Origin of the sequence: Burkholderia puraquae, assembly GCF_002099195.1 — a bacterium.
Lineage (GTDB): Bacteria > Pseudomonadota > Gammaproteobacteria > Burkholderiales > Burkholderiaceae > Burkholderia > Burkholderia puraquae.
This window is the reverse complement of record NZ_NBYX01000017.1, coordinates 112594-164738: the sequence shown is the minus strand read 5'-3', so window position 1 is coordinate 164738 and position 52145 is coordinate 112594. Positions and strand designations below refer to the sequence as shown.

General features: G+C 66.9%; 46 protein-coding genes and 2 tRNA genes (1 of these 48 running past the window's edge). 28 read left to right on the top strand and 20 right to left on the bottom strand.

The genetic code is table 11. The features are described from left to right. The 4 genes from phnY to B7G54_RS27725 form a co-directional block, all read left to right on the top strand. Positions 1-1269: phosphonoacetaldehyde dehydrogenase (phnY, locus tag B7G54_RS27740; RefSeq protein WP_085041957.1), on the top strand; the 1269-nt coding region annotated here is incomplete at its 5' end. Between the two features lie 180 nt (positions 1270-1449). Then, complete coding sequence (locus B7G54_RS27735) at positions 1450-2232, top strand: amino acid ABC transporter substrate-binding protein (RefSeq protein WP_085041956.1); 783 nt, start codon at positions 1450-1452, stop codon at positions 2230-2232. Positions 2233-2246: 14 nt separating this feature from the next. Beyond that, positions 2247-2927 carry an amino acid ABC transporter permease gene (locus tag B7G54_RS27730; RefSeq protein ID WP_085041955.1) on the top strand — a complete coding sequence of 227 codons (681 nt, stop codon included), beginning with the start codon at positions 2247-2249 and terminating at the stop codon, positions 2925-2927. Next, complete coding sequence (locus tag B7G54_RS27725) at positions 2924-3682, top strand: amino acid ABC transporter ATP-binding protein (protein ID WP_085041954.1); 759 nt, start codon at positions 2924-2926, stop codon at positions 3680-3682. The genes B7G54_RS27730 and B7G54_RS27725 overlap by 4 nt, the downstream gene beginning before the upstream one ends. Positions 3683-3706: 24 nt before the next feature. On the opposite strand, the gene B7G54_RS27720 is transcribed toward B7G54_RS27725, so the two are convergent. Further along, on the bottom strand, positions 3707-4522 hold the full coding sequence (locus B7G54_RS27720) for an alpha/beta fold hydrolase (RefSeq protein WP_085041966.1): 816 nt from the start codon (positions 4520-4522) through the stop codon (positions 3707-3709). A gap of 81 nt (positions 4523-4603) precedes the next feature. Between B7G54_RS27720 and B7G54_RS27715 the strand changes: the two genes are divergently transcribed. Beyond that, complete coding sequence (locus B7G54_RS27715) at positions 4604-5218, top strand: CGNR zinc finger domain-containing protein (protein WP_085041953.1); 615 nt, start codon at positions 4604-4606, stop codon at positions 5216-5218. Between the two features lie 54 nt (positions 5219-5272). Here the strand turns inward: B7G54_RS27715 and B7G54_RS27710 are convergent, their stop codons facing one another. After that, positions 5273-6178 carry a DUF3592 domain-containing protein gene (locus B7G54_RS27710; RefSeq protein WP_425266525.1) on the bottom strand — a complete coding sequence of 302 codons (906 nt, stop codon included), beginning with the start codon at positions 6176-6178 and terminating at the stop codon, positions 5273-5275. 321 nt (positions 6179-6499) lie between these two features. After that, positions 6500-6575 (bottom strand) — tRNA-Lys (locus B7G54_RS27705). A gap of 190 nt (positions 6576-6765) precedes the next feature. Between B7G54_RS27705 and B7G54_RS27700 the strand changes: the two genes are divergently transcribed. Then, positions 6766-7170, top strand: coding sequence for a PaaI family thioesterase (locus tag B7G54_RS27700; RefSeq protein ID WP_044847342.1), 405 nt, complete (start codon positions 6766-6768; stop codon positions 7168-7170). Between the two features lie 8 nt (positions 7171-7178). Next, a complete protein-coding gene (locus tag B7G54_RS27695; protein WP_085041951.1) occupies positions 7179-8045 on the top strand; it encodes a patatin-like phospholipase family protein in 867 nt (288 codons plus the stop codon). Between the two features lie 42 nt (positions 8046-8087). Here B7G54_RS27695 and B7G54_RS27690 read toward each other — a convergent pair whose 3' ends face one another. Then, complete coding sequence (locus B7G54_RS27690; protein WP_085041950.1) at positions 8088-9101, bottom strand: D-2-hydroxyacid dehydrogenase family protein; 1014 nt, start codon at positions 9099-9101, stop codon at positions 8088-8090. Between the two features lie 429 nt (positions 9102-9530). Between B7G54_RS27690 and B7G54_RS27685 the strand changes: the two genes are divergently transcribed. Continuing rightward, positions 9531-10580, top strand: coding sequence for a LysR family transcriptional regulator (locus B7G54_RS27685; RefSeq protein ID WP_085041949.1), 1050 nt, complete (start codon positions 9531-9533; stop codon positions 10578-10580). A gap of 129 nt (positions 10581-10709) precedes the next feature. Here the strand turns inward: B7G54_RS27685 and B7G54_RS27680 are convergent, their stop codons facing one another. The 3 genes from B7G54_RS27680 to dprA form a co-directional block, all read right to left on the bottom strand. Beyond that, positions 10710-13331, bottom strand: a complete 2622-nt coding sequence (locus tag B7G54_RS27680) for a DNA topoisomerase III (protein ID WP_085041948.1) — start codon at positions 13329-13331, stop codon at positions 10710-10712. 194 nt (positions 13332-13525) lie between these two features. After that, positions 13526-13906 carry a thioredoxin family protein gene (locus B7G54_RS27675; protein WP_011353575.1) on the bottom strand — a complete coding sequence of 127 codons (381 nt, stop codon included), beginning with the start codon at positions 13904-13906 and terminating at the stop codon, positions 13526-13528. Between the two features lie 36 nt (positions 13907-13942). Then, the gene (gene dprA / locus B7G54_RS27670; protein ID WP_244289441.1) at positions 13943-15289 is read right to left on the bottom strand and encodes a DNA-processing protein DprA; all 1347 of its coding nucleotides are present in this window, start codon (positions 15287-15289) and stop codon (positions 13943-13945) included. Positions 15290-15474: 185 nt separating this feature from the next. Here dprA and def point away from each other — a divergent pair, with 185 nt between their 5' ends. From def to B7G54_RS27600, 14 genes are all read left to right on the top strand, one after another. After that, positions 15475-15978: a peptide deformylase gene (gene def / locus B7G54_RS27665; RefSeq protein WP_006477461.1), complete on the top strand. Its 504-nt coding sequence runs from the start codon at positions 15475-15477 to the stop codon at positions 15976-15978. 34 nt (positions 15979-16012) lie between these two features. After that, complete coding sequence (gene fmt, locus B7G54_RS27660; RefSeq protein ID WP_085041946.1) at positions 16013-16996, top strand: methionyl-tRNA formyltransferase; 984 nt, start codon at positions 16013-16015, stop codon at positions 16994-16996. Between the two features lie 120 nt (positions 16997-17116). After that, positions 17117-17752: a LysE family translocator gene (locus B7G54_RS27655; protein ID WP_085041945.1), complete on the top strand. Its 636-nt coding sequence runs from the start codon at positions 17117-17119 to the stop codon at positions 17750-17752. Positions 17753-17852: 100 nt separating this feature from the next. Then, positions 17853-18710 (top strand): zinc metalloprotease HtpX, encoded by an 858-nt coding sequence (gene htpX, locus B7G54_RS27650; RefSeq protein WP_011353570.1) that lies wholly within the window; start codon positions 17853-17855, stop codon positions 18708-18710. 222 nt (positions 18711-18932) lie between these two features. Continuing rightward, positions 18933-20324 carry a 16S rRNA (cytosine(967)-C(5))-methyltransferase RsmB gene (gene rsmB / locus B7G54_RS27645; RefSeq protein WP_085041965.1) on the top strand — a complete coding sequence of 464 codons (1392 nt, stop codon included), beginning with the start codon at positions 18933-18935 and terminating at the stop codon, positions 20322-20324. Beyond that, on the top strand, positions 20321-20911 hold the full coding sequence (locus B7G54_RS27640) for a DUF4390 domain-containing protein (protein WP_085041944.1): 591 nt from the start codon (positions 20321-20323) through the stop codon (positions 20909-20911). The genes rsmB and B7G54_RS27640 overlap by 4 nt, the downstream gene beginning before the upstream one ends. Continuing rightward, on the top strand, positions 20901-23315 hold the full coding sequence (gene esaS / locus B7G54_RS27635) for a sensor histidine kinase EsaS (protein ID WP_085041943.1): 2415 nt from the start codon (positions 20901-20903) through the stop codon (positions 23313-23315). Before B7G54_RS27640 ends, esaS begins: the two co-directional genes overlap by 11 nt. After that, positions 23316-24017 (top strand): response regulator transcription factor EsaR, encoded by a 702-nt coding sequence (gene esaR / locus B7G54_RS27630; RefSeq protein ID WP_085041942.1) that lies wholly within the window; start codon positions 23316-23318, stop codon positions 24015-24017. 61 nt (positions 24018-24078) lie between these two features. Continuing rightward, positions 24079-24154: transfer RNA gene (locus B7G54_RS27625), tRNA-Phe, on the top strand. Between the two features lie 347 nt (positions 24155-24501). Next, positions 24502-25236: a 7-cyano-7-deazaguanine synthase QueC gene (gene queC / locus B7G54_RS27620; RefSeq protein ID WP_085041941.1), complete on the top strand. Its 735-nt coding sequence runs from the start codon at positions 24502-24504 to the stop codon at positions 25234-25236. A gap of 75 nt (positions 25237-25311) precedes the next feature. Beyond that, the gene (gene queE, locus B7G54_RS27615) at positions 25312-25944 is read left to right on the top strand and encodes a 7-carboxy-7-deazaguanine synthase (RefSeq protein WP_060062927.1); all 633 of its coding nucleotides are present in this window, start codon (positions 25312-25314) and stop codon (positions 25942-25944) included. Positions 25945-25962: 18 nt separating this feature from the next. Then, entirely contained in the window at positions 25963-26415 is a 453-nt protein-coding gene (queD, locus tag B7G54_RS27610; RefSeq protein WP_021163975.1) for a 6-carboxytetrahydropterin synthase QueD, read from the top strand. A gap of 308 nt (positions 26416-26723) precedes the next feature. Beyond that, positions 26724-27509 (top strand): HpcH/HpaI aldolase family protein, encoded by a 786-nt coding sequence (locus tag B7G54_RS27605; RefSeq protein WP_085041940.1) that lies wholly within the window; start codon positions 26724-26726, stop codon positions 27507-27509. Then, entirely contained in the window at positions 27506-28282 is a 777-nt protein-coding gene (locus B7G54_RS27600; RefSeq protein WP_085041939.1) for a tetratricopeptide repeat protein, read from the top strand. Before B7G54_RS27605 ends, B7G54_RS27600 begins: the two co-directional genes overlap by 4 nt. A gap of 98 nt (positions 28283-28380) precedes the next feature. Here the strand turns inward: B7G54_RS27600 and rodA are convergent, their stop codons facing one another. The 5 genes from rodA to B7G54_RS27575 all read right to left on the bottom strand — a co-directional run bounded on the left by rodA (position 28381) and on the right by B7G54_RS27575 (position 34686). Continuing rightward, positions 28381-29529, bottom strand: coding sequence for a rod shape-determining protein RodA (gene rodA, locus B7G54_RS27595; protein WP_039353786.1), 1149 nt, complete (start codon positions 29527-29529; stop codon positions 28381-28383). A gap of 11 nt (positions 29530-29540) precedes the next feature. Continuing rightward, positions 29541-31820: a penicillin-binding protein 2 gene (gene mrdA, locus B7G54_RS27590; protein ID WP_085041938.1), complete on the bottom strand. Its 2280-nt coding sequence runs from the start codon at positions 31818-31820 to the stop codon at positions 29541-29543. A gap of 120 nt (positions 31821-31940) precedes the next feature. Further along, positions 31941-32453, bottom strand: a complete 513-nt coding sequence (gene mreD, locus B7G54_RS27585; RefSeq protein ID WP_009687274.1) for a rod shape-determining protein MreD — start codon at positions 32451-32453, stop codon at positions 31941-31943. Further along, the gene (gene mreC, locus B7G54_RS27580; RefSeq protein WP_085041937.1) at positions 32450-33517 is read right to left on the bottom strand and encodes a rod shape-determining protein MreC; all 1068 of its coding nucleotides are present in this window, start codon (positions 33515-33517) and stop codon (positions 32450-32452) included. The genes mreD and mreC overlap by 4 nt, the downstream gene beginning before the upstream one ends. A 125-nt stretch (positions 33518-33642) precedes the next feature. Beyond that, complete coding sequence (locus tag B7G54_RS27575; protein WP_004189550.1) at positions 33643-34686, bottom strand: rod shape-determining protein; 1044 nt, start codon at positions 34684-34686, stop codon at positions 33643-33645. Positions 34687-35053: 367 nt separating this feature from the next. On the opposite strand from B7G54_RS27575, the gene gatC reads away from it, so the two are divergent. The 5 genes from gatC (at position 35054) to B7G54_RS27550 (ending at position 40159) form a co-directional block, all read left to right on the top strand. Beyond that, positions 35054-35353 (top strand): Asp-tRNA(Asn)/Glu-tRNA(Gln) amidotransferase subunit GatC, encoded by a 300-nt coding sequence (gatC, locus tag B7G54_RS27570; protein ID WP_006477478.1) that lies wholly within the window; start codon positions 35054-35056, stop codon positions 35351-35353. A 69-nt stretch (positions 35354-35422) separates the two neighbouring features. Continuing rightward, positions 35423-36913: an Asp-tRNA(Asn)/Glu-tRNA(Gln) amidotransferase subunit GatA gene (gene gatA, locus B7G54_RS27565; protein WP_085041936.1), complete on the top strand. Its 1491-nt coding sequence runs from the start codon at positions 35423-35425 to the stop codon at positions 36911-36913. 2 nt (positions 36914-36915) lie between these two features. Next, a complete protein-coding gene (gatB, locus tag B7G54_RS27560; protein ID WP_085041935.1) occupies positions 36916-38388 on the top strand; it encodes an Asp-tRNA(Asn)/Glu-tRNA(Gln) amidotransferase subunit GatB in 1473 nt (490 codons plus the stop codon). 117 nt (positions 38389-38505) lie between these two features. After that, a complete protein-coding gene (locus B7G54_RS27555) occupies positions 38506-39345 on the top strand; it encodes a polyphosphate kinase 2 family protein (RefSeq protein WP_085041934.1) in 840 nt (279 codons plus the stop codon). A 40-nt stretch (positions 39346-39385) separates the two neighbouring features. Beyond that, a complete protein-coding gene (locus tag B7G54_RS27550; protein ID WP_085041933.1) occupies positions 39386-40159 on the top strand; it encodes an exodeoxyribonuclease III in 774 nt (257 codons plus the stop codon). 126 nt (positions 40160-40285) lie between these two features. On the opposite strand, the gene B7G54_RS27545 is transcribed toward B7G54_RS27550, so the two are convergent. Further along, positions 40286-41338 (bottom strand): NAD(P)-dependent alcohol dehydrogenase, encoded by a 1053-nt coding sequence (locus B7G54_RS27545; RefSeq protein ID WP_085041932.1) that lies wholly within the window; start codon positions 41336-41338, stop codon positions 40286-40288. A gap of 227 nt (positions 41339-41565) precedes the next feature. Between B7G54_RS27545 and B7G54_RS27540 the strand changes: the two genes are divergently transcribed. Further along, positions 41566-42510 carry an AraC family transcriptional regulator gene (locus tag B7G54_RS27540; RefSeq protein ID WP_085041931.1) on the top strand — a complete coding sequence of 315 codons (945 nt, stop codon included), beginning with the start codon at positions 41566-41568 and terminating at the stop codon, positions 42508-42510. Between the two features lie 30 nt (positions 42511-42540). Here the strand turns inward: B7G54_RS27540 and B7G54_RS27535 are convergent, their stop codons facing one another. From B7G54_RS27535 to B7G54_RS38785, 7 genes are all read right to left on the bottom strand, one after another. Next, on the bottom strand, positions 42541-43602 hold the full coding sequence (locus B7G54_RS27535) for a M48 family metallopeptidase (RefSeq protein ID WP_085041964.1): 1062 nt from the start codon (positions 43600-43602) through the stop codon (positions 42541-42543). After that, on the bottom strand, positions 43592-45013 hold the full coding sequence (locus B7G54_RS27530; RefSeq protein WP_085041930.1) for an AmpG family muropeptide MFS transporter: 1422 nt from the start codon (positions 45011-45013) through the stop codon (positions 43592-43594). Before B7G54_RS27530 ends, B7G54_RS27535 begins: the two co-directional genes overlap by 11 nt. Before the next feature lie 119 nt (positions 45014-45132). Then, the gene (gene metW, locus B7G54_RS27525; RefSeq protein ID WP_085041929.1) at positions 45133-45741 is read right to left on the bottom strand and encodes a methionine biosynthesis protein MetW; all 609 of its coding nucleotides are present in this window, start codon (positions 45739-45741) and stop codon (positions 45133-45135) included. Beyond that, positions 45738-46883 carry a homoserine O-succinyltransferase MetX gene (metX, locus tag B7G54_RS27520; RefSeq protein WP_085041928.1) on the bottom strand — a complete coding sequence of 382 codons (1146 nt, stop codon included), beginning with the start codon at positions 46881-46883 and terminating at the stop codon, positions 45738-45740. Before metX ends, metW begins: the two co-directional genes overlap by 4 nt. 261 nt (positions 46884-47144) lie before the next feature. Then, positions 47145-50108 carry an autotransporter outer membrane beta-barrel domain-containing protein gene (locus B7G54_RS27510; protein WP_085041927.1) on the bottom strand — a complete coding sequence of 988 codons (2964 nt, stop codon included), beginning with the start codon at positions 50106-50108 and terminating at the stop codon, positions 47145-47147. 401 nt (positions 50109-50509) lie between these two features. Beyond that, positions 50510-51052, bottom strand: a complete 543-nt coding sequence (locus B7G54_RS27505; RefSeq protein ID WP_085041926.1) for a fimbrial protein — start codon at positions 51050-51052, stop codon at positions 50510-50512. A 252-nt stretch (positions 51053-51304) separates the two neighbouring features. Continuing rightward, positions 51305-52145 carry the 3' portion of a fimbrial protein gene (locus B7G54_RS38785; RefSeq protein ID WP_133059228.1) on the bottom strand. It continues 233 nt past the right edge of the window, so only the last 841 of its 1074 coding nucleotides appear in the window; its start codon lies off the right edge, out of view; its stop codon occupies positions 51305-51307.

Genomic DNA, 52145 nt, shown 5'->3' with positions numbered 1-52145 from the left:
TACCGGCCGACGCTCACGCGTCACGATCGCGCGGCGATCCTGCGTCGCGCGGCCGACATCGTGCGCTCGCGCACCGCCGAGATTGCAGCGCTGATCACGGCCGAGGCCGGCCTGTGCCTCAAGGATTCGACGTACGAGGCGGGCCGCGTGGCCGACGTGCTGACGTTCGGCGCGGGCGAGGTGCTGAAGGACGACGGGCAGATCTTCTCGTGCGACCTGACGCCGCACGGCAAGAAGCGTCGCGTGTACACGCAGCGCGATCCGTTGCTCGGCGTGATTTCCGCGATCACGCCGTTCAACCATCCGATGAACCAGGTCGCGCACAAGATCGTGCCGTCGGTCGCGACCAACAACCGGATCGTCGTGAAGCCGTCGGAGAAGGTGCCGCTGTCGTGCTACCTGTTCGCGGACATCCTGTACGAAGCCGGGCTGCCGCCGCAGATGCTGCAAGTGATCACCGGCGACCCGGCGGAGATTGCCGACGAACTGATCACGAACCCCGCGATCGACCTGATCACGTTCACGGGCGGCGTGTCGATCGGCAAGTCGATCGCGTCGCGAATGGGCTACCGGCGCGCGGTGCTCGAACTCGGCGGCAACGATCCGATCATCGTGATGGAAGACGCCGATCTCGACGAAGCGAGCACGCTGGCGGTGTCGGGTTCGTACAAGAACTCGGGGCAGCGCTGCACGGCGATCAAGCGGATGCTCGTGCATGAATCGGTGGCCGATCGCTTCACGGCGCTCGTCGTCGAGAAAACCAACGCCTGGTCGTACGGCAATCCGTCCGATCCGTCGGTCGACATGGGCACGGTGATCGACGAGGCGGCCGCGAAATTCTGCGAGCAGCAGGTGAACGACGCGATCGCGCGCGGTGCGCGGCTCCTGGTCGGCAACGTCCGCAGCGGCGCGCTGTATTCGCCGACGGTGATCGATCGCGTGACGCCCGACATGCCGCTCGTGAAGTACGAGACGTTCGGCCCCGTGTCGCCGATCATGCGTTTTCGCGACATCGACGAAGCGATCCGGATGTCGAACAGCACCGACTATGCGCTGTCGTCGTCGGTCTGCACGAACCGCTTCGACAACATCACGCGCTTCATCACCGAGCTGGAAGTCGGCAGCGTGAACGTGCGCGAAGTGCCGGGCTACCGGCTCGAACTGACGCCGTTCGGCGGCGTGAAGGATTCGGGGCTCGGGTACAAGGAAGGCGTGCAGGAAGCGATGAAGAGCTTCACGAATACGAAGACGTATTCGCTGCCGTGGTAAGTGACGTGTAAGGCGCCCGCGCCCGGCTCCGCAGCCGGTGCGGGCGTTATTCGATCGGCTCATATCGTTAGCCGATTTGCGTTTTTGCCGGGCCCCGACGCGTCGGTAGAATTCGCGGACCTCTCGAACGGCACACGCGTGCCGCGGGAACATTCCCTCCAATCATTCGGGGTCCGCACCATGAAATTCCTTCGCTCCATCCTGGTCGTCGCCATGCTGCAGGCCGTTTCGGTCACGAGCGCACTGGCTGCCGACGACCTGTCGCAGATCAAGTCGTCCGGCGTGTTCCGGGTCGGCACCGAAGGCACGTACGCGCCGTTCACGTACCACGACGAAACCGGCAAGCTGACGGGCTTCGACGTCGACATCGCGACCGCGATCGCGCAGCGTCTCGGCGTGAAGCCGCAGTTCGTCGAAGGCAAGTGGGACGGGCTGATCGCGGGCCTCGACGTGAACCGCTACGACGCGGTCGTCAACGAAGTGTCGATCACCGACGCGCGCAAGGCGAAATACGATTTCTCGACGCCGTACATCACGTCGCACGCGGTGCTGATCGTGCGCGCGGACAACACGACGATCCGCTCGTTCGACGACCTCAAGGGCAAGAAATCCGCGAACACGCTGACCAGCAATTTCGGCAAGCTCGCGGCCGCGCACGGCGCGGACGTCGTGCCCGTGCAGGGCTTCAACGAATCGATCGACCTGCTGAGCTCGGGGCGCGTCGACGCGACGATCAACGATTCGCTGTCGTACCTCGATTTCCGCAAGCACAAGCCGGACGCGAAACTGAAGATCGCGGCGACCGACACGGGTGGCGCCGGCGACGCATCGGGCGTGCTGCTGCGCAAGGGCAGCCCCGCGCTGGTGGCCGCGATCGACAAGGCGCTCGCGGACATCAAGGCCGACGGCACCTATGCGAAGATCTCGCAGAAGTATTTCGGCCGCGACGTGTCGCAGCCGTGACGCGAGGCTGAACGATGCCGGCCTGGCTTCACCTGATGGCGGAATCGCTGCGGCCCCTGCTCGTCGCGGGCCTCGTGTTCACGGTGCCGCTCACGCTCGCGTCGTTCGCGATCGGCCTGCTGCTCGCATTCGGCGCGGCGCTCGTGCGGCTGTTCGGGCCGCGCTGGGCGCAGGCCACCGTGCGTTTCTATATCTGGCTGTTTCGTGGTTCGCCGCTGCTCGTGCAGCTGTTCGTGATCTTCTACGGCTTGCCGAGCGTCGGCATCGTGCTCGATCCGCTGACGGCTGCGGTGATCGGCTTCTCGCTGAACGTCGGCGCCTACAACGCCGAGGTGATCCGCGGCGTGATCGAATCGATTCCGAAGGGGCAGTGGGAAGCCGCGTATTCGATGGCGATGACGCGCCCGCAGGCGCTGCGCCGCGCGATCCTGCCGCAGGCCGCGCGTGTCGCGCTGCCGGCGCTGTCGAATTCGTTCATTTCGCTCGTGAAGGACACGTCGCTCGCGGCCGTGCTGACCGTGCCGGAGATCTTCCAGGCCGCGCAGCGGATCGCGGCCGTGACCTACGAGCCGATGATTCTCTATACGGAAGCCGCACTGGTTTATCTGCTGCTCAGCTCGGTGCTGTCGACGCTGCAACGTCGCCTCGAAGCCCGTTTCGGCCGGCATGCGCTGTTCCAGGCGGAGTTGCGATGATCCGGCTCGAACGCATCGACAAGTCGTTCGGCACGCATCGTGTGTTGCACGGAATCGACCTCGCGTTGCAGCCCGGCAGCGTGACGGCGCTGATCGGGCCGTCGGGCAGCGGCAAGAGCACGCTGCTGCGTTGCGTGAACCTGCTCGAAGTGCCCGAGACGGGGGCGCTGACGGTCGGCGACGCACGCATCGATTTCTCGCCGGCGCACCGGCCGGCGCGCGACGCCGTGTTCGCGGTGCGCCGCCAGACCGGCATGGTGTTCCAGAACTTCCAGCTGTTTCCGCACCTGAGCGTCGTTCAGAACGTGATGGAAGGGCTCGTCACCGTGCAGCGCTGGCCGCGCGAACGGGCCCGCGAACGCGCGCTCGCGCTGCTCGAGAAGGTCGGCATCGCGGACAAGGCCGATGCGTGGCCCGGCACGCTGTCGGGCGGCCAGCAGCAACGCGTCGCGATTGCCCGTGCGCTTGCGCCATCGCCGCAGGTGCTGCTGTGCGACGAGCCGACGTCGGCGCTCGATCCGGAGCTGTCCGTCGAAGTGGTCGAGGTGCTGCGCCAGCTTGCGCGCGAAGGCACGACGATGCTGATGGCCACGCACGACCTGCGCCTGGCCGCATCGATCGCACACGACGCGGTGTTTCTCGCGGAGGGCCGCGTCGTCGAGGCCGGTGCATCGCGCGACCTGTTCGGCGACCCGCGCGATCCGCGCACCGCGAAGTTCATCTCGACGCTCGCGCAGGGTGTGCCGGTGTTCTGACGCGACATGCGGTACCGGTGGCGATCAACCGTGCCGTGGCCCGTCGAGCACCGCCGCCACGATCGCCTCCGGCGCATCTTCCTGCACCAGGTGGCCCGCGCGCGGCACCCTGATCAGCTGGCTGTCCGCGATGCGATCGGCGAGTGCCTGCCCCTGTTCGAGCGGAATCCATGCGTCGTCCTCGCCCCACACGATGCGCACCGGAAAGTCCGGCGGCGCGTAGCGGGCCTCGGCTTCCTCGATGTAGTGCTGGCGCATCTGCGCAATCTGGCGATAGAACGCGGCCTGACCGGCCGGCGTGAGCCACGGCGCGCGGTAGATCGACAGCGCCTCGTCGCTCAGCGGCCGGGCGACCGCATTGCCGAGATAGGCCGACACGAGCGCGTGATGCGCATACGCAGGCAATCCGGTGAACGCGGCTTCGTGCTGCGCGACGTGGCGCACGAACGGCGAACCCTGCGGCGCGATCGCGACCGGATTCACGAGCGTGAGATCCGCATACGCGACGCCGTCGAGGAAGTGCGCGCGCAGCACGGTTGCGCCGCCGTAGTCATGTGCGAGCACGTGCGGTCGCGAAATGTTCCACTCGTCGAGCAGTGCTCCGAACAGCCGGTTCTGGCGGCCGAGCGACACGTCAGCGTCCGGCATGTCGGACTGACCGTAGCCGAGCAGGTCGTAGAAGAATACGCGACGGCGCCGCGCGAGCCACGGTGCGATCCGGCGCCACACCTGCGACGAAAACGGCGTGCCGTGCACCAGCACGAGCGGCGGGCCGTCGCCGAGCGTTCCCCAGGCAATCCGGTGACCTTCGAAAATGAAGCGGTTGGCGAGTTCGAGCATCGGCATCTCCGTGCTAACCTGTTTTGGCTGTTAACAGGTTACTCCGGATTGTCCGGGTGTGAAACCGATAGGTGAAAATAAATGGTTACTCGACACGAGCCCGCGCGACACGCGCATGAATGGGGTGCCGCCGATTTCGTTGGCGGCCATCCGGCGCTCGACTTCCTCAACACGGTGGCCGACACGGGCAAGACGCGCGACGCGGACAAGCTCGTCGACTGGCCGGCCGTCCATGCGTGGGCGGAGCGCTCGGGGCTGCTGGCGCCGGCCGATCTGGCGCGGCTTCTGCGTCATGCGCGGCAGGACGCCGCCGGCGCGCTGGTGGCGCTGCATCGCTTTCGCGAGGACGCTTACATCGCGGTCGCGCACCTGGCGGCCGGAGGTGGCGGCACGGCCGGCGCGCGCGCGGCGGACCGGCTCACCGCCGCGATCCGCGAGGCGATCGGGCGCAGCGCGTTCGATGCGGTCGACGGCCGGTTCGCATGGCGGCCCGACGCGCGTGCCGCGTCGCGCTGGGTCGATGCGGCCGCACTCGGCTTCGAGCAACTGCTGCGCAGCGACGATTTCGCGCGGGTGCGGCAGTGCGGCCGGTGCACGTGGTTCTTCGTCGATCGCGGCCGCGGCGTCGGGCGCCGCTGGTGCGACATGCGTACGTGCGGGAACCGCGCGAAGGTGGAGGCGTTCAGGGAGCGGTGACGTGCGCGCCGTGCCGGTGGGCGTGCCACGCGGTGCGCGGCGGGCGCGCGAACGTCATGGAGCGGCTTCGTGCGGCGGATGTTCCGGCCATAGCGTCGCGGCGACGAACAGCCCGGCCGCGAGGAACGGCGCGCCGATCGCGAACAGGATGGCCGTGAGGCCCCAGCGATCCCAGAAGCGGTCGACGACCGCGCGCTCGGGTGTGACCGGGTCGTACAGTACGTTGACCGCTTCGCCTTCGCGCAGGCCCGGATGCGACGACGCCGAACCCTGGGCGAACGTGACCTGGCGTCCGCTCTCGGTCGTGAACGCGACGATCGCCGAATACAGTGCCGTGCGCGCGCGGGGCGAGCGCGCGTTTTGCGCGATCTCGACGACATGGCCGGTCGAACGCGCGTAGTGGTGGACGATCTGCCACTGGCGCAGGCCGGCCGCGCCGGCGCCAGCGACGAAGCCGGTGCCGACCGCAATCGGAATCAGCACGATCGCGATATCCCAGCGGCGCCGTGCGTGCTGGCGGGCGGCGCGGGTCGGCGGTGGCTCGGAGGCCCGGCGACGGCGCCCGCCGGCGATCAGGAGGCCGCCGATTGCGAGCGACGCGATGGCGAGCAGCGCCGACACGGCCGCCGGAAACCAGCGTTGCGTGAAATCGTCGATCAGTGCGGGGCGGTCGGGGTGGGTGGGGTCAAGCCATACCTCGACGTTCTCGCCGATATCGTAGGCGGGGACGGTCGATGCGGTATTGCCGGCGACTTCGCGGCGCTGGCCGTCGTTCGCGAGGTACGCGACGATCGGCCGGTACGCGCGCAGCGCGTCGCTGTCCTGCACGATGCGCACGACCGTGCCCGGCGCACGGACCAGGTGGCCGGTCGCCTGGCCGGCCGTGACGGCGAGCATGCCGGCCAGCACGAGCAGCACGACGCCGAGCGCCATGGCGACGAGCGCGTCCTTACCCGGCATGACCGGTTCCGGTTCGTGCGCCGCAGGGTGAATTCCGGCGTGATCGGGGGAATGGCGTGTCGCGACGGACCGATCGATATCGGCGCAACCAGGCTCTCTGAATGGTCGCGTCTCGGTTACATGCTTCCATGTGTGACGTCCCATGTTCTCTCAGTGCCGGCGGGCAAACGGCAGTGCCTGCGCCGGTCGTGTGATATTTGTCGGACGATTCTAGCGGAAACGATGCGGAACGGGCGTGCGGTGGCGTATTGCGGCAGGGGCGCGGCGCGCCGGAAAAGGAAAAAGCCCGGTTAGCTTTCGCTAACCGGGCTTCGGAATTCCTGGTGGGGCGTGAGTGACTCGAACACTCGACCTACGGATTAAGAGTCCGCTGCTCTACCAACTGAGCTAACGCCCCCAACAGAAGAAAGATTATGCACGGGTATTTCAGACCTTGCAAGCCTTTTCTGCACATTTCCTGAAAATATTTCGTCGCGGCAACGGTCGCTGTCGGCCCGATGACGAGCGATCGCAGTTTCCCTGCTCCCGGTATGATGACGCCACACCTGTTGCGCGGCGGTCGCGCAACGCTTTCTGGGCTTCCGAAGATGGACGAAAACGCAGTCCGCGAATTGCTGGATCGCCTGCTGGCCCCCTGGGTCCGCTCGCTCGGTCTGGTTCCCGTGTCGATCGGCGACGACAGCGTCACGATGCGCCTCCCGTTTTCCGGCGAATTCCGCCATTCGGGCGGCGTGATCTGCGGCCAGGTGTTCACGGCGGCCGCCGACACCGCGATGGTGGTCGCGATCTCGGCCGCGCTTGGTGAATTCCGGCCGATGACCACCGTATCGTTGAACACGAACTTCATGCGCCCCGTGCGCAAGGGTGACGTGCTCGTCACCGCGCGCGTGCTGCGGATGGGCCGCAATCTCGTATTCGGCGAAGTCGAGCTGTTCGACGAAGACGGCAAGATGGCCGTGCACGCGACGTCGACTTACGCGCTCGTCAGCTGAGCGGCGCGATGTTCGATCAGATCGTCTTTGCGGGCGGCGGCAATCGCTGCTGGTGGCAGGCCGGCTTCTGGGACGTCGCCCAGCCGGCGCTCGGCTTGCGTCCGCGCGTGATCACCGGCATCTCGGCCGGCGCGGCGACCGCGTGCATGCTGTATACGCGCGACGCTGCCTGGGTGATGCGCTATTACGAAGCGGCGCTGCGCCACAACCGGAAGAACGCGTACTGGGGCAACCTGTTCGGGCGCGAGCCCGTGTTTCCGCATTACCGGATTTACCGTCAGGCACTGCTCGATATCTACGGCGAACCGTTCGCAAAGCTGGCCGCGGCGCCGGAGATCCGCATCGGCGTGTCGCACGTGCCGCGCTGGCTCGGTGCGCGCAGCGCAGTCGCCGCCGGCCTCGTCGCGTACAACATCGAGAAGTACGTGCGCAAGACGCTGCACCCGACACTCGGGCGCACGCTCGGCTTTCGGCCCGAATTCGTGCGCGCGCAGGCCTGCACGCGAGTCGACGAACTCGCCGACCTGATCCTGCAGTCGTCCTGCACGCCGCCGTTCACGCCGGTGCTGCGCCGCGGCGGCCGGCCCGTGCTCGACGGCGGGATGGTCGACAACGTGCCGGTCGATGCGCTCGACCCGACACCGGGTGACGTGCTGGTGCTCGTCACCCGGCTGTATCCGCGCCCGCAGATGTTCACGGTCGCGCATGGCGAGCAGCGGCGGCTGTACGTCCAGCCGTCGAGCAAGGTGCCGATTTCGAGTTGGGATTACACGAGCCCGTCGCAGATGCGGCATGCATACGACCTCGGGCGGCGCGACGGTGAGCATTTCCTCACGTGCGTCGGCGCGATGACGGGCGGCCGTGTGGCCGCCTGAAGGCGGGAAGCAGGGCCGCGCGGCGGGCGCGGCCCGCGTCGCTCAGCGCACGCGGCGCGGCGTCAGCGCTTCGGGGTTGACGACGCTCGACATGTCGCCCTGGTCGAACGCCAGGATGTTCCTGAATGCCGCGCTGAAGTAGAGCTCGTAGCTTTCGCGCTCGACATAGCCGATGTGCGGCGTGCAGATCACGTTTTCCATCCGCAGCAGGCTGTAGCCCTGCAGGATCGGCTCGCTCTCGAACACGTCGATCGCGACCATCCCCGGACGGTTGTGCGACAGCGCGTTGACCAGTGCATTTTCCTCGAGCAACTCGGCGCGGCTCGTGTTGACGAGCAGCGACGTCGGCTTCATCCGCATCAGGTCTTCCTGCTTCACGATCCCGCGCGTGTCGTCATGCATGCGCAGGTGCAGCGACAGCACGTCGCTCTGCTCGAACAGCGCTTCGCGGCTTTCCGCGGCCGTATAGCCGTCGGCGCGCGCGGCCTCGAGCGAATGCTCACGGCCCCAGATCAGCACATTCATCCCGAACGCCTTGCCGTAGCCGGCGACGAGCCGGCCGATCTTGCCGTAGCCCCAGATGCCGAGCGTCTGGCCGCGCAGCACCTGGCCGAGGCCGAAGTTCGGCGGCATGGCCGACGTCTTCAGGCCCGACTGCTGCCAGGCACCTTGCTTCAGGTTCGCGACGTACTGCGGAATGCGGCGTTGGGCGGCCATCACGAGCGCCCAGGTCAGCTCGGCGGGGGCAACCGGCGAACCCGTGCCTTCGAGCACCGCGATGCCGCGGTCGGTACAGGCTTCGAGATCGATGTGGCTCGAAATACGGCCGGTCTGGCTGATCATGCGCAGGTTCGGCAGCTTGGCGAGCAGTTGCGACGAAATCGGGGTCCGTTCGCGAATCAGCACGAGCGCCTCGACTTCCGCCAGACGGCTGGCGAGCTGCCCCAATCCGCGCACCGTATTGTTGAAGACCTTCACGTCGTGGTCGGCAAGCATCTCGAAGCAGTTGAGCTTGCGGACGGCGTCCTGGTAGTCGTCGAGGATGGCAATTTTCATGGTGAGCGGGTGTCGCGCGTTGAAAGCGGCGGCGGTGGCGGCGGCGCACGTCGCGCACCCGTCCCGCCCGGCCGGGGCCGACATGATGCTACGTCGGCCGCCTTCATGGTGTCTTTTTAACAGGTTGTTACGCTCCGCCGCAATTGGCGGCAGCCTGACCCGGCGCCGTTTGCGCGACGGGCGGAAGGGTGCGCTGTTGTGTCGCATCAAATACGTCCTTCCTGATTCGGCCGATTACTCGACGAGGTTCACCCAATTGTTGCTCCAATCAGAATAATTGGATCAACTATCCGCAGAGGGCGAGGATTTTTGACTATTTTTATCGTCAACGGGGGCCTTGTTGAGCAACTCTGCATCATTTCCGCTGTCGTAGGAGAATTACGCATTTGCTTCATCTTTTTGAAGTTGTAACAGCGGCAGGAGTCGTTTATGGATCATTTGCAGTCGATGCGCGTGTTCGTCAAGGTTGCAGATCTCGGCAGTTTTGCGCGGGCCGCGAGTGCAATGGATATCTCCAACGCGGTCGCGACGCGTCACGTCGCCGATCTGGAAGGCCGGCTCGGCACGCGTTTGCTGAACCGCACCACGCGCAGCCTTTCCCTGACGGAATCAGGCCAGGTCTATCTGGAGCGTGCTCGCCAGATCCTCGACGAGCTCGAGGACGTCGAGCAGATGGTCGTTGCGCGCAATCACGAGCCGGTCGGCACGTTGCGCATCGTTGCGCCGGTCGTGTTCGGCCTGCATAACCTCGCGCCCGTGTTGCAGTCGTACACGGAGAATTTCCCGAAAGTGGTACCGGATCTCACGCTGGTCGACCGGCAGGTCGATCTCGTCGAGGAAGGCTTCGACGTCGGCATTGTCGTCACGCGCCAGATGCGCAGCGCGAGCATCGTCACGCGGCGCCTGACCACCGGCTGCATGACCGTGTGCGCGACGCCGAGCTATCTGGAGAAGCACGGCGTGCCGACCCATCCGGAGCATCTCGCCGCACACCCGAGCCTGAGCCTGCCGAACGAATACTGGGGCGACGAGCGCGTGTTCACGGGGCCGGACGGCGAAGTGCGCGTGCGCCCGACCAACGTGATCGTCGCGAACAACACCGCGATGCTGCGCCAGTTCGCGCTGCTCGGGATGGGTGTCGCGATCCTGCCGAGCTACCTGATCGGCGGCGACATCGCGCGCGGCGCGCTCGTGCGGCTGCTGCCGGATTTCCGGCTGCCGCAGGTCGAGATCAACATCGCTTACCCGAGCCGGCGCCATCTGCCCGCGAAGGTGCGCACGTTCATCGACCACCTCGTCGAGTATTTCAGCCACTCGACCGACGCGACGATGGGCGAGCAGTGGGCCGCGCAGAGTTCTGCGCTCGCGCCGATCGGTGTCGAGACGCGTGCCGAGCAGCCGGAAGCGGCCGACCCGAACCTGTCGCCGCGCCTGCCGCGTTCGACGCGCACGCGCGTCGCGGCGCCGTCGCCGCTGTAACGGGCGCGACGGCCGGGCGGCGGTTGCCCCGGCACAAAGAAAAAACGCGGATCGAGCAATCGATCCGCGTTTTTTTATGGCTGCCTGCCGGAGCCGGATGCGCCGGGGGAAGCCCCGGTGTCCCGGTCGTTACGAGCCGGTCTTGCGCGCCGTCGTTTTGCGAGCGGCCGTCTTGGTCGCGGTCTTGGCAGCGGTCTTGCGAGCCGGTGCCGGTTTCTCTTCGGCGCCTTCCGTCACGGTTTCGGCATCCTTCGTCGCCGATTTTGCCGTCTTCTTCGCGGCGGCGGCCTTCGGCTCCTTCTTCTCGAACTCGAAGCCGATCTTGCCGTCCGGCTGCTTCACGAGGAATGCCTTGAAGTTGCGGCCCGTACGCGACGACTTGAAGCTCGGCAGCAGATCCGTGCGGCCGTCGGCGAGCAGCTTGCCCATCTGCTCGCGCGTGATTTCCTGCTGCAGGATCACCTTGCCCGAGCGGAAGTCGCAGGTCTTCGGGTTGGCCACCGAGTGCTCGCACACGTAGCTCATCCCATGCTCGAACACGCGGCCCTTGCACTTCGGGCATGCGCCGACCGGCTCCTGAGCGGAGAAGTCGGGCGCTTCGCCTTCTTCGCCGCCCTGGTCCTGGCCGAAATCGAACTCGAGCTTGTAGTTCTTCGTCTCGTCGTCGAAGGACAGCTTGAGGATCGCCGAGAACGGGCGGCCCATCTTGCTGCGGAAGCCGGACAGCGGTCCGATCGTCTTCTCTCGCAGCAGCTCCTCGACCTCTGCGATCTCGAACTGCCGGCTGCCCGGAATCTTCGAGATCGAGAACTCGCACTTCGTGCACGCGAAGCGGCGGTAGTTTTCCTTCACCTGGCCGCCGCAGTTCGGGCACGGCGTCTCGAGCGTCGCGTAGTCGCCGGGGATCGTGTCGGAATCGTATTCCTTCGCGCGCTTGACGATCTGCTGCGTCATGCGGGCGATTTCCTGCATGAACGCTTCGCGCCCGAGGTTGCCGCGCTCCATCTGCGACAGCTTGTATTCCCATTCGCCGGTGAGTTCGGGCGCGGTCAGTTCCTTCACGCCGAGCCCGCGCAGCAGCGTCATCAGCTGGAACGCTTTCGCGGTCGGGATCAGCTCGCGGCCTTCGCGCACGAGGTATTTCTCGCCGAGCAGGCCTTCGATGATCGCCGCGCGCGTGGCCGGCGTGCCGAGGCCCTTCGCGGCCATCGCTTCGCGCAGTTCGTCGTCCTCGACGAGCTTGCCCGCGCCTTCCATCGCGGACAGCAGCGTCGCTTCCGAATAGCGTGCGGGCGGCTTCGTGACGAGCGCGACGGCGGCGATTTCGTCCGTCTTCACCTTCTCGTCCTTCTGCACCGGCACGAGGTTCGCATCCGCGCCTTCGGCGTCGCGGCCGTACACCTGCAGCCAGCCCGGCTCGACGAGCACCTTGCCTTCGGTCTTGAAATGATGGCCGGCGACTTCGGTGATCCGCGTCGTGACGCGGAATTCGGCGGCAGGGAAGAACACGGCGAGGAAGCGCTTCACGACCATGTCGTACAGCTTCTGCTCCGGCTCGGACAGCGACTTCGGTGCCTGCAGCGTCGGGATGATTGCAAAGTGGTCGCTGATCTTCGAGTTGTCGAAGATCCGCTTGTTCGGCTTCACCCAGCCCTTGTCGAGCACCTGCTTTGCATGCGGCAGGTAGTTGTTGCTCTCCTTGAGCATCTCGAGCGTGGACTGAACCGTCGACAGATAGTCTTCCGGCAGTGCTCGCGCGTCGGTACGCGGGTAGGTCAGCACCTTGTGCTTTTCATACAGCGCCTGCGCGAGGCCGAGCGTGTTCTTCGCGGAGAAGCCGAAGCGGCTGTTCGCTTCGCGCTGCAGGCTCGTCAGGTCGAACAGCAGCGGCGACAGTTGCGTCGACGGCTTCGATTCCTCGGAGACCGTGCCGACCTGGTCGCGGCACGCGGCGACGATCGTTTCGGCAGCCGGCAGGCTCCACAGGCGGGAGTCGCGTCTTTCCGGATCGAATTCGTCGCGCTTGAATTTCGGGTCGTACCACTTGCCTTCGTAGAAGCCTCCCGCGCACGCGAATTCGGCCTTCACTTCCCAATAGTCGCGCGGGATGAAGCGGCGGATTTTCTCTTCGCGTTCGACGACGATCGACAGCGTTGGCGTCTGAACGCGGCCGACGGTGGTCAGGAAGAAGCCGCCGCCCTTGCTGTTGAACGCGGTCATCGCGCGGGTGCCGTTGATCCCGACGAGCCAGTCGGCTTCCGAGCGGCAGCGTGCGGCGTCGGCGAGCGGCAGCATGTCCGCGTCGCTGCGCAGGTTCGCGAAGCCGTCGCGGATCGCCTGCGGCGTCATCGACTGCAGCCACAGGCGCTGGACCGGCTGCTTCGCCTTCGCGTGCTGTGCGATCAGGCGGAAAATCAGCTCGCCCTCGCGCCCCGCGTCGCATGCGTTGATCAGGCGGTCGACATCCTTGCGCTTCAACAGCTTGGTGAGCACTTTGAGGCGCGACTCGCTTTTTGCGATCGGGTTCAGGTCGAAATGCGGGGGGATAACGGGCAGATGCGCGAAGCTCCATTTCCCGCGCTTGACCTCGTACTCTTCCGGGGCGGCGATTTCCAGCAGGTGGCCGACAGCGGACGAAAGGACGAAATCGTCGCTTTCGTAATACTCGTCATGCTTGGTAAAGCCGCCCAAAGCGCGTGCGATGTCGTTCGCGACAGAAGGCTTTTCCGCAATGATCAGTGCTTTGGACATGACAGGTGTGTGTTGGTAGACCGGGTTCGCCGGTTGTGGGTCCCTTTTACGACCGCTTTATAGCACACGCCGCAGTGACGGCGGCTCAGCGTGCAAAAAGCGGCTCATCATAGAGGGGGGCTGCAACGGCGGCAAGCGCCCGGCGCAGCAGGGTGCGCAAACGCGCGCAAAACCACCGGGCCGGCTCGCGAAATTCAGGCTTCGACGGCCAGGACGTTGCGCAATTTCGGTGCGTGCGGCGCACCGGGTACTGCACTCAGGTCGGACAGCATCCGCTCGACGATCGCCGCGTGCGGTAGCACCGTGCCGAAGAAGCGTGCGGTGTGGGTATCTTCGATCAGGATCGTCGGGAAGTTCTCGACGTCGAGATCGTCGAGCTGGTCGGCATGCGTTTCGATGTCGATCCAGGCGAAGCAGGCGTCCGGATGTGCGTCGGCGAGCTGGTCGAAGGCTGTCCGGTAGTCGCGGCACGTGCCGCACCACTCGGCGCACAGGCAGGCGACGAGCAACGTGCCGGGATCGGCGAGGCGCTCGGCGATCCGATCCGCATCGGTGTCGAGATTCAGCGCGGGCATGGATTTCCTTGGGTAGCGTCGGCGGCGTGGCCGCCCCTATGCGGGGGAATGTAGCACGCCGTGCACGGGCGGGGTGCGCGCTGCGTCAAGCCGCGCGAAGCGCCCGCCGGGGAGGCTGGCGACGCGGCCGGCCAGTTCCAGTGCAAGCAGCGTGCGGTGCAGCACGTCGTCGGACAGGCCGCTGTGCTCGGCGAGCCATTCGTAGGTGACGGGGCTGTATCCCAATGCGGCAAGCAGGGCCTGTTCGGACGGGCTGCCGGGCAGCTGTGGCGCCGACGACGGTGCTTCGGCCGGGGCGGGCGCGGTGGCCGGAACGGCGTCGCCAGTTTGTGTGCCGCTGGCGGCGGCGCGCTGAATGGCGGCCGTGGTTTCGCGGATGTCGCCAGCGTTCGCGCCCCGATGCCCGGAGCACGCCGCACCGCCCGCCACGCCGGTATTCGGTTCGCCCAGCCCGTATTCCTCGAGCACGTCGAGCGGCGTCGCCGTCAGCTTCGCGCCGTCGCGGATCAGTGCATGGCAGCCCTGCGCGAGCGGCGCGTGGATCGACCCCGGCATCGCGAACACATCGCGCCCCAGTTCGTTCGCGAGCCGCGCGGTGATCAGCGAGCCGGAGCGCGGCGCGGCCTCGACGACGAGCGCACCGATCGCGAGCGCGGCGATCAGCCGGTTGCGCTGCGGGAAGTGCGCGGCGCGGGCCGGCGTGCCGAGCGGCCATTCCGACACGATCGCGCCGCGTGCGGCGATTTCGTGGGCGAGCGCGCAGTGCCGCGCCGGATAGACGAGATCGGCGCCGGTCGCGATCACCGCGACCGTGCCCGACCGGCCGTCGAGCCCGCCGCGATGCGCGGCGCCGTCGATCCCGAGCGCGAGGCCCGACACGATCGGAAGCCCGGCGTCGGACAGCTCGCGTGCGAAGCGTGTCGCGTCGGCGAGCCCTTGCGGCGTCGCGTGACGGCTGCCGACCACGGCGAGACAGCGTGCGTGCAGCAGGTCGAGCCGGCCCTTTACATATAGCAGCGGTGGCGGATCGTGCAGGTCGCGCAGCCGCGGCGGGTAGGCCGGATCGTTGAGCGTGACGAGCACATTGCCCGGCGCGTCGAGCCAGGCGAGCACGGTGTCGGTGCGCGCGTCGAGATCGCCGCGCTCGCTCGCGCGCACGGCCTGGGCAGCGGCGGGGCTGGTGACGGCGGCGATGGCCTGGCCGGACGCGCGTAGCAGCGCGTCCGGCGAGCCGAACGCATCGAGCAGTGCTTCCAGCACGGCGGGGGCGAGGCCGGGCGCATGCGCGAGCTGCAGCCACGCGCGCACGGCGGAGGTGGTCAGCGCTTGCGGCGACATGAGGCGCCCCTCGAATGCGGTGGCCAGCGGACCGCGTGGCGCCATGATAAAATTTTCATCATCCGAAATACTCGACAGGGCCGCGCGCGCAGGCGCCCGGCCAATTGCAGGGGGCATGATCCGCGGCATTGATTCGCCGCGCGTCCGCCTCATCTTCATTGCATCCCGGCGGCGGCGCCAGCTGGCCGGATGGCCGATGCGGCACGCCGCTTCACCGATTACCGAACGCCATGGCTTTACTCAATATTCTTCATTACCCCGACAAGCGGCTGCACAAGGTCGCGAAGCCCGTCGACAAGGTCGACGACCGGATCCGCAAGCTCGTCGCCGACATGGCCGAGACCATGTACGCGGCGCCGGGCATCGGCCTTGCGGCCACGCAGGTCGACGTGCACGAACGCGTGATCGTGATCGACGTCTCCGAGGAGAAGAACGAGCTGCGCGCGTTCATCAACCCCGAGATCGTGTGGTCGAGCGATGCGAAGCAGATCTATGAAGAGGGCTGCCTGTCGGTGCCCGGCATCTACGACGAAGTCGAGCGTCCCGATCACGTGCGCGTGCGCGCGCTCAACGAGCAGGGCGAGACCTTCGAGCTCGACTGCGAGGGCCTGCTGGCCGTGTGCGTCCAGCACGAGATGGATCACCTGATGGGGCGCGTGTTCGTCGAATACCTGTCGCCGCTCAAGCAGACGCGCATCAAGACGAAGATGAAGAAACTCGAACGCGCGATGTGACGCGCGCTCACCCTGCCCGACCCCGAATGCTGTCATGACCCATACGTTGCGCGTAGTTTTCGCCGGCACGCCGGAATTTGCCGCGGCCGCCCTTGCCGCGATCCACGAGGCCGGTTTTCCGGTGCCGCTCGTGCTCACCCAGCCCGATCGCCCTGCCGGGCGCGGGATGAAACTGCAGGCGAGCGCGGTGAAGCGCTACGCCGTCGAGCACGGGATGCCCGTCGCGCAGCCGCCGTCGCTGCGCCGCGCGGGCAAGTACCCGGCGGAGGCGGCCGACGCGATCGAGCTGCTGCGCACGACCCCGCATGACGTGATGGTGGTCGCCGCGTACGGCCTGCTGCTGCCGCAGGAAGTGCTCGACATTCCCCGCAACGGCTGCATCAACATTCATGCATCGCTGTTGCCGCGCTGGCGCGGCGCCGCGCCGATCCACCGCGCGATCGAAGCCGGCGACGCCGAGACGGGCGTCACGTTGATGCAGATGGACATCGGCCTCGACACCGGCGCGATGATCGAGGAGGCGCGTGTCGCAATTGCGCCCGACGAGACGACCGCGACCTTGCACGACCGGCTCGCTGCCGAAGGCGCGCGACTGATCGTCGACGCGCTCGTGCAGCTCGAGCGCGACGGCGTGCTGCCGGCGACGCCGCAACCGGCCGACGGCGTGACCTATGCGGAAAAGATCGGCAAGCACGAAGCGGCGCTCGACTGGCGCAAGCCGGCCGACGTGCTCGCGCGCCAGGTGCGTGCGTTCGATCCGTTCCCGGGCGGCGTCGCGACGCTCGACGGCGCGGCGATCAAGCTGTGGGCGGCCGAGCCCGTGGCGGCGCGCGGCGAAGCAGCGCCCGGCACGATCGTCGAAGCCGCGCCGGAAGGCGTGGTCGTCGCGTGCGGCAGCGGTGCGCTGCGCGTCACGCAGTTGCAGAAGCCGGGCGGCAAGCGGCTGCCCGCCCGTGAATTTCTGGCTGGCTCCCCGCTCGTCGCGGGCCAGCGTTTCGCGCTGAATGACGTTGCCTGAAGCGGCCTGACCGCCATTCGACCCGGCCTGCCGGGCGTGCGCAATCGGCCGGATGGCCGAGTCGCGCGGCGCGGCAGGCGCGCGTAGAATTTCCCTGCGCTCTCCGGTTTCGAGGTTTTCATGTTCGGCATCACCCATTTCGGTTTCTTCGTGCTGGCAGTCTTCCTGCTGAACGTCACGCCCGGCCCCGATACGGCCTATATCGTCGGCCGCAGCGTCGCGCAGGGCCGTGGCGCGGGGCTGATGTCGGCGTTTGGCATTTCGGCCGGCTGCTGCGTTCACGCACTCGCCTGCGCATTCGGCCTGACCGCGCTGCTCGCGGCATCGGCTGCCGCATTCACGGTGATCAAGCTGGTCGGTGCCGCCTACCTGATCTACCTCGGCGTGCGGATGATCATCGCGAAGCAGGCGGCCGAGCCGTCGGGCACGGCGGCCACGCAAGGCGCGAAGCCGCTGCGCCAGCTGTTCATGCAGGGCTTCTGGACCAACGTGCTGAACCCGAAGGTGGTGCTGTTCTTCGTGTCGTTCTTCCCGCAGTTCGTGTCGGCCGACAGCCCGCACAAGGCATGGGCGTTCCTGACCCTCGGCGGCGTATTCGTCGCGATGAGCACGGTGTGGACCAGCGTCGTTGCCTGGGTTGCGGGCAGTGTCACGGAGCGCTTTTCCGGCAAACCGGGCGTCAGGAAGTGGCTCGACCGCACGGTCGGCAGCGCTTTCGTCGGCCTCGGCCTTCGTCTTGCAACATCGCAACGCTGAGATTGAATTTTTCCGGCAAGACCTTATCTAACAAATCGCTTACAATTTTCCGCCGCGTCCTGTGATGCGCGGCGGGTCCCCTGACGGATAAGGAGTGGGTATGTTCAATTGGGTCAAAACGGCGATGCTGATGGCCGCGATCACGGCCCTGTTCATCGTGATCGGCGGGATGATCGGCGGCTCGCGCGGCATGACGATCGCGCTGCTGTTCGCGCTCGGCATGAATTTCTTCTCGTACTGGTTCTCCGACAAGATGGTGCTGCGCATGTACAACGCGCAGGAGGTCGACGAGAACACCGCGCCGCAGTTCTACCGGATGGTGCGCGAGCTGGCCACGCGCGCGAACCTGCCGATGCCGCGCGTCTACCTGATCAACGAGGATGCGCCGAACGCGTTCGCGACGGGCCGCAATCCCGAGCATGCGGCGGTCGCCGCGACGACGGGCATCCTGCGCGTGCTGTCGGAGCGCGAGATGCGCGGCGTGATGGCGCATGAGCTCGCGCACGTGAAGCACCGCGACATCCTGATCTCGACGATCACCGCGACGATGGCGGGCGCGATCTCGGCGATCGCGAACTTCGCGATGTTCTTCGGCGGGCGCGACGAGAACGGCCGGCCGGCCAACCCGATCGCGGGTATCGCGGTCGCGCTGCTCGCGCCGATCGCCGGCGCGCTGATCCAGATGGCGATTTCGCGGGCCCGCGAGTTCGAGGCCGACCGCGGCGGCGCGCAGATTTCCGGCGATCCGCAGTCGCTCGCGACCGCGCTCGACAAGATCCATCGCTATGCAGCGGGCATCCCGTTCCAGGCAGCCGAGCAGCATCCGGCCACCGCGCAGATGATGATCATGAACCCGCTGCACGGTGGCGGCCTGCAGAACCTCTTCTCGACGCACCCGGCCACCGAGGAGCGCATCGCGCGCCTGATGGAGATGGCGCGTACCGGCCGCTTCGACTAATCCAGGGCACACCGTGCGGCAATTGCCGCACGGGGGGCTGCCACGCCACCCCGCACGCTTCGCGCTGCGGGGTGTTTCATTTGCGCGCGCCGTAAAGGGGCCAAAGGGGCTGCGGCGTCGCACGCTACAATGCCCGGTTTGGGATCGCAGGGGCGAAGCGAGCGCCGCGATCCCGCCGTTTGCCGCATTTGTTTGCTGTGCCTGTTTGCCGAATTTGCTCCGATGACACGAACCCGTTCTACCGCTCCGTCTTCTTCCGGCCGCCCGGCGCGCCTGTCCGCGCTGCATCTCGCGCCCGATTCGCTCGGCTTCGCACTCGACGCGGCTGCGCAGGCGGTCGCTGCAGTGCGGCGCGGCACCGCGCTGCCGGCGGCACTCTCGGCGGTATTCGCGCAGATGGCGTCCGGTACGCAGGCACTCGCGCGCGGGGCGACGCAGGACGTCGCGTACCGGACGATGCGCCGCCTCGGCAGCGCAGACTGGCTGATCGGCCGGCTCGTCAGCAAGGCACCGTCCGCGCACGTGCACGCGGTACTTGCCGGTGCGTTCGCGCTGCTGCTCGACCCGGCGGACGCCGCCGCGTATTCGCCGTTCACGGTAGTCGACCAGGCCGTGACCGTGATCGGCGCCCGCCGCGAATGCGCGTTCGCGAAGGGGATGGTCAACGCGGTGCTGCGCCGTTTCCTGCGCGAGCGCGACGCGCTTGTCGCGGCGCTGCAGGACGATGTCGTCGCGCGCTGGAACTACCGCGCGTGGTGGGTCGATTCGGTGAAGCGCGCATGGCCTGACGCATGGCAGGCGATCCTCGCGGCCGGCGAGCGCCAGGGGCCGCTGACGCTGCGCGTGAATGCGCGCCGCGCGAGCGTCGACGCGTATCTCGATACGCTGCGGGCGAGCGGAATCGAAGCGACCGTGATCGGCCGGCATGCGGTGCGGCTCGCGTCGGCACTGCCGGTCGATCGCATTCCGGGGTTTGCCGACGGCGTCGTGTCGGTGCAGGACGCGGGTGCGCAGCTCGCGGCCGAATGGCTCGGCGCACGTGACGGCATGCGCGTGCTCGATGCGTGCGCGGCGCCCGGCGGCAAGACCGGCCATATTCTCGAACTCGCCGATGCGGAAGTCGTCGCGCTGGAAAGCGACGCCGCGCGCGCGGCACGGATCGGCGAGAACCTCGTGCGGCTGTCGCTCGAAGCGGACGTGCGCGTCGGCGATGCAGGCGCGCCCGACGCGTGGTACGACGGGCGCCCGTTCGATCGTATCCTGGCCGACGTGCCGTGCTCGGCGTCCGGCATCGTGCGCCGGCACCCCGACATTCGCTGGCTGCGCCGCGAGGCCGACATCCCGGCGCTCGTCTCGGAACAGCGCCGCATCCTGTCGGCGTTGTGGCCGCTCGTGAAGCCGGGCGGCGAACTGCTTTACGTGACCTGTTCGGTCTTCCCCGAAGAAGGCGAATTGCAAGCCCGCTGGTTTGAAGCGGCCTGTGAAGATGCGGTACGATTGGACGCCCCCGGCCAGCTGCTGCCGGGCGGAGTGCAGGGAGGGGCGGCAGCCGGCGCACTCGACCAGAACACCGATCACGACGGATTTTTCTACGCGCGGTTTCAGAAACGGTGACGATCAAACACCTTTTTCCACTTCGGCTCGCGGCCGTCCTGATGGTCGCGTTGACGCTGTGCCTGGCCGTCGTCCGGCCGGCGCATGCCGAGTCGATTGCCGTGCAGCGCGCGTCGCTCCAGGCCGACGGAAGCGGCTGGGCCCTCGATGCCCGCTTCGATTTCGAGCTGAACCCGAACCTCGAGGATGCCGTCAACAAGGGCATCCCGCTTTATTTCACGACCGATTTCGAGTTGAGCCGTGCGCGCTGGTACTGGTTCGACGAGCAGCCGGTGGCGGTGACGCAGACGATCCGCCTGTCGTTCCAGCCGCTCACGCGCGAGTATCGCGTGTCGACGGGCGGCCTGCAGCTCGGCTTCCCGTCGCTGAAGGACGCGCTCGCGGTCGTCAGGCACATCACGTCGTGGCACGTGATCGACCGCAACCAGGTGCGCCCGGGCGAAACCTACACGGCATCGGTGCGGATGCAGCTCGATACGGCGCTGATGCCGAAGCCGTTCCAGGTCGACGCCGTGAACAATCGCGACTGGACGCTCGGGTCGGACTGGAAGCGCTTCAACTTCACGGTGACCGAACGTGCTAAATAAAGTGCGCCGCGCGGCCAGCGGGAAGAGCCTCCTCATTCGCGTGATCGTTTCGACCGTCGCGCTCACTGCGCTGCTGCTGCTCGTGCTGCTCGCGGCCGCGAGCGCGAATACCGAATTCTTCGACCGCTACTATTCGTGGCTGTACGCGACGAACATCGTCGTCGCACTCGTGTTCCTGCTGGTGGTGCTCGGGCTGATCGGGATGATCGTCGTGCGCCTGAGGAAGGGCAAGTTCGGTACGCGGCTGCTCGCGAAGCTCGCGGTGTTCTTCGCGCTCGTCGGCGTGGTGCCGGGCGGGATCATCTACATCGTGTCGTACCAGTTCGTGTCGCGCAGCATCGAGTCGTGGTTCGACGTGAACGTCGAGACGGCGCTGACGGCCGGCCTGAACCTCGGCCGCGGGATGCTCGATGCTTCGCTGTCCGATCTGCAGACGAAGGCGCGGCTGATGTCCGACCAGCTCGCGAGCGTCGATGCGAACACGAACGGCACGACGCTCACGCTGCTGCGGCTGCGCGACCAGTTCGGCGTGCAGGACGCGACGATCATCGAGCCGAGCCGTGGCGGCTCGGGTGCGGCCCCCGACCTGCACATCGTCGCGCAGGCGTCGGGCAATTTCGCCGCGCTGATTCCGGACGACTTGCCGACGCCGCTGATTCTGAACCAGGCGCGCGAACACGGCGCGTACGCGGCGATCGAAGGCGAGGTCGACGGCGACCCGCGCGCACACGGCGCGAAGGGCGCGCTGAGGTTGCGCGTTGTGCGGCCGATCCCCGATGCAACGACGTCGCTGCTGCAGCCGGCGGAACGCTTCCTGCAGCTCACGCAGCCGGTGCCGCCCACGCTTGCCCACAACGCGGACGCCGTGCAGCGCGCGTATCGCGAGTACCAGGAAAAGTCGCTCGGCCGCACGGGGCTGCGCAAGATGTACATCGGCACGCTGACGCTCGCGCTGTTCCTTGCGACCTTCATTGCGATGATGCTCGCGCTTGCGCTCGGCCAGCAGCTCGCACGGCCGCTGTTCCTGCTCGCGCAGGGCACGAAGGAAGTCACGGAAGGCGACTACACGCCGAAGCGCGAGATCAAGACGCGCGACGAGCTCGGCTTCCTCACGCAGTCGTTCAATGCGATGACGCGCCAGTTGTCCGAGGCGCGGCTCGCGGTCGAGAAGAACCGCGTCGCGCTCGAGCATTCGAAGACGTATCTCGAGAGCATCCTCGCGAACCTGACGGCCGGCGTGTTCGTGCTCGACCGCCAGTTCCGGCTGACGACGGCCAATCGCGGCGCCGAGCGGATCTTCCGGCAGCCGTTCAACGCGCTGATCGGCACGACGCTCGACCAGATCGGCGTGGCCGCCGGGTTCGGCGCGATGGTGCGCAAGGCGTTCGCCGATCGTGAGGCCGCGTCCGACGGCGGCCGCGGCGATCGTGGCCACTGGCAGCAGCAGTTCGCGATCGAGGTGCCGGGCGAAGCCGATCCGCTGACTTTGCTCGTGCGCGGCACGCGCCTCGTGTCGACGGTCGAGGGGCAGGCCGACGATCCGCAGACGTCCGGTTATGTTGTCGTGTTCGACGACATCTCCGACGTGATTTCCGCGCAGCGTTCGGTCGCGTGGGGCGAGGTCGCGCGCCGGCTCGCGCACGAGATCAAGAATCCGCTGACGCCGATTCAGCTGTCGGCGGAGCGGCTGCAGATGAAGCTGTCCGACAAGCTCGCGCCGTCCGACGCCGACGTGCTCAAGCGTGGCGCGACGATGATCGTCAATCAGGTGGCCGCGATGAAGCGGATGGTCGACGATTTCCGCGAATACGCGCGCACGCCGCCGGCGGTGCTCGCGAACCTGCAGTTGAACGAACTGGCGAGCGAGGTGCTCGGGCTGTATGGGGTGGGCGAAGGCAAGAGCGCGATCGTCGCCGAGCTCGCGCCGTCGCTGCCGGTGATACGCGGTGACGCGACGCAACTGCGCCAGGTGATTCACAACCTGCTGCAGAATGCGCAGGATTCGGTCGCGGAGTCAGCGCATCCGCGTGTGTTGATCGAAACCAAGACAGTAGAATATGGCGATCCCGACGCCGAGGGCAAAACGCGCGTCGCGGTACGTCTTACCGTGTCCGACAACGGGCCCGGTTTTCCGGCGCGCATCCTGACCCGCGCGTTCGAGCCTTATGTGACGACGAAGGCGAAGGGCACGGGGCTGGGGTTGGCCACGGTCAAGAAAATCGTCGATGAGCACGGTGCGCGGATCGATCTGCGCAATCGCATGCACGGCGAGACCGTCGAGGGTGCGCAGGTGTCGATCCTGTTCCTGCAGATGGCGAGCGATGCGCCAGGCGCCGAATCGGGCGTGCAGGACGGGACGGCTCCCGCCAAGACAAAAGCAAGTGAGCAGACAAAGGCAGCGTAAATGGCAACCATCCTGGTGGTAGATGATGAAATGGGCATCCGGGAATTGCTCTCGGAGATCCTCAGCGATGAAGGACATGTCGTCGAGGCAGCGGAGAACGCGCAGGCCGCGCGGGAATACCGGTTGAATCAGGCGCCCGATCTCGTGCTGCTCGATATCTGGATGCCCGATACCGACGGCGTGACGTTGCTCAAGGAGTGGGCGGCGCAGGGGCTGCTGACGATGCCCGTGATCATGATGTCCGGGCACGCGACGATCGATACGGCCGTCGAGGCGACGAAGATCGGCGCACTCGATTTCCTCGAGAAGCCCATCGCACTGCAGAAGCTGCTGAAGTCCGTCGAGCACGGTCTCGCACGCGGCGCGGCGCCGGTGTCCGCGAACGCGGCAGCGAAGGCCGGCGCAGGGCAGGCGGCGGGGCCCGCGGCAGTCGCGTCCGCAGCCGCGCTGCCGACGCTCGGCGACGACATGGCTTCGGCACTCGGCCTCGCGGGCCAGACGGCCGCGATCCCGTTCGACATCCCGTTGCGCGAAGCGCGCGATGCGTTCGAACGGGCGTACTTCGAGTATCACCTCGCGCGCGAAAACGGCAGCATGACGCGCGTCGCGGAGAAGACGGGCCTCGAGCGCACGCACCTGTATCGCAAGCTCAAGCAGCTCGGTGTCGAGCTCGGCAAGAAGCCGCCCGAAGGCGCCGTATAAAATATTTTGCGAAAACACTTGATCAAGTAACGAAGGGTGGATATACTTTCTCTTCTTCGTTGGCCCGGTAGCTCAGTTGGTAGAGCAGCGGATTGAAAATCCGCGTGTCGATGGTTCGATTCCGTCCCAGGCCACCAGAATTAAAACCCCAAGAATCGGAAGGTTCTTGGGGTTTTTCGTTTGTGGTGAGGTTTGCGTCATGGGCGCGTGCCCGGCGGCATTCGTGAGGGCATGATAAAATCCGTGTCCGCTCAATGACTTAGCGCATCGCTTCATGCGCACGGCAGGCTGCCAGCGTGGTGCCGCCGTGGCGCGCGGCAACGATGCCGCGCGATGGGCGGTATAAGCGCTCCGCCGCGTTCGCGGCCGATTGCGCTGCCTATACTGGTCGAGCCGGCCCAGGCCGGCACGCGTCGGGCCGCCCGGCGGCAGCCGGCCCCGGGGCGCAGCGCGACGCGAGCCTACACATTCACGGAGTATCACGGTGATTCGGACAGACGCTAAAGACGGCGCGCTCGTGTTGTTTTCCGGCGGGCAGGACTCGGCCACGTGCGTGGCATGGGCCCTCGAACGCTACCAGACAGTCGAGACGCTCGGCTTCGATTATGGCCAGCGCCACCGCGTCGAGCTCGAATGTCGCGAAGGCGTGCGCGAAGCGCTGAAGCGCGAGTTTTCCGCATGGTCGGACCGGCTCGGCGACGATCACATGATCGACCTGACGGTGCTCGGCGCGATCAGCGATACCGCGATGACGCGCACGATCGAGATCGAGACGGCGGCGAACGGCCTGCCGAACACGTTCGTGCCGGGCCGCAACCTGATGTTCATGACGATCGCCGCGGCGATCGCCTATCGCCGCGGGCTGCGCGTGCTGGTCGGCGGGATGTGCGAGACCGATTTCTCGGGCTACCCCGACTGCCGCGACGACACGATGAAGGCGCTGCAGGTCGCGCTGAACCTCGGGATGGACACGCGTATCGTGCTCGAGACGCCGCTGATGTGGCTCGACAAGGCGCAAACCTGGCAGCTCGCCGAACAGCTCGGCGGCGAAGCGCTCGTCGAACTGATCCGCGTCGAGACGCACACGTGCTACGTGGGCGAGCGCGCGGAACTGCACGACTGGGGCTTCGGCTGCGGCGAATGCCCGGCCTGCAAGCTGCGCAAGCGGGGCTACGAGGCCTACCTGAAGGGCGAGCGGGTGACCGAAGCGCCGCTGTGACGCGGGTGCGCCGGCAGCGCTGGATGGATAACGGATTCTGATCGATAACGAGCGGCGCGAGCCGGACGAAGGACGATGACTTACGCGGTCAAGGAAATTTTCTACACGTTGCAGGGCGAGGGCGCAAACGCGGGCCGGCCGGCCGTGTTCTGCCGGTTCGCCGGCTGCAACCTGTGGTCGGGCCGCGAAGAGGATCGTGCGGACGCCGTGTGCCGCTTCTGCGATACCGACTTCGTCGGCACCGACGGCGAGAATGGCGGCAAGTTCAAGGACGCCGAAGCGCTCGTCGCGACGATCGCTGGCCTGTGGCCGGAGGGCGAGGCGCACCGCTTCGTCGTCTGCACGGGCGGCGAGCCGATGCTGCAGCTCGACCAGCCGCTCGTCGACGCGCTGCACGCGGCCGGCTTCGAGATCGCGATCGAGACCAACGGCTCGCTGCCGGTGCTGGAATCGATCGACTGGATTTGCGTGAGCCCGAAGGCCGATGCGCCGCTCGTCGTCACGAAGGGCAACGAGCTGAAGGTCGTGATCCCGCAGGACAACCAGCGGCTGGCCGACTACGCGAAGCTCGACTTCGAGTATTTCCTCGTCCAGCCGATGGACGGCCCGTCGCGCGACCTCAATACGAAGCTCGCGATCGACTGGTGCAAGCGACATCCGCAGTGGCGGCTGTCGATGCAGACCCACAAATATCTGAACATTCCCTGAGCCCCGGCTTTTGACATCGTGCTGATTACCCGAAAACTCGAATTCGACGCGGGCCACCGCATTCCCGATCACCGCAGCCAGTGCCGGAACCTGCATGGCCATCGCTATGTGCTCGAAGTCACGCTGCGCGGCGATCTCGTCGATACCGAGGGGGCGCCCGACCGCGGCATGGTGATGGATTTCGCCGACGTGAAGGCGCTCGCGATGGAGCACCTGGTCGGCAAGTGGGACCACGCGTTCCTGGTCTATGCGCGCGACGAGGTCGTGCGCTCGTTCCTCGAGCAGATGGCCGACCACAAGACGGTCGTGATCGACCGGATCCCGACCGTCGAGAACCTCGCGGCGATCGCGTTCGACATCCTCGCGAACGTGTACGACGCACACTACGGCGTGAACCTGCGGCTCGAGCGCGTGCGCCTGTACGAAACGCCGAACTGCTGGGCCGACGTCGAGCGCCAGCCCGGCCGCTGATCCCGCCTTCCCGGCAGCCCCGCCGGCCGGCGCGGGCTGCCTGACGCCGCTCCCCGCGGCCTCGTCCCGCCGCGCTTCCCGTCCGTTCCCACATTCCGCGTAACGCCGCGCTATGATCGTTGCGTGGCGCCGAACAACGCTGCCATGCGCGAACGCGTGGCCGGCGCTGTCAGATCGGCCGCTCATGGCCGACCAACGTTCCAGGGCCCGGTCCTGGTGCCGTCGTGCTTCGCAGCCCGGCGTGTCACGCTCCGCTTCGCCCGTTGCTTGTCCCGTTCGATTGCCGTTCCGTCCAGGAGGCCGTATCGATGAGCACGCTCACCAATTCCCTCAAACAACGCCTGCGCGACGGCGACGATCCGCTATACGGCCTGTGGCTGTCGCTCGGCAGCGACTCGGCCGCGGAAGCGCTCGCGCATGCCGGCTATGACTGGCTCTGCATCGACATGGAGCACGCGCCGAACGACAGTCGCGATGTGGCATCGCAGCTGCGCGCGATCGCCGCCGCGCACCTGCCGACCGAACCCGTCGTGCGCGTGCCGGCGCGCGAGCCGTGGCTCGTGAAGCGTGCGCTCGATGCGGGTGCGCGCACGCTGATGTTTCCATGTATCGAGACGCTCGACGACGCCGCGCACGCGGTGCGGCTGACGCGCTATCCGTCGCCTGAATCGCCGGACGGGCTGCGCGGCGTCGCGGGCATGGTACGCGCAGCGGCGTTCGGGATGCGCCGCGATTACGTGCAGACGGCGAACGCACAGGTCGCGGTGATCGTGCAGATCGAATCGGCGCGTGGCGTCGACGAAGTCGAGCGGATTGCGGCGCTGCCGGGCGTCGACTGCCTGTTCGTCGGCCCGGCCGATCTCGCGGCGAGCCTCGGGCATCTCGGCGACATCCGTCACCCGGATGTCGAAACCGCGATGGCGCGTGTGCTCGCGGCCGGCCGGCAGGCCGGCGTCGCGGTCGGCATCTTCGCGGGCGATACGGCGGCCGCGCGCCGGTATCGCGAGGCTGGGTACCGGATGATCACGCTGTCGGCCGACGTCAGCTGGCTGTTGCGCGCAACGCGGCAGGCGCTGCAGGAGGTGCGGTCATGAACGGTGGCAACGGCGCGTGCCGCGGGCGCGCGCAGGGCGGGATCGGGGTGCGCGGGCGGCTCGGCGCGATGCTCGGCCTGTGGGTCGTGTGTATCGCGGCCGCCGCGCAGGGCGCGCCGCAAGCGAAGCCCGATCCGTCGCACGAGACGCAATCGGCGGTCGCCGACTACAACGCCGGCGACTACCGCGCGGCGCTGGTGCAGTTCCACGACGCGGCCGAACGCGGCGACCGTCTCGCGCAATTCAACTACGCGATGATGCTGCTGACGGGCGAAGGCGTGACGGCGAACGTCGACGAAGGGGTGCGCTGGCTGAAGCGCGCGGCCGACGCGAACATGTCGCATGCGCAGTATGTGTACGGACGGATGCTCGACGACGGCGAGTTCGTCGCGCGCAATCCGGGCGAAGCGCATCGCTGGTTCCTGCGGGCGGCCAGGCAGGGGCATGTGCAGGCCGAGCTGTCGCTCGCGAACCAGTTCCTCGACGGGCGCGGCACGCCGCGCGACAACCGGCAGGCGTTCGCGTGGTACAAGCAGGCCGCCGACGCGGGCGAGCCGACCGCGCAGTACGTGACCGCGTCGTTCTACGAGCGCGGCGGCGATGGCGTCGCGCAGAACCTGAACATCGCACGGGCGTATTACGCGGCGGCGGCCGCGCAGGGCGACGAAACGGCCGGGCTGAAATTCAAGGAACTGAGCGCGCGGCTGAAGGCGCAGGGGCCGGCATCGGGCGTCGGTGCGGAGCCAGGCGGGGCGCACGCGCCGCCGCCGTGAGCGGGGCTGCACCTCGCGGCGGGGCTGCGTTCGGCATGCGTGGTCGAAAAAAACGGCGCCGAGGCGCCGTTTTTCCTGATGCGATGCGTGTCGCGCGGTCAGCTCTTCATCAGCCGCCGCTGCCGCCCGACGCTCATGATCATCCCGATCGCGATGCCGAGCGTCGTGAGCGCGGTGCCGCCGTAACTCATGAACGGCAGCGGCACGCCGACGACCGGCAGCACGCCGCTCACCATCCCGATGTTGACGAACGCATAGACGAAAAACGCGAGCGTGAGCGAGCCCGCGAGCAGGCGGCCGAACAGCGTCGCGCCCTGCGCGGCGATGTAGAGCCCGCGCGCGATCAGCGCCATGTACAGCGTCAGCAGCACGAGCCCGCCAACGAGCCCCCATTCCTCCGAGAACACCGCGAAGATGAAGTCGGTGTGCTTCTCCGGAATGAATTCGAGGTGCGCCTGCGTGCCTTTCAGGTAGCCCTTGCCGAGCACGCCGCCCGAGCCGATCGCGATCACGGCCTGGATCGTGTGGAAGCCCTTGCCGAGCGGGTCGGAGGTCGGATCGAGCAGCGTACACACGCGGTGCTTCTGGTAATCGTGCATCAGCGGCCACTGCACTTCGGGCTGGCAGATGCGTTCTTCGAACACGGCGATCGAGCCGACCGCGATCACGCCCGCGACGAGCACCGGCACGATCAGCTTGAACGACAGGCCGGCGAGGTAGATCACGAAGAAGCCGGCCGCGAACACGAGCAGGCCCGTGCCGAGGTCGGGCTGTTTCGCGATCAGCCCGACCGGCACCAGCAGGATCCCGAATGCGGCGATGAAGTCGTACCAGCGCAGCCCGCCTTCGCGGCGCTGGTAGTACCACGCGAGCATCAGCGGTGTCGCGATCTTGAGGATTTCCGACGGCTGGATCACGACACCGACGTTCAGCCAGCGCTTCGCGCCCTTCTTGGTCATCCCGAACAGTGCGACCGCGACCAATAGCGCAACCCCGAACGTGTAGAGCGGGACCGCGAAGCGCATCAGCGTCGTTGGCGGGATGTTGGCGATCACCCACATCAGCACGAACGTCAGCAGGATGTTGCGCAGCTGATCCTCGACGCGGCCCGGCATGTCGATCGCCGCGCTGTACAGCGTGACGATGCCGACGCACAGCAGCAGGAACACGATGAGGGCGAGCGGGCGGTCGAAGCCCGCGAACATCTGCTTGATCTTGTCGAGCCAGGCGCGCTTGTCGAATTGCATGCCTTTCTCCGTTAATGAGCGGTGCCGGCGTCGGCCGCTTTCGCGGGGGCCGTCGCACGGTGGTTGTCGTCGCGCGGCGTGGCGACGAGCGGCTGCGCATCGCTGGCGGGCCGGCGTGGCCGGTGCGGACGCCGGATCGGCGGCAGGCTCGCGGCCCTCGGCGCAGCGGCACTGGCCGGCGGGGCGGCGCCCGCGCCGGCGGCAGCCGATGCATCGGAGGCCGCCGCGGCCGATGCCGCTTCCGCCGCGCTGGCCGCGGTCGGCACGACCGGCTGCGGCAGCGCCGTGAAGCCGGCCGCGACGGCAGCAGGCTTGTTCGCGTCGCCGATCACCGGCGCGTTGACGGGTTCGGTCGCCGACGCCGCGGCAGCCACGGCCGCGGCCTCGTTCTGCGGGTTCTGGCGGTCGACGAGGAAGAAGTCGAGCACGCGGCGCGCGATCGGGCCGGCGGCCTGCGCACCCCAACCGCCGTTTTCGACGACCAGCGCGACGGCGATCTGCGGATGGTCGACCGGCGCGTATGCGATGAACAGCGCGTGGTCGCGCAGGTGCTCGGCGAGCAGGTGGCCCTTGTAGTTGGAGCCTTGCAGCGAGAACACCTGCGCGGTACCGGTCTTGCCGGCGGCGAGGTACGGCGCGCCGCGGAACACCTTGTACGCGGTGCCGGACGGGTTCTCGATCACGTTCTCCATCCCGCGCTTCACGACATCGATGTCGGCCTGCTTGAGCGGGATCACTTCGCTTTCCTTCGGCACGGTCAGGCGGCGCCCGCGCGTGATCGGATCCTCGACTTCCTTCACGAGGTGAGGCTTCATCACGACGCCGTTGTTCGCGAGCGTCGCGGTCGCGTGCGCGAGCTGCAGGATCGTGAACGAGTTGTAGCCCTGGCCGATCCCGAGGCTGATCGTCTCGCCGTCGAACCACTTCTGCTGCGCGGCCTTCTTGAACGCCTTCTTTTTCCAGTCGGTCGACGGCAGGATCCCGCGCGCCTCGCCCTGGATGTCGATCCCGGTGATCTGGCCGAAGCCGAACGGCTTCATGAAGTTTGCGATCGAGTTCACGCCGAGGTCGCGCGCGAGCATGTAGAAGTAGGTGTCGTTCGACACCATGATCGCCTTGTTCATGTCGACCCAGCCCTGGCCCGAGCGCACGTCGTTGCGGAACGTGTGGCCGCCGAAGGTGAAGTAGCCGGGATCCTGGAAGCCCCAGCCCGGCGTGCGCTTGCCGAGCGTCAGGCCGGCGAGCGCCATGAACGGCTTGTACGTCGAGCCGGGCGGGTAGGTGCCGTGCAGCGGGCGGTTCAGCAGCGGCTTGTCGGTCGAGTTGTTCAGCTCGTCCCAGGTCTGCTGGTCGATGCCGTCGACGAACGAGTTCGGGTCGAAGCTCGGCGACGACACGAACGCGAGCACGTCGCCCGTCTTCGGTTCGATCGCGACCAGCGCGCCGCGCTTGCCGGCGAACGCCTGCTCGGCGACCTGCTGCAACCCGATGTCGAGCGACAGCACGAGGTTGTTGCCGGGCGTCGCCTGCGTGCGCGACAGCGTGCGCACGGGCCGGCCGCCGGCCGTCACCTCGACTTCCTCGAAGCCCGTCAGCCCGTGCAGCTCGGTCTCGTAGCTCTGCTCGACGCCGATCTTGCCGATGTAGTCGGTGCCCTTGTAGTTGTTCGCGTCGCGGCGCGGATCGTAGTTTTCCTGATCGCTGTCGTTGTCGTCGCTCATCGCGTCGATGCGATCCTGGTCGCGCTTCGAGATCCGGCCGATGTAGCCGATCACGTGCGCGGCCGTCGTGCCGAGCGGATATTGCCGGAACAGCCGCGCGCGCACGTCGACGCCGGGGAAGCGGAAGCGCTGCGCGGTGAAGCGCGCGACCTCCGCGTCGGTGAGCCGGGTGCGGATCGGCAGGCTCTCGAAGTTCTTCGAGTCTTCCTGCAGCTTCTTGAAGCGGCGGCGGTCGCGTGCGTCGATCGGGATGATCTCGGACAGCTTGTCGATCGTGTTCTCGAGCGTGTCGTCGAGTTTCGATGGCGTGATCTCGAGCGTGTAAGCCGAATAGTTCTTCGCGAGGATCACGCCGTTGCGGTCGGTGATGATCCCGCGGTTCGGTACGATCGGCGCGACCGAGATGCGGTTTTCCTCGGCCTGCAGCGCGTATTTGCCGTGCTGCATCAACTGCAGGTAGAAGAAGCGGCTCGCGAGCAGCCCGAAGCAGACGAACACGAACACGCCCGCCGCCGCGACGCGCAGGCGGAACTTCGAGAGCTGCTGTTGAGTGTCGTTGAATTCGGTCATGCGGCTAGGTTCGATCTGGCCCGTGCACGGCGTGCGGGCACGGGCGCGGGCGAGGTGCCGCCCCGGAGCGCGGCGCGCGGCGGGCGTGGAGGCGGCGGATATTCAAGGCAGGCCCCTGGCTCAGATGGGGCGCGTATCGTCCGGATCGACCGGGCGGCGTTGCGGCATCAGCAGCAGATGGCTCGCGATCGGCCACAGCGCGGCTTCGACGAAGCCGTCGACCAGGTAGCGCCAGCCCGGGAACGCGGCGCCCATCACGAGGCGGATCACGAACGGTACGAGTTGCGCGACGACCAGCAGCGGCGTGACATACAGCACCTGCACGCCGATCGGCATCCACAGCACGCGGCGGTGGATCGTGATCGCGCCGTACGACAGCAGCGTATAGGCGAGTGCGTGCTCGCCGAGCAGCCCCGCGTCATGCACGTCCATCAGGATGCCGAGCGCGAACGCGACGCCCATCCCGACCTTGCGCGGCTGGTGGATGTTCCAGAACAGCAGCACGAGCGCGACGAAGTCGGGCACGCCGGGCAGGCGGCCCCACGGCATCAGGTTCAGCAGGAACGCGGCGGCGAGGCTGAAGACGATGAAGTACGGATTGACCGGCTGCAGGATGTATTGCGGGCGATTCATCGCTGGGCTCCCGGTTGCCCGGCCGCGGGCTTCGCGGGCGTGGCGGCAGGCTTGGCCGGAGCGGCCGGAGCGGCCGGTGCCGCAGGCGCGGGCTTCGCGGCGGGCTGGGCTGCGGCGGCCGGCTTCGCATTCGCGTCAGCCTTCTCGCCCTTCGCGGCGGCTTTTGCGCCTTTCTTGCCCTTCGTGTTCTTGTCGGCGGCCGGATCGGGCTCGGCCGGGCGCGGCGGGATGTCGTTCTGGTAATGCAGCACGAGCATCTGGCGCGCGCCGCGCACGGCGGCGATCGGTGCGCAGGTCACGCGCGCGAACGCCGTATCGGCGAGCTTGTCGACGCGCACGACCTTCGCGACCGGCAGGCCGGGCGGATAGACGCCGTCGAGGCCGCTCGTGACGAGTTCGTCGCCGACGATGAGATCCGCGCTCGTCGGCACGAAGCGCAGGTCGAGCGAATCGCCCTTCGGCGTGCCGTAGATCACGCTGCGCAGGCCGGTGCGCAGCACCTGCACGGGAATCGCGAGATCGCGGTCGGTGACCAGCGTGACTTCGGACTGCAGCGGGAACACGCGCGTGACCTGGCCGACGACGCCGTTCTCGCTGACGACGGGCGCGCCGTTCTGGATGCCCTGCTGCGAACCGTGGCCGATCACGATCTTCTGCGTGAACGGATCGCTCGTGTCGTACTGGATCTCGGCCGGCGTCGATTGCGTCGCGATGTGCTGGCGCAGCTCGAGCACCGCGCGCAGGTGCGCGTTCTCCTGCGTGAGCATGGCGGCCTGGTTGGCCTGCGTGGACAGCTGCAGGTTGCGTTTGCGGAGGTCGTCGTTCTCGTGGCGCAGCGACGCGCCGGTGACGGCGATGTCGGCCGCGCCCATGAACAGGTCGCGCGGCACGAGCGCGGCGCGCTGCAGCGGATAGAGCACGGTGCCGAGCACGCCGCGGACGATTTCGAGCGTGCTGAAGCGCGCGTCCGATACGAGGAGCGCGATGGCGAGGGCAACGAAGAAGATGAGCCGCGCGAGCGCGGGCGGACCTTGCTTGAAGAGGGGCGGCGGACTGTATTCCATGGTCGGCGCCGGGCGCGAATGATCGGTTAAATGATGCTCAGACGCGCAAACGGCGCGGCGGTTCGTTCTGAACGAGCGATCCGGCCACGCCGCGGGTGCGTCATGTCAGGGAACTGCCTGGACGATCACTCGTACGAGAAGATGCTGCCCAGCTTGTCCATGCGCTCGAGCGCCATGCCCGAACCGCGCACGACGCAGGTGAGCGGATCTTCGGCGACGAGCACCGGCAGGCCGGTTTCTTCCGCGAGCAGGCGGTCGAGGTCGCGCAGCAGCGCGCCGCCGCCCGTCAGCATCATCCCGCGTTCGGCGATGTCGGCGCCGAGTTCCGGCGGTGTCTGTTCGAGCGCGATCTTCACCGACGACACGATCTGGTTCAGCGGATCGGTCAGCGCTTCGAGGATTTCGTTGCTGGAGATCGTGAAGCTGCGCGGAATGCCTTCCGACAGGTTGCGGCCCTTCACTTCCATTTCCTTGACTTCGGAGCCCGGGAACGCGGAGCCGATTTCCTTCTTGATCGCCTCGGCGGTTTGCTCGCCGATCAGCATCCCGTAGTTGCGGCGGATGTAGTTGACGATCGCCTCGTCGAACTTGTCGCCGCCGACGCGCACCGAACCCTTGTACACGATGCCGCCGAGCGAGATCACGCCGACTTCCGTCGTGCCGCCGCCGATGTCGACGACCATCGAGCCGGTGGCTTCCGACACCGGCAGGCCTGCGCCGATCGCGGCCGCCATCGGCTCCTCGATCAGGTAGACCTGCGATGCGCCGGCGCCGTGCGCGGCTTCCTTGATCGCGCGGCGCTCGACCTGGGTCGAGCCGCACGGCACGCAGATGATGATGCGCGGCGACGGCGAGAACATGCGCGACTCGTGGGCCGTCTTGATGAACTGCTTGATCATCTGCTCGGTGACGGTGAAGTCGGCGATCACGCCGTCCTTCATCGGGCGGATCGCCTCGATGTTGCCCGGCACCTTGCCGAGCATCTGCTTGGCTTCCTTGCCGACCGCCTGGATCGTCTTCTTGCCGTTGGGGCCGCCTTCCTGGCGGATCGACACGACGGACGGCTCATCGAGCACGATGCCCTTGCCGCGCATGTAGATCAGGGTGTTTGCGGTGCCGAGGTCGATCGCAAGATCGTTGGAGAAGTAGCTGCGCAAAAAACCGAACATTCAGAATCCTGTTTCGCTCTGGGCCGGCCCTGCATAGCGAGCGCTGAGGGCGGCAGCGGAAAAAATAACAGCCTCGGGAAGCGTGGCGGAAGCGGCCGCCGCGGCGCACGAAGCTGCGAGTGATGTCTACCGGGGATCGCACGAAGCACGCACGGCTTGCCGAAGCGGGGCGAAACGGTGCGGGAAAAGGCTGCCGGGTTTGGGTCGAACGCGTAATGATACCTTATAATTTCACGGTATTTGAATCGAAACGGGCGGTATTTTTGCCGCTTCGGCCCCGATTTTTGAGGGTGGGATCGCACCCTCCAACCCCCCGCCGCAGCGCTGCTTTTGATGCGCTGCGCAGCCTTGTTTTTCCGGTGATCGCATGGCCCTGACCCTGACCGATGTGAAACGCATCGCGCACCTGGCGCGACTCGAAATGGCCGACGCCGACGCCGAGCACATGCTCGGCCAGCTCAATGAATTCTTCGGCCTCGTCGAACAGATGCAGGCGGTCGACACCGCCGGCATCGCGCCGCTCGCCCACCCGATCGAACAGATCCAGGAAGTCGCGCAGCGCTTGCGCGACGACGCCGTGACGGAAGTCGTCAATCGCGACGACAACCAGCGTCCGGCGCCGGCCGTCCAGGACGGCCTCTATCTCGTGCCGAAGGTGATCGAGTAAGCATTCGATGACAAGCGTGCTGCCGCCTCCGCGCCGCACGCCACCCAGAATTCCCAGGAAAACCACTCAATGCACGCAAAAAGCCTGACCGAACTGCGCGCCGCGCTCGCCGCCAAGGAATGCTCGGCCGTCGAGCTCGCGCAGCTCTACCTGAAACGGATCGACGCCGCGCGCGACCTGAACGCGTTCGTGCACGTCGATGCCGATCTGACCCTTGCGCAGGCGAAAGCTGCCGACGCAGAGCTCGCGCGCGGCGCGGGCGGCGCGCTCACCGGCCTGCCGATCGCGCACAAGGATGTCTTCGTCACGCGCGGCTGGCGCTCGACCGCCGGCTCGAAGATGCTCGCGAACTACGAGAGCCCGTTCGACGCGACCGTCGTTGCCCGCCTGCAGGCGGCCGGCATGGTCACGCTCGGCAAGACCAACATGGACGAGTTCGCGATGGGCTCGTCGAACGAGAATTCGGCGTTCGGTGCGGTGAAGAACCCGTGGGACACGAACGCGGTGCCGGGCGGCAGCTCGGGCGGCAGCTCGGCGGCCGTCGCCGCGCGCCTCGCGCCGGCCGCGACCGGCACCGACACCGGCGGCTCGATCCGCCAGCCCGCGTCGTTCGCGGGCGTGACGGGCATCAAGCCGACCTACGGCCGCGTGTCGCGCTACGGGATGATCGCGTTCGCGTCGTCGCTCGATCAGGGCGGCCCGATGGCGCAGAGCGCGTCCGACTGCGCGCTGCTGCTGAACGCGATGGCCGGCTTCGACGAACGCGACTCGACGAGCCTCGAGCGCGACGACGAAGACTTCACGCGCCACCTCGGCCAGCCGTGGGCGGCCGGCAACGACGCGGGCAAGCCGCTCGCGGGCCTGCGCATCGGTTTGCCGAACGAGTATTTCGGCGAAGGCCTCGCCGACGACGTGCGCGCGACGATCGACGCGGCGCTGAAGCAGTATGAAGCGCTCGGCGCGACGCTCGTGCCCGTGTCGCTGCCGAAGACGGAACTGTCGATCCCCGTGTACTACGTGATCGCGCCGGCCGAAGCCTCGTCGAACCTGTCGCGCTTCGACGGCGTGCGCTTCGGCCATCGCGCCGCGCAGTACGGCGACCTGCTCGACATGTACAAGAAGTCGCGCGCGGAAGGCTTCGGCCCCGAGGTGAAGCGCCGGATTCTGGTCGGCGCTTACGTGCTGTCGCACGGCTACTACGACGCGTACTACCTGCAGGCGCAGAAGATCCGCCGCATCATCGCGAACGATTTCCAGGAAGCGTTCAAGGCCTGCGACGTGATCATGGGCCCGGCTTCGCCGACGGTCGCTTGGGATCTCGGCTCGAAGGGCGACGATCCGGTGCAGATGTATCTCGCGGATATCTACACGCTGTCGGTGAGCCTCGCCGGCCTGCCCGGCATGAGCGTGCCGTGCGGCTTTGGCGCGGGCGCGAACGCGAAGCGCCCGGTCGGCCTGCAGATCATCGGCAACTATTTCAACGAAGCCCGGATGCTGCAGGTCGCCGACGCGTTCCAGCGCGCGACCGACTGGCACAAGCAAGTTCCGGCGGGGGTATAAGCATGACTCAATGGGAAGTCGTTATCGGTCTCGAGACGCACGCGCAACTGTCGACCGTCTCGAAGATTTTCTCGGGCGCGTCGACGCAGTTCGGCGCCGAGCCGAACACGCAGGCCTGCCCGGTCGACCTGGCGCTGCCGGGCGTGCTGCCGGTGCTGAACCGCGGCGCGGTCGAACGCGCGATCCGCTTCGGCCTCGCGATCGGCTCGACCATCGCGCCGCGCAGCATCTTCGCGCGCAAGAATTATTTCTACCCCGATCTGCCGAAGGGCTATCAGATCAGCCAGTACGAGATTCCGGTCGTGCAGGGCGGCCAGATCACGATCCAGGTACCGGCCAACGAAAAGGCCGGCAAGCCGGCGTACGAGAAGACGGTCAACCTGACCCGCGCGCACCTCGAGGAAGACGCTGGCAAGTCGCTGCATGAGGACTATGCAGGGATGACGGGGATCGACCTGAACCGCGCGGGCACGCCGCTGCTCGAGATCGTCACCGAGCCGGAAATGCGCAGCGCGGCCGAGGCGGTCGCGTATGCGAAGGCGCTGCATGCGCTCGTCGTGTGGCTCGGCATCTGCGACGGCAACATGCAGGAAGGCTCGTTCCGCTGCGATGCGAACGTGTCGGTACGACCAGTGGGTCAGAAGGAATTCGGCACGCGCGCTGAAATCAAGAACCTGAACTCGTTCCGTTTCCTCGAAGAGGCGATCAACTACGAGGTGCAGCGTCAGATCGAACTGATCGAGGATGGCGGCGAAGTTGTGCAGGAAACGCGCCTATATGACCCGGACAAGCGTAAAACGGCATCGATGCGCAGCAAGGAAGACGCGCACGACTACCGTTACTTCCCCGACCCCGACCTGATGCCGCTCGTGATCGGCCAGGACTGGATCGAGCGCGTGCAGTCCGGGATGCCCGAGCTGCCGGCCGCGATGCAGCAGCGCTTCGCCGACGAATACGGCGTGTCCGCGTACGACGCGGGCGTACTGACGTCGAGCAAGGCGATGGCTGCGTACTTCGAGTCCGTGGTCGCGAAGGCCGGCACCGCGAACGCGAAGATCGCCGCAAACTGGCTGATGGGCGACGTATCGTCGCAGCTGAACCGCGACGGCATCGAGATCGACGCGATCCCGGTCTCGGCCGCGCAGCTCGCGCTTGTGCTGCAGCGCATCGCCGACGGCACGATCTCGAACAAGATCGCGAAGGAAATCTTCACGACGATCTGGGAAGAGAAGGCGGACGACGAAGGTGCGGCCGACCGCATCATCGACGCGAAGGGGCTGAAGCAGATCTCCGACACGGGCGCGCTGGAAGCGATCATCGACGAGGTGCTGGCGGCGAACGCGAAGTCGGTCGAGGAATTCCGCGCGGGCAAGGAAAAGGCGTTCAACGCGCTGATCGGCCAGGCGATGAAGGCGACGAAGGGCAAGGCCAATCCGCAGCAGGTCAATGAACTGCTGAAGAAGAAGCTCGGCTGAGCATGACCGCGCGCCTGAACCGCGCTTGACGACGGGCCGCCCCGAACCCCTTCGGCGCGGCCCGTTGCGTTGTTGGGTGCGTTATCGTATGCACCACAGCATCCAACGGAGGAACGAATGGCGAAGCAACCGTCGCTCGACGATTTCCGCGTGCCGATCAGCACGCGCGAGAAGGAAGCCGCAGCATTCAAGCTCGATGCGTTCGACCCGGCTGCGAAGCCGTTCTCGTCCGGTTCGAAGGACGACGACCGCGCACGGCTGTCGGCCGTGTCGACCGAGCTCGACGTGCAGCAGGAGCGGCTGCACACGCAGCAGAAGAAGCGCGTGCTGCTCGTGCTGCAGGGGATGGATACCAGCGGCAAGGACGGCACCGTGCGCGCGGTGTTCCGCGAGGTCGATCCGCTCGGCCTGCGCGTGGTGCCGTTCAAGGCACCCACGCCGATCGAGGCCGCGCACGACTTCCTGTGGCGCGTGCATGCGCAGGTGCCGGCCGCGGGCGAGCTCGCGATCTTCAACCGCAGCCACTATGAAGACGTGCTCGTGCCGCGCGTGCTCAACCTGATCGACGCGAAGGAATGCGAGCGCCGCTACCAGCAGATCCGCGATTTCGAGACGATGCTGTTCGAGAACGGCACGACGATCATCAAGTGCTTCCTGCACATCTCGAAAGACGAGCAGCGCGAGCGGCTGCAGGCGCGCATCGACGATCCGACCAAGCACTGGAAGTTCGACATCTCCGATCTCGACGCGCGCAAGCACTGGGACGCGTACCAGTCCGCCTACCGCGACGCGCTCGCCGCGACGTCCGCCGAGCATGCGCCGTGGTACGTGATCCCGGCGAACTCGAAGACGCACCGCAACGTGATGATCGCCGAGCTGCTGCTGCGCACGATGACCGACATGAAGCTGGAATTCCCGCCGCCGAAGCCCGAGCTCGAAGGCGTGAAGATCCGTTAAGCTGCCACCCTGTAAAACATCGAACTGAACGGAATCCGACATGATGCGAGTGATTACCGCCAACCTGAACGGCATCCGCTCCGCCGCGAAGAAGGGCTTCTTCGAGTGGCTCGGCGAACAGAACGCCGATTGCGTGTGCGTGCAGGAAATCAAGGTCTCGGCCGACGACCTGCCCGCCGAATTCGTCGAGCCGCACGGCTTCAAGAGCTATTTCCACCACGCCGAGAAGAAGGGTTACAGCGGTGCTGGCGTGTACAGCCGCCGCGAGCCCGATGACGTGATCATCGGTTTCGGCAGCAGCGAATTCGATGCCGAAGGGCGCTACGTCGAGGCGCGCTACGGCAAGCTGTCGGTCGTGTCGGTGTACGTACCGTCCGGCTCGAGCGGCGAAGAACGCCAGCAGGCGAAGTACCGCTTCATGGATGAGTTCATGCCGCACCTCGCCGCGCTGAAGAAGAAGCGCGAGGTGATCCTGTGCGGCGACGTGAACATCGTCCACAAGGAAATCGACATCAAGAACTGGAAGAGCAACCAGAAGAATTCGGGCTGCCTGCCGGAAGAGCGCGAGTGGCTCACGAAGCTGTTCGACGATGTCGGCTATGTCGACGTGTTCCGCACGCTCGACCCGCGCGCCGAGCAGTACACGTGGTGGAGCAACCGCGGCCAGGCGTATGCGAAGAACGTCGGGTGGCGGATCGATTACCAGATCGCGACGCCGGGCGTGGCCGGCACCGCGAAAAGCACGTCGATCTTCAAGGACATCAAGTTCAGCGACCATGCGCCGCTGACGGTGGACTACGACTACACGAAGTGACCTCCCGCGCTACGCCGTGCGCGTAGCTGTCGGGGCATCCGGTCGCCGGATGCAGGAACGGGCCGCATGTCGAACATGCGGCCCGTTTCGCTTGGGGCGGCGATCGTGCGTGCCGCCGGGGGGCGCTTACTGCTTGAGCGACGCCATGTCGATCACGAACCGGTACTTCACGTCGCTCTTCAGCATCCGCTCGTAGGCCGCGTTGATCTGCTGCATCGGAATCGTTTCGATATCCGACGTGATTCCGTGCTCCGCGCAGAAGTCGAGCATTTCCTGCGTTTCCGCGATCCCGCCGATCAGCGAGCCCGCGAGGCGGCGGCGCTTGAAGATCAGGTTGAACACCTGCGGCGACGGGTGATCGTGCTCCGGCGCGCCGACGAGCGTCATCGTGCCGTCGCGCTTCAGCAGGTGCAGGAACGGATTCAGGTCGTGTTGCGCGGCGACCGTGTTCAGGATGAAGTCGAAGCTGTTCAGGTGCGCGTTCATCTGCGCTTCGTCCTTCGAGATCACGACTTCGTGCGCGCCGACACGCTTGCCATCCTCGATCTTCGACGGCGACGTGGTGAACAGCACGACGTGCGCACCCATTGCGCGCGCCAGCTTCACGCCCATGTGGCCGAGGCCGCCGAGCCCGACGATGCCGACCTTCTTGCCGGGGCCGACGTTCCACTGCCGCAGCGGCGAGTAGGTCGTGATCCCCGCGCACAGGAGCGGCGCGGCGCCGGCCGGGTCGAGCGTCTCGGGCACGCGCAGCACGAACGCCTCGTCGACGACGAGTTGCGTCGAGTAGCCGCCGAACGTGATGTCGCCTGTCACGCGGTCCTGGCCGTTATAGGTGCCGACGAAGCCGTTCTCGCAATATTGCTCGAGGCCGTCGGCGCAGCTCGGGCAAGTGCGGCACGAATCGACGAGGCAGCCGACGCCGACCAGCTCGCCGACCTTGAAGCGCGAGACCTGCGGGCCGGTCGCGGTCACGCGGCCGACGATTTCATGGCCCGGCACGACCGGATAGATCGTGTTGCGCCATTCGTTGCGGGCCTGGTGCAGGTCCGAGTGGCAGACGCCGCAGTAGAGGACGTCGATCTGGACGTCGAGGTCGCGCAGCGCGCGACGCTGGAATTCGAACGGGGCGAGCGGCGACTGCGAATCGGTCGCTGCGTAGGCATAGGTAGTGCTCATGCGATGGGCTCCTTGTCCGGAAAGCATCCGGCGAAACAGACTGCCGTCGCATCATGTGGCGATGCGGCGAGGCAGGACGTCATCGTAAGGAGCGCAGCGCCGCAGCGAAATACACGAAGGTCTGGAAGATTTGCCTATTCCTCTCTAACTGCGTGCAAAGAGCCGTCAAAACGCGTTCAAGGTGCTACATTGCGAGCCAGATTCTCTTGCCGGACAGGACCACGCAGATGAGCTTCCAGCCCCTTTTTGCTGACTCGGGCGACCGCGTGCAGCGCCGCATGATCGAGCTGCACACGCGCCTCGCGCCGAACGAGGGCGACACGCTCGCGGCGCTCGACGGCGTGCGATTCTTCCGCGTGAGCCGTCCCGCGCCGCGCATGCCCGTGCTGTACGAGCCGAGCATCATCGTCGTGTGCCAGGGCCGCAAGCTCGGCTATCTCGGCGACCGCTCGTTCGTGTACGACGCGCAGCAATACCTGGTGCTGTCGGTGCCGCTGCCGTTCGAATGCGAAACCTTCGCGAGCATGGACGAGCCGTTTCTCGCGATCTCGATCCGCGTCGATCTCGCCGTGATCGCCGAGCTCGCGATCCTGCTCGACGAGACGCTCGGCGCGGCCGTCAGCGAACCGGTCGGCGTGTATTCGACCCCGCTTGACGCGCCGCTGGCCGACGCGGTCGTGCGGCTGCTCGAAGCGCTCGCGTCGCCGCACGACACCCGTGTGCTGGGCCCCGCGATCATGCGCGAGATCGCGTATCGGGTGCTGACGGGCGAGCAGGGCGACGCGATCCGCGCGGCGCTCGTGCAGCAGCATCACTTCGGTCGCATCGCGAAGGCGCTGCGGCGCATCCATGCCGACCTGAAGGCCGACCTCGACGTCGAGACGCTCGCGCGCGAGGCCGGCATGAGCCTCGCGGTGTTCCATGCGCAGTTCAAGCACGTGACGGCGACGTCGCCGATGCAGTACGTGAAGGCCGCGCGGCTGCACCAGGCGCGGCTGATGATGGTGCAGGACGGGGTGGGCGCCGGTGCGGCGGCCGCGCGTGTCGGCTATGCGAGCGCGTCGCAGTTCAGCCGCGAGTTCAAGCGGCTGTTCGGCCGCAGCCCGGGTGACGAGGTGCGCTGGATGCGCGAAAGCGGCGCCCGGCCGGTCGCGGCGGAAGTGGATGCGTAGGGATGCGTAGCGATCGGTCGCGCGTGGCGCTCAGCGCCGCACGACCTTGCGGCGCTGCGCGCTGATGCCGGCGTAGTCGGGCAGCGTGTCGACGCGCTTGCCCATCGCCTTGGCGTACAGCGGCATGAGATCCGGCAGGCGGTTCAGCAGATCCTGGCGGCGGGCGGTGCTGTACGGGTGCGTGTAGATGAAGCCCGTCGCCTTGTTCCCGCGTGTCGCGACCGCGAGCTTGTCCCACAGCGTGATCGCCGCGCGCGGATCGAAGCCCGCGCGTGCGGCGATGTCGCCGCCGATCACGTCGGCTTCGGTCTCGTCGGTCGGGTCGTAGTGGAGCGACTGCAGGCGCTCGCTGAGGTTCAGCGCCTGCGGCAGCGGCTCGCCGACGCCGAACAGCGGCGGCAGCGTGGCCGCGCGCAGCGATGTCTGCGAGGTCGCGCTGAAGTTGCTGCGCGCGTGTTCGCGCAGCGCATGCGCGATGCCGTGCGCGAGCAGCACGCCGAACTCGTCGTCGTTCAGGCGGACGCGATCGAGCAGGCCGCCGTACACGAGCACCTTGCCGCCCGGCAGGCAGTTCACGCGAATGTCGCGCGAGCGGATCGCGTTGACGTCCCACGTCCAGCTCTTCACGCGGTCGTTCCATTTCACCGAATACGGCGCGAGTTTCGCGACGATCGCGCGCAGGCGCTTCACGCGCGGCTGGTTCGCAGGCAGCAGGCGATTGCTGTCGGCGGCCGCCTGCACGATCTGCGCGTATTCGTTCGCCGTGAGCTGCTCGAGCAGCGGCGACGGGATCAGCGTGCGAAAGGCAATGGCGTCGCCGTAGCGGACCTGCTGCGGCGTCTGCGCATAAGCCTTCGCCGACACGGCTGCGCCGGTCGGCTGCGCGGGTTCGGCGGCGGCCGGCTGGGCGGGGGCGGCGGGCGTCGAAGTCGCCGGCGGTGAAGCGGGCGCAGCGGCCGGCGCGGCGCCCGTGGCGGTTGCAGCGGGCGTGCCGGCGTCGGTCGCATGGGCGGCCCCCGCGGCGAGCGTCGCGGCACCGACGCTCAATGAGGCCGCAACGCGCGCGAGGCGGTGCAGGCCGTTACTGCGCACGGCTGGCCTCGCCGTTGCGTGCGGCACCGTTCCACGGCGCGATCTTGAACAGCAGCAGCATGCCGGGGATCGCGAGCGCGGTACACACGATGAAATAGTCGTACCAGCCGATCTTCGCGACGACGAAGCCGCTCGCGGCCGACGCCAGCGTGCGCGGCACCGACGCGAGGCTCGTGAACAGCGCGAACTGCGTGGCCGTATAGCGCGGGTCGGTCGTGCTCGCGATATACGCGACGAACGCGGCCATCGTCAGGCCGGTCGTGAAGGTTTCGAAGCCGTAGACGATCGCGAGCGCGACGGTCATCGGGCTCAGCCTTGGCGTGATCTCGATACCGAACACCGACATGAACGACGCGAGCGCGTGGCTGGCTGCGACCGTGAAGTCGTAGAGCACCGCGAGCACCGGCGAGCCGGGGCCGAGCTGGGCGAGCCACGCGAAGCCGAGCGTCGACACCATCTGCAGCGCGCCGAAGATCCACAGCCCGCGGCCGATGCCGATTTTCACGAGCCAGATGCCGCCGATGATGCCGCCGGCGACGCTCGCGACGAGCGCGGTGGTCTTCGCGACGATGCCGATCTCGGTGCGCGAGAAGCCGATGTCGAGGAAGAACGACGTCGACAGCGTGGTGGCCATCGTGTCGCCGATCTTGAACAGGAAGATGAACGCGATGACGAGCAGCGCGCCGGCCCAGCCGTCGCGCTGGATGAATTCGCGGAACGGCAGCACGATCGCGTCGCGCAGGTTGCGCGGCGGCGTGCCGACCACTTCGGGCTCGCGCACGACGAGCGTCATCAGGATGCCCGGCAGCATGAACGCGCCGGTGAGCGCGAACACGGCGTCCCACGGCAGGTGGTCGGACAGGATCAGCGCCAGCGAGCCGGGAATCAGCGCGGCGAGCTTGTACGCGTTCACGTGTATCGCGTTGCCGAGGCCCTGCTCGGTATCGCGCAGCAGTTCGCGGCGGTACGCGTCGATCACGATGTCGGCGCTCGCGCCGAAGAACGCGACGAGCGTGGTGAGCGCGGCCACCGTCCAGATCGAGTCGCGCGGTGACACGAAGCCGAGCGCGGCGATCGCGCCCGCGACCAGCAGCTGGGTGAGCAGCAGCCAGCCGCGCCGGCGGCCCGGCCGCCAGCCGGGCAGGCGCGGGACGTAGCGGTCCATCAGCGGCGCCCACAGGAACTTCCACGTATACGGGAACTGGATCAGCGCGAACAGGCCGATTTCCTTCAGGTTCACGCCCTCGGAGCGCAGCCATGCCTGCACGAGGTAGACGAGCGTGAAGAGCGGCAGACCCGACGTGAAGCCCAGGAACACGCAGATCAGCATGTGCGTGTTCAGATAGGCTCGCCAGCCGGGGTGATCCTCGTGAGCGGTGAGTGCGGGCGCCTCGTGTGGCGTTTTCGACATGGACTGGAACTGGATAGCGTTGACTGATTGCGGCGACAGCGCAGGCGGCGGCGCGGGTAGTGCAGCGGCACGGCCGCACGTGCGTGCGGGCCGTCGGCGTCCGTCAACGGCTCCCCGGCTCAGCTGCGCTTGACGCGATAGACAGCAAGACTACCACGCCAGTTCGCTCCCCATCGAATCGGCTGGCCTTCGTGCAGCACCACGCGGTCGAGGATCGTCACGCCGACTTCGGGCGCGAGCGCCTCGAAATCCTCGATCGTCAGCACCCGGACGTTCGGTGTGTTGTGCCACTGGTACGGCAGCGACTTCGACACCGGCATCCGGCCGTTCAGCACCGACAGCCGGTGCGGCCAGTAGCCGAAATTCGGGAACGACACGATGCATTCGCGCCCCACCCGCGCGGTTTCGCGCAGGATCGCGGCCGTCTGGTGAATCGTCTGCAAAGTCTGCGACAGGATCGCGATGTCGAAGCTGTGATCCTCGAACAGGCGCAGGCCGTCCTCGAGGTTCTGCTGGATCACGTTGATGCGATTCTTCGCGCTCGCGAGCACGCCCGCGTCGTTGAGCTCGATCCCGTAGCCGGTCACGTCCAGTTCTTCCATCAGCAGCGCGAGCAGCGAGCCGTCGCCGCAGCCGAGGTCGAGCACCGTCGAGCGCGGTTCGACCCAGCGCGCGATCGTGCGGAAGTCCGCGCGCGCGGACAGGGAATTCAGCGCTTGCTGGTTCATGCACCCACCTCGTTGGCGATTCGTTCGTAATACGCGCGGATCAGGTTGTGATAGCGCGCGTCGTCGAGCAGGAACGCGTCGTGGCCGTGAGGCGCATCGATTTCCGCGTAGCTGACCGTGCGCTTGTTGTCGAGCAGCGCCTTCACGATTTCGCGCGAGCGGGCCGGTGCGAAACGCCAGTCGGTCGAGAAGCTCGCGATCAGGTATTTCGCCTGCGTGTGCGCGAGCGCGGCCGTCAGGTTGCCGTCGAACGCCTTCGCCGGGTCGAAGTAGTCGAGCGCGCGCGTGATCAGCAGGTAGGTGTTCGCGTCGAAGTAGTCGGCGAACTTGTCGCCCTGGTAGCGCAGGTACGACTCGACCTCGAATTCGACGTCGAAGCTGAAGTTGTACGCGTCGAGCGCGCCGTCGGCGCGGCGCAGCGCGCGGCCGAATTTCTCGGCCATGTCGTCGTCGGACAGGTACGTGATGTGGCCGATCATCCGCGCGACGCGCAGGCCGCGCTTCGGCTTCACGCCGTGCGCGTAGTAGTCGCCGCCGTGGAAATCGGGATCGGACAGGATGGCCGAGCGCGCGACCTCGTTGAACGCGATGTTCTGCGCGGACAGCTTCGGCGTGGACGCGATGTCGATGCAGTGTGCGACGCGCTCCGGATACATCAGGCTCCACGCGAGCGCCTGCATGCCGCCGAGGCTGCCGCCCATCACCGCGGCGAAGCGTTCGATGCCGAACGCATCCGCGACGCGCGCCTGCGCGTGCACCCAGTCCTCGACGGTGACGACCGGAAAGCTCGCGCCATAGGGCTTGCCGGTCGACGGGTCGATGCTCATCGGGCCGGTCGAGCCGAAGCACGAGCCGAGGTTGTTCACGCCGATCACGAAGAAGCGGTTGGTGTCGAGCGGCTTGCCGGGGCCGACCATGTTGTCCCACCAGCCGGTGCTGCGCGGATCGTCCGCGTAGACGCCGGCGACGTGGTGCGACGCATTGAGTGCGTGGCAGACGAGCACCGCGTTCGAGCGCGCGGCGTTGAGTTCGCCGTACGTCTCGACGACGAGCTGATAGTTGCCGATCACGCTTCCGCTTTGCAAGCGCAGCGGTTCGGCGAAGTGCATGGTCTGTGGAGCGACGATGCCGATCGAATCCATTCGTTCCGCCTTATGACTGGGCAGCTAAATGGTGTCGGCGATGCGCGGAGTCGGAGATGCGCGGCTGACGACCTCTTTAGCCGCATTTGTAGTGAACCGCCGGGACAGAGAGATACATCCAAGCCCGGCCGGTTCGCGCGCCCGCAATCGAGTCAGCAAATCGGCGCGCTTCCGACTGCCGCCAAGCGGGCGGCAAGTCGGAAGAGTATAGCGGAATTCCACGGGGCGCGGATTTCACGCCCCGCCGGCGGTCTGCGCGGCTTACCAGCGATATTTTGCCGAGAGTTGCCCCCGGACGACCGAATAGTCGGACAGATTGCCTTCCACGCCGACGCTGGCCGAAATCGAGAATTGCCGGCTCAACTGCCCGGTTGCGCCGATCCGGACGGCAGCCCGGTCGCGCGGCACGCTGAACGAGAACGCATTGCGATCGAGCGTCAGCGAGCGCGAGCCGGGGCCGTGCCACCAGTTTGCCTCGATGAACGGCCGAAGTTCGCGTCCATGCGGCATGGCGGTTATGCCATGCACGCGCACGCCCAGGCGGGTGAGCACGTCGGTGGAGCCCTGGCCGTCGATGCGGCCGCCGGCCGTGCCGTGTGCATCCGCGCGATAGTCGGAGACGACGAGCTGCGCTTCGGGCTCGACGAAGAATCGTGTGTCGCCGCGTTCATAGAAGCCGAACGAATAGCCGGTTTCGAGCGAGCCCGTGACGGTGCGTGACCGGTACGAATCGGCCGCGAGGCTGCCGCCGACGCTGTTCGCATACGCGCCGTACATGAACCATGCGTCGACGTAGGGGCCGGTCAGGATGTCGCGGTTGCCGTACCACGTGCCATACAGCCCGACGTTGTAGCCGGAGACGCTGCCGCGCGCGGTGGCGTTCATCACGCGGTGCTCGATCGCGTTCCACAGGGGGCGCGTCGACCAGTTCGTCTGGCTGCCGTACATGCCCATCGCGCCGACCCGCAGGCTGCCGCCGCGGCCGTCGTCGAAGCGGAGCAGGTCGGCGCCCGCGTGGATCAGGCGGCCGTTGCCCGACACGCTGCGGTTGCCGCCCGACATCGACGTCATCTGGCCTTCGGCACGCAGCCAGACTGCGCCGTCGAGCGCGCCCGCTGCTTCGGTGCGCAGCGAGCGATCGTCGCGCTGATGAAGCGTGTGGATTGCCATCGTCGCCGCTGCATCGGCGTTCGCCAGATACGCATCCGGCTCCGGGGCGGCAGTGCGGGGGGGCGGATCGATTTCCGGGCGGATCGACGGCTCGGGATCGACGGGGCCGGGGGGCTGCGGCGGCTCCGGCGGTACGGGTTTCGCCGCGGAGACGAGATACCAGTCGTCCTCCCGGCCGCCCTGGCCGCTGCGCTTGAGCATGTAGTCGTAGCCGCCGGCAGACAATGTGCCGAAGCCTTGCCGGTAGCCGTCCGATGCCGCATCGAGCGTGAACGCCGACGCGTCGGTCGTGCCGCCATTGCGCGTTTCGACGATCGGGATGCCGATGGTCGTTGGCGCGCCGTCGCCGCCCGAGCGTTTGATGACGATGCCGGTGTCGCCCGACGCGTGGCCGCCGTCAATCACGAGGCGATCGGTGGGCGATGCGTCGTCCTGCAGCGTCGTATGGAGGACGAGCTTGCCGTTGCGCGCCGCATAGTCGCCGGTTACGACGAGCGTGCGCGGCGTCGGCGGCACGCCGGCTGCGGGCGCGTCGAATGCGATCGTCGAATCGTTCAGCGCGACGGAACCGACCGTCGAATCGGCGGTGACGGTCCAGAGACTGTTCGTGTCCAGCGACAGCGCGCGGACCGCGTCGGTCGCGCCGGTCCACGCGGACCCGTTCGCGAGCTTGACGTCCGTCACGGCATCGGTCGGACTGCCGTCGTCGGTGGGATGGTTGACGATGTCGCCCTGGGCATAGGACCGGGAATCGAGCGTCAGACTCACGGGTGCGCCCGACTCGGCATGAACGGACAGCAGCTTGCCGTTGCCGCCGATGGCGCGTGCGCCGTTTCGCAGGCTGATCGTCGCATCGGACGCGTCGATCGCACCGTGGTGTTCGCTGACGAGCGAGCTGTCGTCGACCGTCAGCGTTCCGCCATAGACGGCTGCGGCATAGGCGCCGGTGCCGGTCGTGCGTGCGTCGCTGCGCAGCAGGTCGACGGCGCCGCCGGCGCTCGCATAAAGTGCGGCGGCTTCGGCGCCGTGGGTTTCGACGGTCGTATCGGTGAGGGCGGCAACGGATTCCGCGCCGGCCGACAGCACCCCGCGCGCGCGCTCGCCGCTCGTCAGGATGCCGCCGCGCGTCATCGCGACCTTGCCGCCAAGCCGCGCGACCACGCCGATCGCGCCCTTGCCGGTGGTGGTCACGTAGGTATCGGTTGCATCGACGACGGGTGTGTCGGTGTACTCCTTCGATACATATAGCCCGTGTGAACTGACGCCATGCGTGACGACGCGCGTGCGGGCGAGTTCGACGTTGCCCTCGCGGGTGTCCACGCCGAGCGCCGCGTATCCGCTGGTTTCGAGATGCGAGTCGCTGAATGCAACCGTGGACGCACTCGGCATGTACAGGACCGATGCATAGTCGCCGTCGGTGCGGATGTCGGTGCGTTTCAATGTGGCCCGGACGCCGCCGTAGCTGATGGACAGGCCGGTGCCGAACAGGCCGCTGGTCCGGATCAGCGTGTCGGCCACGTCGATGGTGCCGCCCGGGACCAGAACCGTGGCGATGCCGGACGCTTCCTTGCCGCGCGTGACGATCACGCTGCCGGAGAGCGACAGATGGCCGTTGGCACCGTCGATATATACGCCGTGCGCGTAGTCGCCGTCGGTATCGATGGAGATGTTTTCAGCGGAGGCGCTGCCGCCGTGACGAAGATCGATGCCCGCGCTCGAGTCGCCGCGCGTGCGGATTTCCGTGTCGCGCAGGACGACGCGCGAGCCGGTGCCCCACGCGGCGGCACCTGCGGAGACGTTCCCGGTGGAGAAGATGCGGGTTTTGCCGACGGTCGTCAGCACGCCGCCGTTGACCGCGGAAAGCACGGCCTTGCCGGAGGCGGTCGTCGAATAGTCTCCTGGGGCGACTTCGAGTGTGATGCCGTCCGCGAGTTGCGGGCCGCCGCTGACTTGTGCCGCCGACGTCCACGGTATGGCCGCGCCGGCGAGCAGCGCGGAACGCACGACTCGCCGGCCAATGCGCGTGTGGGAAAAGGGAAAATAACCGCGGTTCACGTGATCACCTTGAATTATCCTGAGTACACGAAGATGAGCCGATTCGAGCTATTTTGAAATTGGACGAGTTCGAATTTTTGGCGGTGTCTGGCGACCGACATGGCGCACGTGCGAAACGTGGAGATCATTGGACGCGGGTGATTTGCCCGGTCGGGACTGCTCGCGGAATGTGCGACGAGCCTGAATGGCGCAGTGGGCGGAGGCGCGCGGTCGAGCGGGCCTGTTTCAAGCCGACTGGCGGGCGATGACGATCGAGCGGGCGCCCGGTCGGTCTGATACGGAAAGGTGTTGGGTGTGAGGCAGCGCGCGTACGGCGCCCGTCGGGAAAGCCGGGGCACGCGTCCTGCCGTGCGCCCGGGCAACCAACCGGCGCACGTGGAGCGTGCGCCGGTTCGCCGTCTTTACTGATACATGATCGAGTACATGACGGACGTATTCACCGTACCCTGGCCTGCGGCGCCGCCCGTTGCGACATATTGGGCGTAGTACGGCAGTTCCGCTGCGCCGTTCGACAGTGCGACCGACTTCGAGTTTTCATCGGCCTTGCCGACGCCGATGTTGCTCATATCGCTGTTGAGCAGGCCGACTTCGACGTTCTTCGCGGTGCCGGTTGCATTGAGCAACTGGCCGGTCGTCGAGTTGACCGTCGTGCCCGGCTCGAAGTGCGTGTAGACGTTCCCGCTTGCCGGCGAGCAGTTCTTCAGGCCGATCTTGAACGGCGTGCGGCCGGCCGTCGAACCGCCGGTGGCGAGCGACGACGTCGACACCTTCGGCAGCGCGACCGTGAAGTCCTTGCCGCCCGTGCCGTTGCCGTCGATCGTGCAGGTTTGCGTACCGATATTGCCGTTGATGGTGATCGTGCCGTCGCTGGCGTGTGCCACGGCCGGCAGGGTTGCTGCGGCAACGAGGGTGAGTGCTGCGATGCTGGAGAGTGCGAACTTCATATCAATTTCCTCGAGTACTAGTTGGAAAAACGGACTCTGTCGTCGCACCGTCCACCTGCCGTGACCGGCTGTAAGGGCGATACTTCGAATTCATCCGACAATCACCTTCCGATGTAATCCTGTCGGACTACTAATCAGAAGCTTGTTACGGTCATCGATCGGATGATGACCGATGGCGTGCGCCTTCCGCTTGAGATCGGGTTGTTGCGGCAGACGCACTGCCGAATCACTGCGCTGTCGAGCGCACTGCGTTCACTGATAGCTCAACGTGAACGTCGCGGCACCCTTGACCGTCCCGGCGGACACGGCGCCGGTCGCGATGTACTGCGCACTCAGCGGGATGCTGGTCGTCGATCCCGACGGGCCGACGTACCACTGGTTCGGGTTGCCGACCGCGGGCGAATCGGGGCCGTAGCCGACCGGTTGGCCGTTCCTGAGGATCCGTAGCATGACGCCCTTCGCCGTGGCGTCCTGCGTGAGCGTGAGTTTATTGCTCATGTTTCCCGGATTGGTCAGGTCCGTCAGCGTCACGTAGAGATTCGTGCCGGCCTTGCAGGACAGGCTGATGGCGAAGTCGCGATCGCCAGCTGTCATGTTGATTGCGTTCAGCTTGCTGGCGGCGACTGGCGGCAGCGGGACGTTGGGGTTTTTCGTCAAAACGGTACAGCTGACCGGCTTGACCGCAAGATTTCCGCTGTCGCGCCAGTAAGATCTCCACAACGCTGCGGATTGATTGGTATTCCGGTTGAATGCGTATATCTCGGTGTCGTATTGATTCATGGGGCTCATGGCGGCATTCGGGTAGTTGTAGATCCGGTCGTCCAGTTTGACCAATTCCTTCTTGATTCTCAGCACACCCTGGGCCGGCCCGGTCTGTTCGATCGGTGGCCCCCACGACTGATAACCGCAACACCCCATCATCATCACTTCGCCCGTATCCAGGTTCGTCGTGCGAATGCCCATGTAGTAATAGTGATGAATCGTTGGCGAGCCGTTCATCCCGCCGGTGTAGAACACGCCAGGGATGTCGGTCTCGTGATACCACTGTTTGAACTTGAACTCCCATCCGCCGGGCTGACCGGGATTGGCCTGG

What these genes read in the sequence shown, in the direction of transcription:
- B7G54_RS27655 (WP_085041945.1), top strand. Translation starts at nt 17,117, where the DNA reads ATGTTCGGCATCACCCATTTCGGTTTCTTCGTGCTGGCAGTCTTCCTG.
- B7G54_RS27540 (WP_085041931.1), top strand. Translation starts at nt 41,566, where the DNA reads ATGAGCTTCCAGCCCCTTTTTGCTGACTCGGGCGACCGCGTGCAGCGC.
- B7G54_RS27695 (WP_085041951.1), top strand. Translation starts at nt 7,179, where the DNA reads ATGTTCGATCAGATCGTCTTTGCGGGCGGCGGCAATCGCTGCTGGTGG.
- B7G54_RS27545 (WP_085041932.1), bottom strand. Translation starts at nt 41,338, where the DNA reads ATGAGCACTACCTATGCCTACGCAGCGACCGATTCGCAGTCGCCGCTC.
- B7G54_RS27730 (WP_085041955.1), top strand. Translation starts at nt 2,247, where the DNA reads ATGCCGGCCTGGCTTCACCTGATGGCGGAATCGCTGCGGCCCCTGCTC.
- B7G54_RS27680 (WP_085041948.1), bottom strand. Translation starts at nt 13,331, where the DNA reads ATGTCCAAAGCACTGATCATTGCGGAAAAGCCTTCTGTCGCGAACGAC.
- B7G54_RS27530 (WP_085041930.1), bottom strand. Translation starts at nt 45,013, where the DNA reads ATGTCGAAAACGCCACACGAGGCGCCCGCACTCACCGCTCACGAGGAT.
- B7G54_RS27710 (WP_425266525.1), bottom strand. Translation starts at nt 6,178, where the DNA reads ATGCCGGGTAAGGACGCGCTCGTCGCCATGGCGCTCGGCGTCGTGCTG.
- B7G54_RS27685 (WP_085041949.1), top strand. Translation starts at nt 9,531, where the DNA reads ATGGATCATTTGCAGTCGATGCGCGTGTTCGTCAAGGTTGCAGATCTC.
- metX (WP_085041928.1), bottom strand. Translation starts at nt 46,883, where the DNA reads ATGGATTCGATCGGCATCGTCGCTCCACAGACCATGCACTTCGCCGAA.
- htpX (WP_011353570.1), top strand. Translation starts at nt 17,853, where the DNA reads ATGTTCAATTGGGTCAAAACGGCGATGCTGATGGCCGCGATCACGGCC.
- fmt (WP_085041946.1), top strand. Translation starts at nt 16,013, where the DNA reads ATGACCCATACGTTGCGCGTAGTTTTCGCCGGCACGCCGGAATTTGCC.
- mrdA (WP_085041938.1), bottom strand. Translation starts at nt 31,820, where the DNA reads ATGACCGAATTCAACGACACTCAACAGCAGCTCTCGAAGTTCCGCCTG.
- queE (WP_060062927.1), top strand. Translation starts at nt 25,312, where the DNA reads ATGACTTACGCGGTCAAGGAAATTTTCTACACGTTGCAGGGCGAGGGC.
- B7G54_RS27675 (WP_011353575.1), bottom strand. Translation starts at nt 13,906, where the DNA reads ATGCCCGCGCTGAATCTCGACACCGATGCGGATCGGATCGCCGAGCGC.
- B7G54_RS27720 (WP_085041966.1), bottom strand. Translation starts at nt 4,522, where the DNA reads ATGCTCGAACTCGCCAACCGCTTCATTTTCGAAGGTCACCGGATTGCC.
- def (WP_006477461.1), top strand. Translation starts at nt 15,475, where the DNA reads ATGGCTTTACTCAATATTCTTCATTACCCCGACAAGCGGCTGCACAAG.
- mreC (WP_085041937.1), bottom strand. Translation starts at nt 33,517, where the DNA reads ATGGAATACAGTCCGCCGCCCCTCTTCAAGCAAGGTCCGCCCGCGCTC.
- B7G54_RS27700 (WP_044847342.1), top strand. Translation starts at nt 6,766, where the DNA reads ATGGACGAAAACGCAGTCCGCGAATTGCTGGATCGCCTGCTGGCCCCC.
- B7G54_RS27575 (WP_004189550.1), bottom strand. Translation starts at nt 34,686, where the DNA reads ATGTTCGGTTTTTTGCGCAGCTACTTCTCCAACGATCTTGCGATCGAC.
- mreD (WP_009687274.1), bottom strand. Translation starts at nt 32,453, where the DNA reads ATGAATCGCCCGCAATACATCCTGCAGCCGGTCAATCCGTACTTCATC.
- B7G54_RS27690 (WP_085041950.1), bottom strand. Translation starts at nt 9,101, where the DNA reads ATGAAAATTGCCATCCTCGACGACTACCAGGACGCCGTCCGCAAGCTC.
- metW (WP_085041929.1), bottom strand. Translation starts at nt 45,741, where the DNA reads ATGAACCAGCAAGCGCTGAATTCCCTGTCCGCGCGCGCGGACTTCCGC.
- rodA (WP_039353786.1), bottom strand. Translation starts at nt 29,529, where the DNA reads ATGCAATTCGACAAGCGCGCCTGGCTCGACAAGATCAAGCAGATGTTC.
- gatA (WP_085041936.1), top strand. Translation starts at nt 35,423, where the DNA reads ATGCACGCAAAAAGCCTGACCGAACTGCGCGCCGCGCTCGCCGCCAAG.
- B7G54_RS27550 (WP_085041933.1), top strand. Translation starts at nt 39,386, where the DNA reads ATGATGCGAGTGATTACCGCCAACCTGAACGGCATCCGCTCCGCCGCG.
- B7G54_RS27605 (WP_085041940.1), top strand. Translation starts at nt 26,724, where the DNA reads ATGAGCACGCTCACCAATTCCCTCAAACAACGCCTGCGCGACGGCGAC.
- B7G54_RS27715 (WP_085041953.1), top strand. Translation starts at nt 4,604, where the DNA reads ATGGTTACTCGACACGAGCCCGCGCGACACGCGCATGAATGGGGTGCC.
- B7G54_RS27735 (WP_085041956.1), top strand. Translation starts at nt 1,450, where the DNA reads ATGAAATTCCTTCGCTCCATCCTGGTCGTCGCCATGCTGCAGGCCGTT.
- esaR (WP_085041942.1), top strand. Translation starts at nt 23,316, where the DNA reads ATGGCAACCATCCTGGTGGTAGATGATGAAATGGGCATCCGGGAATTG.
- gatC (WP_006477478.1), top strand. Translation starts at nt 35,054, where the DNA reads ATGGCCCTGACCCTGACCGATGTGAAACGCATCGCGCACCTGGCGCGA.
- B7G54_RS27725 (WP_085041954.1), top strand. Translation starts at nt 2,924, where the DNA reads ATGATCCGGCTCGAACGCATCGACAAGTCGTTCGGCACGCATCGTGTG.
- B7G54_RS27555 (WP_085041934.1), top strand. Translation starts at nt 38,506, where the DNA reads ATGGCGAAGCAACCGTCGCTCGACGATTTCCGCGTGCCGATCAGCACG.
- B7G54_RS27600 (WP_085041939.1), top strand. Translation starts at nt 27,506, where the DNA reads ATGAACGGTGGCAACGGCGCGTGCCGCGGGCGCGCGCAGGGCGGGATC.
- dprA (WP_244289441.1), bottom strand. Translation starts at nt 15,289, where the DNA reads ATGGCGCCACGCGGTCCGCTGGCCACCGCATTCGAGGGGCGCCTCATG.
- B7G54_RS27505 (WP_085041926.1), bottom strand. Translation starts at nt 51,052, where the DNA reads ATGAAGTTCGCACTCTCCAGCATCGCAGCACTCACCCTCGTTGCCGCA.
- rsmB (WP_085041965.1), top strand. Translation starts at nt 18,933, where the DNA reads ATGACACGAACCCGTTCTACCGCTCCGTCTTCTTCCGGCCGCCCGGCG.
- gatB (WP_085041935.1), top strand. Translation starts at nt 36,916, where the DNA reads ATGACTCAATGGGAAGTCGTTATCGGTCTCGAGACGCACGCGCAACTG.